This is a genomic window from Candidatus Amarolinea aalborgensis (genome assembly GCF_900491745.1).
GTDB lineage: Bacteria > Chloroflexota > Anaerolineae > SSC4 > Amarolineaceae > Amarolinea > Amarolinea aalborgensis.
In genome coordinates this window covers 1-41,604 of record NZ_UETR01000024.1, presented here as the reverse complement: position 1 = coordinate 41,604, position 41,604 = coordinate 1, and the positions used below count along the sequence as shown (strand labels likewise).

The 41,604-nt window shown below is 61.3% G+C and carries 30 protein-coding genes and 1 tRNA gene; 18 read left to right on the top strand and 13 right to left on the bottom strand.

All coding sequences use genetic code 11. The annotated features are described in order from the left end of the window. Positions 1-438: COX15/CtaA family protein (locus ACPQ6D_RS19095; RefSeq protein WP_423225945.1), on the top strand; the 438-nt coding region annotated here is incomplete at its 5' end. Between the two features lie 82 nt (positions 439-520). On the opposite strand, the gene ACPQ6D_RS19090 is transcribed toward ACPQ6D_RS19095, so the two are convergent. The 9 genes from ACPQ6D_RS19090 to ACPQ6D_RS19050 form a co-directional block, all read right to left on the bottom strand. Continuing rightward, positions 521-1,996 (bottom strand): glycosyltransferase family 39 protein, encoded by a 1,476-nt coding sequence (locus ACPQ6D_RS19090; protein WP_423225944.1) that lies wholly within the window; start codon positions 1,994-1,996, stop codon positions 521-523. Between the two features lie 61 nt (positions 1,997-2,057). Then, positions 2,058-3,080 (bottom strand): dTDP-glucose 4,6-dehydratase, encoded by a 1,023-nt coding sequence (gene rfbB / locus ACPQ6D_RS19085; protein ID WP_423225943.1) that lies wholly within the window; start codon positions 3,078-3,080, stop codon positions 2,058-2,060. Between the two features lie 26 nt (positions 3,081-3,106). Further along, positions 3,107-4,180 (bottom strand): glucose-1-phosphate thymidylyltransferase, encoded by a 1,074-nt coding sequence (locus ACPQ6D_RS19080; RefSeq protein WP_423225942.1) that lies wholly within the window; start codon positions 4,178-4,180, stop codon positions 3,107-3,109. A gap of 50 nt (positions 4,181-4,230) precedes the next feature. After that, positions 4,231-4,893: a CpsD/CapB family tyrosine-protein kinase gene (locus ACPQ6D_RS19075; protein ID WP_423225941.1), complete on the bottom strand. Its 663-nt coding sequence runs from the start codon at positions 4,891-4,893 to the stop codon at positions 4,231-4,233. A 26-nt stretch (positions 4,894-4,919) separates the two neighbouring features. Further along, complete coding sequence (locus tag ACPQ6D_RS19070; RefSeq protein ID WP_423225940.1) at positions 4,920-5,579, bottom strand: YveK family protein; 660 nt, start codon at positions 5,577-5,579, stop codon at positions 4,920-4,922. Positions 5,580-5,683: 104 nt separating this feature from the next. Beyond that, complete coding sequence (locus tag ACPQ6D_RS19065) at positions 5,684-6,388, bottom strand: YveK family protein (RefSeq protein ID WP_423225939.1); 705 nt, start codon at positions 6,386-6,388, stop codon at positions 5,684-5,686. A gap of 13 nt (positions 6,389-6,401) precedes the next feature. Next, a complete protein-coding gene (locus ACPQ6D_RS19060; protein ID WP_423225938.1) occupies positions 6,402-7,568 on the bottom strand; it encodes a glycosyltransferase in 1,167 nt (388 codons plus the stop codon). 28 nt (positions 7,569-7,596) lie between these two features. Beyond that, on the bottom strand, positions 7,597-8,532 hold the full coding sequence (locus ACPQ6D_RS19055) for an anti-sigma factor family protein (protein WP_423225937.1): 936 nt from the start codon (positions 8,530-8,532) through the stop codon (positions 7,597-7,599). Positions 8,533-8,563: 31 nt separating this feature from the next. Next, complete coding sequence (locus ACPQ6D_RS19050; protein ID WP_423225936.1) at positions 8,564-9,166, bottom strand: RNA polymerase sigma factor; 603 nt, start codon at positions 9,164-9,166, stop codon at positions 8,564-8,566. Between the two features lie 138 nt (positions 9,167-9,304). On the opposite strand from ACPQ6D_RS19050, the gene ACPQ6D_RS19045 reads away from it, so the two are divergent. The 4 genes from ACPQ6D_RS19045 to ACPQ6D_RS19030 all read left to right on the top strand — a co-directional run bounded on the left by ACPQ6D_RS19045 (position 9,305) and on the right by ACPQ6D_RS19030 (position 14,955). Beyond that, a tRNA-Leu gene (locus ACPQ6D_RS19045) sits at positions 9,305-9,390 on the top strand. A 166-nt stretch (positions 9,391-9,556) separates the two neighbouring features. After that, positions 9,557-10,525, top strand: a complete 969-nt coding sequence (locus ACPQ6D_RS19040; RefSeq protein WP_423225935.1) for a hypothetical protein — start codon at positions 9,557-9,559, stop codon at positions 10,523-10,525. A gap of 48 nt (positions 10,526-10,573) precedes the next feature. Then, positions 10,574-13,276: a cyclic nucleotide-binding domain-containing protein gene (locus tag ACPQ6D_RS19035; protein ID WP_423225934.1), complete on the top strand. Its 2,703-nt coding sequence runs from the start codon at positions 10,574-10,576 to the stop codon at positions 13,274-13,276. 161 nt (positions 13,277-13,437) lie between these two features. Beyond that, positions 13,438-14,955 carry a phytoene desaturase family protein gene (locus ACPQ6D_RS19030; protein ID WP_423225933.1) on the top strand — a complete coding sequence of 506 codons (1,518 nt, stop codon included), beginning with the start codon at positions 13,438-13,440 and terminating at the stop codon, positions 14,953-14,955. A 77-nt stretch (positions 14,956-15,032) separates the two neighbouring features. On the opposite strand, the gene ACPQ6D_RS19025 is transcribed toward ACPQ6D_RS19030, so the two are convergent. Genes ACPQ6D_RS19025 through gatB form a run of 3 tightly spaced genes read right to left on the bottom strand, consistent with a single transcriptional unit; the run spans position 15,033 to position 17,411 of the window. Further along, on the bottom strand, positions 15,033-15,545 hold the full coding sequence (locus ACPQ6D_RS19025; protein ID WP_423225932.1) for a nitroreductase family deazaflavin-dependent oxidoreductase: 513 nt from the start codon (positions 15,543-15,545) through the stop codon (positions 15,033-15,035). Next, complete coding sequence (locus ACPQ6D_RS19020) at positions 15,542-15,922, bottom strand: RidA family protein (RefSeq protein ID WP_423225931.1); 381 nt, start codon at positions 15,920-15,922, stop codon at positions 15,542-15,544. Before ACPQ6D_RS19020 ends, ACPQ6D_RS19025 begins: the two co-directional genes overlap by 4 nt. A gap of 25 nt (positions 15,923-15,947) precedes the next feature. Continuing rightward, entirely contained in the window at positions 15,948-17,411 is a 1,464-nt protein-coding gene (gene gatB, locus ACPQ6D_RS19015) for an Asp-tRNA(Asn)/Glu-tRNA(Gln) amidotransferase subunit GatB (protein ID WP_423225930.1), read from the bottom strand. 279 nt (positions 17,412-17,690) lie between these two features. Here gatB and ACPQ6D_RS19010 point away from each other — a divergent pair, with 279 nt between their 5' ends. The 13 genes from ACPQ6D_RS19010 to ACPQ6D_RS18950 all read left to right on the top strand — a co-directional run bounded on the left by ACPQ6D_RS19010 (position 17,691) and on the right by ACPQ6D_RS18950 (position 38,086). After that, on the top strand, positions 17,691-18,773 hold the full coding sequence (locus ACPQ6D_RS19010; RefSeq protein WP_423225929.1) for an isocitrate/isopropylmalate family dehydrogenase: 1,083 nt from the start codon (positions 17,691-17,693) through the stop codon (positions 18,771-18,773). Between the two features lie 33 nt (positions 18,774-18,806). Next, complete coding sequence (locus tag ACPQ6D_RS19005; RefSeq protein WP_423225928.1) at positions 18,807-20,177, top strand: AI-2E family transporter; 1,371 nt, start codon at positions 18,807-18,809, stop codon at positions 20,175-20,177. A gap of 28 nt (positions 20,178-20,205) precedes the next feature. Beyond that, the gene (locus ACPQ6D_RS19000) at positions 20,206-20,979 is read left to right on the top strand and encodes a peptidoglycan DD-metalloendopeptidase family protein (RefSeq protein ID WP_423225927.1); all 774 of its coding nucleotides are present in this window, start codon (positions 20,206-20,208) and stop codon (positions 20,977-20,979) included. A gap of 617 nt (positions 20,980-21,596) precedes the next feature. After that, positions 21,597-21,833, top strand: coding sequence for a hypothetical protein (locus ACPQ6D_RS18995; RefSeq protein WP_423225926.1), 237 nt, complete (start codon positions 21,597-21,599; stop codon positions 21,831-21,833). Between the two features lie 266 nt (positions 21,834-22,099). Beyond that, positions 22,100-25,522 carry a helicase-related protein gene (locus ACPQ6D_RS18990; RefSeq protein WP_423225925.1) on the top strand — a complete coding sequence of 1,141 codons (3,423 nt, stop codon included), beginning with the start codon at positions 22,100-22,102 and terminating at the stop codon, positions 25,520-25,522. A 10-nt stretch (positions 25,523-25,532) separates the two neighbouring features. Then, on the top strand, positions 25,533-28,802 hold the full coding sequence (locus ACPQ6D_RS18985) for an Eco57I restriction-modification methylase domain-containing protein (RefSeq protein WP_423225924.1): 3,270 nt from the start codon (positions 25,533-25,535) through the stop codon (positions 28,800-28,802). 86 nt (positions 28,803-28,888) lie between these two features. Further along, positions 28,889-29,662: a TIGR04255 family protein gene (locus ACPQ6D_RS18980; protein WP_423225923.1), complete on the top strand. Its 774-nt coding sequence runs from the start codon at positions 28,889-28,891 to the stop codon at positions 29,660-29,662. Beyond that, a complete protein-coding gene (locus ACPQ6D_RS18975; protein WP_423225922.1) occupies positions 29,659-30,087 on the top strand; it encodes a hypothetical protein in 429 nt (142 codons plus the stop codon). Before ACPQ6D_RS18980 ends, ACPQ6D_RS18975 begins: the two co-directional genes overlap by 4 nt. Next, the gene (locus tag ACPQ6D_RS18970; protein ID WP_423225921.1) at positions 30,084-30,725 is read left to right on the top strand and encodes a hypothetical protein; all 642 of its coding nucleotides are present in this window, start codon (positions 30,084-30,086) and stop codon (positions 30,723-30,725) included. Before ACPQ6D_RS18975 ends, ACPQ6D_RS18970 begins: the two co-directional genes overlap by 4 nt. Before the next feature lie 32 nt (positions 30,726-30,757). Continuing rightward, the gene (locus ACPQ6D_RS18965; protein WP_423225920.1) at positions 30,758-30,982 is read left to right on the top strand and encodes a YgiT-type zinc finger protein; all 225 of its coding nucleotides are present in this window, start codon (positions 30,758-30,760) and stop codon (positions 30,980-30,982) included. A 12-nt stretch (positions 30,983-30,994) separates the two neighbouring features. Further along, entirely contained in the window at positions 30,995-31,618 is a 624-nt protein-coding gene (locus tag ACPQ6D_RS18960; protein WP_423225919.1) for a DNA-processing protein DprA, read from the top strand. Then, complete coding sequence (locus tag ACPQ6D_RS18955; protein WP_423225918.1) at positions 31,615-36,315, top strand: hypothetical protein; 4,701 nt, start codon at positions 31,615-31,617, stop codon at positions 36,313-36,315. Before ACPQ6D_RS18960 ends, ACPQ6D_RS18955 begins: the two co-directional genes overlap by 4 nt. Before the next feature lie 85 nt (positions 36,316-36,400). Beyond that, entirely contained in the window at positions 36,401-38,086 is a 1,686-nt protein-coding gene (locus ACPQ6D_RS18950; RefSeq protein ID WP_423225917.1) for an ATP-binding protein, read from the top strand. Between the two features lie 410 nt (positions 38,087-38,496). Here ACPQ6D_RS18950 and ACPQ6D_RS18945 read toward each other — a convergent pair whose 3' ends face one another. Continuing rightward, positions 38,497-41,457 carry a glycoside hydrolase family 3 N-terminal domain-containing protein gene (locus ACPQ6D_RS18945; RefSeq protein WP_423225916.1) on the bottom strand — a complete coding sequence of 987 codons (2,961 nt, stop codon included), beginning with the start codon at positions 41,455-41,457 and terminating at the stop codon, positions 38,497-38,499. Positions 41,458-41,604: the final 147 nt, after the last annotated feature.

The window sequence follows — 41,604 nt, the reverse complement described above, 5'->3', positions numbered from 1 at the left end:
TTGATGGCTGTCGTGCTCTTGCAGATCTCTTACGGCGGCCTGACGGCCGGGCTTAAAGCCGGCCATGCCTCCAACACCTGGCCGCTGATGGCCGGCTATCTCATCCCACCGGGGCTGCTGGCGATTGTCGAACCGTGGTGGCGCAATCTCCTGGACAGCCCAACCACTGTGCAGTTCATCCATCGCTGGCTGGCCTTTGTGGTGCTGGCGCTGGCCTTCATCGTCTACTGGCGCGCGCGTGCGGACAGCAGTCTGCGCAGCGCCCGCGCCGGCGCGCTGGTGCTGATCGCCATCGTGACGGTGCAGATCGCGCTCGGCGTCAGCGTCGTGCTCTTCAACGTGGCGCTGCCCCTGGCCCTGTTGCACCAAACGACCGCCATCGCCCTGTTCGTGGCGGCCATTTTCACCAACCACCGCCTGGCCCACGTGACCGCGTAGCCGCGCACGCGCCCATGGTCCTGCATCACCAAAAGCCGCACTTTCCGTGCGGCTTTTGCGTTGGAAATCCCTTTCCTCTGCTTCAAGGCGGCCCTGGCTGACGTTCCAAGAGCACGGGCATGACATCCGTAAACGGCATCCATCCCCGCAGGCGATAATAGGGCGTCAACAGACCCAAGCGCCAATCCAAACGAGCCTCGCCGTAGACCGTGGCGATGAGCCATACGCGTGGATAGCGGCGGGCGTAGCGGCGGATCACCGCATCGGGATCGCCTTCGAAGTTGGGAAACGTTTCCTGCGCCCATGTCGTGGGCGCCGCGCGGGCGGCATAGGCGAACGGTTGGCGCGTCGGCCCGTTGTCGAACAGAAGCAGATCGCCAGGCTGGGCATACTGCGCAATCCAGGCCACCACCGCGCGCCACTGTTCTTTATCCGGCTCCACGTAATAGCGCATCAGACCCGGCAGGCTGAGCGTCAGCGCCAGGGCGAACAGCACGCTGCGCACACGCCGCGAACGCACCTGCCGCCAGCCCGCCACCACCAACAACCAGAAAGCGGGCGCGCTGATGATGGCATTGCGGTAGGTGAAGGTGGCCGCCAGGTTAGTGAGCAGCAGAGGCACGAGCACAGGAAAGATCAGCCAAAGCCACAGTAGGCCCGCGTGGGTCAGCGCAGCCGGCGATCGCGGCGGCGCGGCGCGCGGCGCGCGCAGGGAGAAGCCCATCAAGAGGCAGCAGAGGCCGGCCAAGAGAAAGCTGCGGCCGCCAAAGCGATAGAGCAGCTCGCCGATGGTTGTCAGCGAGGACGGCGCCTGGTGCGTGACCATGCGCAGGGTCAACGCCTGCTGCTTCACCACGGCCAGCCAGGGCCAGAAGGCCAACGCCAGGACGCCAAGCAGCAGCACCCACGGCGCAAGCCAGGCCCGTTGGCGCGGTGCACGCCAAACAAGCCACGCCGTTTGCACCACGGGCAGAAAAAGACCGTAATAGTGGGTGTAGATCAGGGCCACCGTCAGCAGAAGCACACCCAGGAGATCCCACGTATTCCAGCGCGCAAGCCAGCGCACAAAGCACAGCATGGAAAGGAGGGCCAACAGCAGAAGCAGACTGAACGAGCGCGTCTCCTGTGCAAAACGGATGGGAAAATAGGCCGTTGCCATTAGAAAGGTCAGCAACAGACTCCACGATCGCTCCAGGCGCAGCGCGCGCCCCAGCGCATAGAGCGCGGGCAGCGTCAGTACGCTCGTGAGCGCAGAGAGCAGGCGCAAAGCATAGGCGCTGTCGCCTAGCCACGCGATCCAACCATGCAGCAAGAGATAGAACAGAGGCGGGTGAACATCCTGTTGGATGGCAGCCAGGGTGGCTGACCAAGGCAAAGACGCGATGTGCAGAGAAAAAGCCTCATCCAGCCAAAGGTCTTGCCAATCGAGGCGCAGAAGCCGTAGGGACGCGCCCAACAAGATGATGGCCGCGAGCAGGGCGTGGGGATGCCGGCGTACAGCCCGCTGTCCCTGGCGATTTAGAGACGCCAGGGACAGCGGGCTGAGCTTAGCGGCCATCGAACGCAAAGATGGGCAAAACCCATGTCATGACCATCATGGTGGATAGGTTGTCCCGGCGCTAGGTTCGTATCTCGCGCCCCGCATAGAGGCGCTGATAGAAGGCGCGGTAGTGTTCGCCGCTCTTGATCTTACGCCACCACCACTCATTGGCCTGATACCAGCGCACCGTTTTGACCACCGCCTCCGCGCACGTGTGACGCGGCTGCCACCCCAACGCCTTGAGTTTGCTCACATCCAGCGAGTAGCGGCGATCATGACCGGGGCGGTCGCTGACCGGCTGGATGAGGCTGTAGGGCTTACCCAGGGTGTCGAGCAGCAAGTGGGTCATGTCAATGTTGCGCAGCTCGCTGCCCGTGCCGATGTTGTAGACTTCACCAATCTGGCCGCGGCGCAAGACAGCGTCAATGCCTTCGCAGTGATCTTCGACATACTGATAATCGCGCATCTGCAAACCATCGCCGTACAAAGGCAGCGCCACATCATCCATCGCGTTGGTGACGAAGAGCGGAATGACCTTCTCTGGATACTGATAAGGGCCAATGTTGTTCGACCCGCGCGAAATCGTGACCGGCAGACCATAGGTGATATGATAGGCATTGACCATCAGGTCGGCGCTGGCCTTGCTGGCCGCGTACGGCGAGCGCGGCTCCAGCGGATCGGTTTCCTTCGACGAGCCAACCGGTACATGACCGTACACCTCATCGGTGGAAATCTGGTGGTAACGCTCCAGGTTGAAACGCCGCGCAGCCTCCAACAAGACGTAGGTGCCGTAGACATCGGTCTTGACAAAGGCGTCAGGGTTCATGATAGAGCGATCAACGTGCGACTCGGCCGCAAAATTGACAATGGTGTCAATCTGATGGTCTCGAATCGCCGCGGCGACGCTGTCGGCATCGGCAATGTCGCCCTGGACAAAGGCGTAGCGCGGGTCATCGCCCACGTCGAGTAGATTGTCCAGGTTTCCCGCATAGGTAAGCTTGTCGTACACCACGACCTTGATATCGGTGTAGTTGCGTAAGAGGTAGTGGGTGAAGTTGGCGCCGATAAAGCCTGCGCCTCCGGTAATTAAGAAGTTACGCACAATCAGCTATTCCTCGCCGCTAACGCTCACAGGATACCGAGGCGGCTGTGATCGCCCAGCGTCAACTTGAGCGCCTTGGGCTTGATGGGAGAGCGCACCACCTCGACATAGCGACCGATGAGACTGTCCTCGATACGGCTTTCGATGCCAATGATGCGGCTGTGTTCCAGGACAATGCTGTGTTCGATTTCGCTGTCCTCGACGACACAATGGTGAAAGACCGAGGTGAACGGCCCAATGTAACTGTTGATGATGCGCGTATGTTCGCCGATGATGGCGGGGCCGCGAATCACGCTGTTGATGATCTCCGCGCCGCGCTCGATTGTTACTTTGCCGCCCACCTGTGAATCGCGGTCCACATAACCAAGCATGACATGCTCAATTTCATCCAGCACGCGGCTGTTGGCTTCCAACATGTCAATGGGCTTGCCGGTGTCAATCCACCAGCCGCGGTGCACGTAGGGATGAACCTGGTGCCCATGATCCACCAACCACTGAATCGCGTCGGTGATCTCCAACTCGCCGCGCCAGGATGGATGAATACTGTTGACCGCTTCGAAGACGTGATGATCGAACATGTAGATGCCAACCAGCGCCAGGTTGGAGCGCGGGTTGCGCGGCTTCTCCACCAGGCGCACAATGTGCTGCGCCTCGTCCAGTTCGGCGACGCCGAAATGCTGCGGCTCAGCCACCGGCGTCAGCACAATCTGGCTGTTCCACGCGCTGGAGGCAAACTCACGAATCAACGGGCTGATGCCTCCTTCGATGACGTTGTCGCCCAGGAACATCACAAAGCGATCCTCGCCCAGGAACTCCTGGCTGATCTTCACCGCGTGAGCCAGGCCGAGCGGAGTCTCCTGGGGAATGAAGGTCGTCTTGACCCCCCAACGGCTGCCATTGCCCACCGCATCGCGCACCTGGCGCGCATTGTCATCAACGCCCACCACGATGCCAATATCGTGAATGCCGGCATCGCGAATGGCCTCGATCACACGAAACAACACCGGTTTATTTGCCACCGGCACGAGCTGCTTGGCGTTCGTATACGTCAGCGGGTAGAGTCGTGACCCTTTACCGCCGCTCAGGATGAGTCCTTTCACAAAACTACCTCTCTGTGACACGGCCATCGGCGCAACGGACGCCGTACGGCCTATTTATAGTACGTTTGCAGGCTGCGATCGGGCGCGGCGTTGTTCAAAACGCTGCCCACCACGCGTGCATTGACTTTGGCCAGCAGTTGGTGTGCGCGCTGCGCATGCTCGCGCCGCGTGCCGTTGGCGTTGACCACCAGCAAAACCCCATCCACCTGGGAGGCGAGAATGGCCGCATCGGTGACCACCACGATGGGCGGCGCATCAAGAAGGACCAGGTTGGCCAGCGCGCACAGCCCGGTCAGGGCGGCAGTCATGCGCTGTGAGGCCAACAGTTCGGCGGGGTTGGGCGGCAGGGGGCCTGTGGTCAACACACGGAGGCCCGGCACGCTCGTCGTCTGCAAAAAGGATGCAGGGTCGCCCTTCTCGTCGGCCAGGAGAGTAGTCAGTCCGGTCGCGTTGCTAAGGCCGAACAACTCATGTTGGCGCGGACGCCGCAAGTCCGCGTCTACCACAATCACCTGCCGGCCGGCTTGCGCCTCAACCACCGCCAGATTGGCCAGGACCGTGGATTTGCCTTCTTCTGGCCCGGCTGAAGTGATCAACATACTGCGCAGGGGGCGGTCCAGGCTGGAAAAAGTCAGATTCGTGCGCAAGCCGCGATAGGCTTCGGCAATGGGAGACCGCGGATTTTGCACCGTGACCAAGACATTCGTCATCATGTGTTCGTTTCCCTCTTGATCCTGCGTCATTCAGCCTGGGCCGGGATGGAACCGAGGACAGGTAGGCCGAGATGCTTTTCAACCGCTTGCGGTGTGCGCAAGACATCCGCCTCCAGCCACTCCAGCCAGAGGACCAAGATCGTGCCCAGAACCAGGCCAAGGACAAAGCCAGCGGCGCCATTCAGGGTGGGATTGGGCCGAAACAGCGGGGCGTCAATCACGTGGTCAATGACTTTGACCTCGATACGATCACGTTTGTCCTGTTGATTGTAATACGCGGTGCGCTCTTCCTCGAAGATGTCCGCCATGGTCAAGGCGATCTCCTTGGCGACCTCTGGGCGTTCATCCTTGGCATCAATCTGGATCGTGAAGTTGGAGGAATCAGAACTGACTTCCGTGCGATCGAGAAGGTCATACGTGGTCATATCGAGCTGTGCGCGGTCAATCACCTTCTGGGCCATATCGTGCGTGTCAATGTTGATGACAAAATTGCGCAGCAGATCTTTGGCCGTGTTGCCCAAGCCCCAATCAGGCGTACCTGGCACGACGCTCACTTTGGCGCTGGCGCGGTAGATCTTTGTCTGTGTCAGGCTGAAGCCAAACGCCGCCGCCGCCGCCAGAATCGCCAGGGCGACAATGATCCACCCGCGCTTGCGCAGAATATTCAGATAATCCTGTAATTCCATCTTTCCTCTTCGATCTCACGTCTCACGCTTCACGTCTCACGCTTCGCCCGCCGTGATTCTACCACACGAACGAAAAAGCCCAAATCCCCCACGGGCGCCTGTTGCTAACGCCGGGGAATCTCGCCGATCACCGTCAGTCCCAGGGCTTCGAGATCTGCGCGGTCGCGCACGCTGGTATCCAGGTAATCGAGGAAAAAGCACAAGGCCAGGCCGGTCAACAACGCCAGGCCCAGGCGCAGCGGCAGATCGAGCTTGTCACGCAGGCTGGGGCCAATCGCGCCGATGTGCGGGCCGTCAACCAGGATGACCGCAATCGGCGCCGCGTCAGTCTCGCGATTGAGCAGTCCGCGGTAGAAAGCAGGCAGGTCGCTCTGCATCGTCTGGCTGATGGCCTGCATGACCTGGGCCAACTCGTCGGCATTGCCGCCGCTGGCGCTGATGGTCAAGATGCGATGCAGCTTCCCGGCCTGCGTGCTGCCCTGGATGGCGCCTGGCGCTAGGGTCAAGCCGCCGGCGGCCAGGCGGCGACTGACAGCGGTTGCAAAAGCGCTGCCTTTGACAATCTCGCTCAGATCGTCAATCAGATACTCGCTCCCCAGCCAGGTATAATAACGATCGTAGGTGTACGTGTTGGCTGGGCGCGGCTCCGGCTGCATACCGACGTTGAAACGCATGGACGCTGTGAACGCAGGCGGGCGCGCGACCCAGGGACGCAGCGTCGCCAGGCTGAACGCGGCGACCAGGCCAACCAAGATGACTGGCAGCCACCAGCGGCGCAGAATGATCTTTCCATAGTGACGTAGTTCCATCGGTATGATTCCCCTAGGATGGGCCCTCGCGTCCGGGCGCTTCGTCCGGCAACGGCCGGGTTGCCTGGCGCAGGGCCGCGCGGTGCGCATCCAGTTTTTGGTTGATGATCGCGTCCAGATCACGGCAAAAGCGGTCACTGCTGAAGCGTTCCGCATGGCGCCGGATTTGGTCGGGATCAAAAGTCATGGTCTCGAAGCGGCGCACAGCCGCTGCCAGGGACTCGACGGTCGGTTCGCTAAAAAGCACCCCGGTTTTGCCATCCACCACCGTGTCCAGCGAGCCGCCGCCGGCGTAGGCGATGACAGGCCGGCCGCTGGCCTGAGCTTCGACCGGCGCAATGCCGAAATCTTCCAGGCCAGGAAAAATGAAAGCGCGACAATCCTGGAAAAGCTGCACCAGGCGCGGCCAGGACACGTGCCCCAGGAAGGTGATGGTCGGCCCGGCCAGGGCGCGCAGACTGTCGAGATCACGGCCTTCACCGTAAACGAGCAGCGGCCGCCCCAGTTGGGTGAAGGCGCGCACGGCCAGATCCACCCGTTTGTAGGGAATCAGGCGGCCGCCGGCCAGATAGTAATCACCTGGCGGCCGGCCCGAGGGGACGAAGCGTTCGGTGTCCACCGGCGGGTAGATGATGACGCTGTCGCGGCCGTAATACTTCTGAATGCGCATTTGCACGGCGCGCGAGATGGCGATGAAGTGATTCACGCGATCGGCCGCCAGGCGATCCCACACGCGCAGGTAGTTGAGCAGCGGGCGCAAAACCAGGCTGGAGAGGCGCGAAAAACCCTCCTCGCGCTGAAGATACGCGTCGAAACTCCAAATGAAGCGCGTGGGAGTCAAGCAGTAGCACAGGTGCAATGTCTCCGGGCCAGTAATGACGCCGTGACAGAAACCGCTCTTGTTGCTTAACACCAGTTCGTAGCGGCTGAGGTCGAACTGCTCGAAGGCCAGTGGATAAAGAGGCAGGTAAGCCTGGTGATGGCGAAAGACGCCGGGCAATCGCTGCATGAAGGACGTGTGAATATCCCAGGCGGCGAAGGCTGGACGCTGGCGGGCCAACGCCGACCAGTACATGCTGGTGTAGATCGGCGGGCGCGCAAATTGTTGAGCCAGCGCCTCCAACACGTTTTCGGCGCCCCCAATCTGGTTCAGCCAGTCATGAACAATGGCAACGGACACGGGAATGTTTCACTGCACTTTCTGCGGGTCAGCGGGTGGGCGACAGAGCGCGTCTCCAGGCCACAAACAAACCGCCGGTCAGCAATGCCAACAGCACCTGGGCGATGCGCAGCCAGTTCGGGCCTGGGGTGGCCGCGTTGGTCTGCGACGCTACATCCTTGGCCGCGCCATCCGTCGGGGCAGAAGCGGGCGCAACCAACTCGAGCGCCGGTGCGGTGACCGCCGGAACCGTGGTCACCAGGGGGCCAGATGCGGCCGCGGGCGGCGCTTCGGGCAGCGGCGGCGTGGCCTCCGCCTCTCCCGATGAGCCGGGCGAGGACAGCACGGCTGACGGCGTTGTCGTTGGCGTTGGCATTGCGGCCGCGGGGGGTATTTCCGACGTTGGCGTTGGCGCTGGCATCGCAGCCTCGCGGGTTTCTCCCGACGTTGGCGCTGGCGCCCCCACCGCCGCCGCGGGGGTTACTTCCCACGTTGGCGTTGGCTGCGGCGCCATGGCTTGAGCCATCACCGCGGGATGTGTGGGCGTGGTATATTCCTCCACGACCACGGTTTCCTTGAACAGCCGTGCGGCCGGCGCAGCCGCCGGAGAAATCAGGCGCGGGGCCAGGTCTCCCACCAAAAGCGCAAGGAATAACACCGCAGTCATCGCTGTGGCATTGCGCAGTAGAATCGGGTCGAACAGGGCGCGCCACCAGGGCGCGAACGCGGGTGCGGCTGCTCGCGGCGGCGCCACATCGGCTTCGCTCAAGGTAAACGAACGCGGCAAACTGACGCGCGGCAGCGCCTTGACCAGGGCCACGGTTTGCTGCAAAGAGGCCAGGCGCCAGGCCGTGTCCGCATCCTGTGCGGCTGCGCGTTCAATCTGCAAGCGCTCCTGCGGCGTCACCTCGCCATCCAGGTAAGCCGATAGCATCTCATCAGAGATAGTTGGTTGGGGTTGGCGGTCAAGATGATTGCTATTCATAGATTATCAGCGTCTGATGGCCCATCGTGAGTCATCGGCTATCAATGTCATTTTCCAGACGGTAGCGCTGGGGCAATAGTTCCGCGCGCTGCATCAGCAGATCACGCAAGCGCAGGCGGGCGCGACTGAGGCGGGATTTGACGGTGCCCAGGGGCACGTTGCAAATATCGGCTACTTCCTGGTAGGGAATGCCCTCGATATCGGCGAGGATCAAGGTGAGGCGTTGATCAGTGGGCAGCGCATTGACGCTGCGCGTAATGAAGTCGCTCAATTCCTCGCGCAGCGCATGCGCCTCCGGGCCTTCGCCGGGATGAACCAGGGCCTCGGCGTAGTCGGGGTCTTCGGCCAGGTCATCGAGCGAGCTGACGCCATGGCGGCCGCGCGCGCGCAGCCAATCATAACAGTTGTTGGTGACGATGCGCAGGAACCAGGCCTTGAACGAACCGCCTCGATACGTCTTCAACCCGCGAAAGGCTTTGATCGCGGCTTCCTGCACGGCATCCGCGGCCGCGTCCGTATCATCCAGCATGCGGTAGGCCACATGGTAAGCCAGCGCCTGGTACTGTTGAATCAGTTGATTGAAAGCACGCAGTTCGCCGCGCGCGGCGGCTGCAATCAAGGCTTGTTCATTCATACATGGTTGATCGGGTCACGACCAGCATCATTTTGACCGCCGGCGCCATCGGGTATTTTTGTCTACTTGACGAAACCCTCATCTTGCACTATACTGCTCAATGTTATGCAGCGTATTCGTAGACCGCTGCCGCAAACAGCCGAAGTGGCGGAATAGGCAGACGCGACGGTCTCAAAAACCGTTGAGGTGCGAGCCTCGTGTGGGTTCGAGTCCCACCTTCGGCATCAGATTATACCAGGTCTTTACGAAAGACGCTAAACCTTTTTGGAGGACTGAAGGGGCTGGCCCGGCTCCGGTGCGGTGTAGTTTCCCACCAGACCAAGCGGCCCTTTATTTTTTATGGACTTTAGACAGCGACATTGGACCCAGTTGATTCCATTGACAATGTCCATGCTCGTAGTCATGACCTTGCTGTTGACCGGATGCGCGCTGCCGCAGATCGCCCCCAATGCCGGCAATCTCAGTCTCGACGACAAAGAGGCGCGTGCGGTGCAGATTGCCCAAGATTTCCTGGCTGATGACAACCTGGGAAAAGCGAAGGCGAGTCTGGCCGAGTTGAATCTCCCCAATAGCGCGCAATGGGTTTCGCTCGTGGCTGAGAAGTACATCAGCGAACAGCGCGATCGGCAGCAGACTCGCGCCCTGGCCTTGTTGGCCGAAGCGCTGGGCAGCAGCAACGCGCGCGTGGCGCTCTTCATTGCCACCCCCACACCGACCAACTCACCGACGCCGCTGCCAACGGCCACGCCAACGCCGCCGCCCACGCCAACCCCCACAGAGACGGCCACGGCGACCCCCTTACCAACCGAAACCCCAACCGCCGCTCCCACCGCCACAAAAGCGCCGCCAAAACCGACGCAGGTCAGAGCGACATCCACGCCGCGGCCACCCACGGCGACGCCGCGGCCAGCCGTGGATTACCGGGTGGTCAAAGCGCGCTTATTGACCAAAGACGAAAATCATGGCTGCGAAGGCAACCATAACTTTTTCTTCCAGGTGCTTGACGCGAATGGGGCGCCCGTCAATGGCGCCGTGGTCCTGCGCGTCTATTCGGGTGAAACCAGCATCTCGGGCAGTAAAGATTCGCCCTGGGCGCTCGGTACGCCGAATCAGGGCTGGGGACAATTCGACATCTACAAGAACGGCGATCAGCTCAGAGTCATCGCCGACCCAAATAAGGGCGATGTCGTCAGTGAAACCACGCGTGCCATGAGTGTACGCGACGAGGACATTCCTATTCCAGAATTGATGGGCGCCGGCTATTGCAGTTCCGATACGGAATGTGCGCAGTTGGTGGCAGAGAACCGCCTGTGCCGCTTCCATTACTCGTATGAAGTGGTTTTTCAACGCACATGGTAATGGGAGACCTGATTCACGACGGGAGGTAGTAATCGCGTGAAACAAGACTTGATACGTAGCGCCCCGCTTTTTGCCGATCTGACGACGGCAGAGCAGGACGCCATTAGCGAACGGTTGACCAGCGCGCAGTTTGGGCGTGGCGCGCCGATTTTCCAACTGGGAGACCCCGCCGAGACGCTGTATATCATCCAGAGCGGATGGGTGCGCCTGTCCGCGCCCGATGTCAGCGTGCTGGCCAATCTCGGGCCTGGCAGCGTCTTTGGTGAGGGCGATTTGTTCCTGGGGCGCGCCCGCAACACCGCGGCGCTGGCCGTGGCCAATGTCGAGGCCTTCGTGCTCAAGGGCAAAGACCTGAACGCCTTGATCGAGCGCAACCCGCCCATGGGTGTGCGCCTCAGCCAGGCGTTCGGCGGCAGCCTGGTGCAGATGGAGAGTTACCTGGCCCGACGCCTGAGCGAGATTCCCGGCTTTGGCGACCTGCGCGCCGAGCAGCTGACCCAGGTGGCGCGTCACCTGCAGCCGCAAAATGTGGCGCAGGGGCGCAGCGTTTTCCGGCGCGGCGAGAAGAGCCAGGGCGTCTATATCGTCGAACAGGGCGCTTTGCAGGTGGGCAACGGCGACCACTTCGTGGAGTTGGCGCCAGGACAGACCGTCGGCGAGATGGCGCTGCTGTCCGATAAGCCGCACATGGAGGATGCCCGCGCCGTCGAAGATACGCTGCTGTGGGTCTTGCCTCGCAACGACTTTGCCGCGCTGACCTCTGTGATGCCTGAACTGCGCACCGTGCTCAGTCGGAATCTGCGCAGCACCCTCTCCACGGCCGACCAATCCAACGCCGTCAATCAACTGCGCACCATGCCCCTGTTCGCCGGCGTCCCAGACGATGTCCTGCGCGCCGTGGCGCGTCGCATGCTGCTTCAGCACGTGCCCGCGCGCGAGATTGTGTTCCGGCAAGGCAGCGTGGGCGAAGCCCTCTACCTGGTGGAAAACGGCGACATTGAACTCAACGCGTCCCTGGACAGCCCAGATGATGTCCTGGCGCGCGTCGGCCCGGGCAGTTTCTTTGGCGAAATGTCGCTGCTCACCGGGCGACCGAGCGCGGTCAATGCCCGCGCGGTGAACGATGTCAACTTGTGGGTTCTCTACCGCAAGGACTTCGAAGAACTCATGGGGCAATACCCGGCCCTGAGCATGGCCATCAGCCGCGCCCTGGCCGCACGCCTGGCGGATGCTGACGAGCGCTTCGTGGACCGCCATCTCAAACGGGTGCCGCTGTTTGCTGGCCTAAGCAGCCAACAGCTCGATGATGTGGCTGGCCGGCTGACGCCGGAACGGTTCCGTCGCGGCGAGGCGATCTTTGTCCAAAACGAATTGGGCAACACGCTGTACTTGATCGAAACCGGGCGCGTGAGCCTGACCACGGTGGACGGCGGCCAAGAGTATGAATTGTCAACGCTGCACAGCGGCGATTTCTTTGGCGAGCGCTCGCTGCTCACCGAGGAGCCCCATACGACCACCGCCGTCGCGCAGACCGATGTGGACCTGTGGGCTTTGGCCCGCGAAGACTTCGAATCCCTGGTGCAGCGTTACCCAAGCCTGGCCCTGAACATCAGCCGCACCTTGTCGCGGCGCCTACATTCATCCGAAAACCGGACGCAGCAGGCGCGCCAGGCGCAGACCACGGTCACTGCGCCCATGCCGGTCGCCGTCCCACGCGCCGCGCCAGCGCCGCGGCCATCTGCGCCCATGCCGGCGGCGCCCAGCCGCCGCCCCGCGCCGGCCATGGCCATGGCCGCGGCGACAACCGCGCCAGCGCCCGGCGGTCTTTTCGGCGCCATCTGGAACTTGGGGCAATCGGCCAATAACCTGTCCATCTGGTTCCAGTCACGCACCCTGGGCACGAAGCTGCGCCTGGTTGCCCTCGTCCTGCTCTTCATCTGGTTGTGCGGCATTGCGGCCCCGCTTAGCCTCTTCAGCGCCATCAGCCAGCGCAGCTCCAGCCTGGAGCCGCGCAACCTGGTTGCCTTGACACAGAAGAGCCTGCGTGGTTCGGTCGGTTCCGCCGTCCCGGGGTTGGCTGCCAAGAGCGGCCAGGCCATCGCCCTGGCGCCGGTGCTCACCGCCATTCCTGCGACGCCCACCTGGACGCCCGCGCCCACCGAGACGCCCATTCCGACGGAAACGCCGCTGCCGACCGCGACGCCCACCGAGACGCCCATTCCAACGGAAACGCCGCTGCCGACCGCCACGCCAACTGATACGCCGCGTCCAACGGCCACCCCGCGTCCTGTGCAAGCCGCGGCGCGTGCAGCCCCGGCCGCCGCGGCCCAGCTCAAGTCGGCTGCGCCAGCCGCGGCGCCCCAATCGGGCAATCAGTACGTCTTGAAGGAAATGCGCCGCCTGACGCCGTGCGAAAATAAGGGAAACCACAACATCTTCGGCCTGGTGATTGATGCAGCCGGCAACCCCATTGACGGCATCACGTTCGTGCAGACGCCGGGCGATAACCCTGGCGAGATTCTGGACAAGAACGTCAGCGGCTCCAAGGGGCCGGGCAAGTTCGAGTTCGTCATGTGGAAGGGCGCGCAGTATGCCGTCTTTGCCACCAACGACGGGCAAAGCCCCAGCGGCAGCGACATCGCTCGCCCGCTGCACTCCAACTTTACCGACGAAGCCGAATGCGCCCCTGGCGAAGGCGGCAACACTCTGTTCCATAACTCCTTCGCGGTCGTGTTTGTGAAGACACGCTAACCGCATCGTCTCGCGGCTCTGATGTACACAAAACGGTCAAGGATGTACTCCTTGACCGTTTTTCTTATGCCATCCTTCCTGTTTGCTTCCTGCGCTGCGTCATACACAACGCGCGGCGCATCAGTCATCATGTGGATTTGTTGGCTCAGGAGGGTTATCAAATGTCCAAATCTATCATCATCATCGGGGCGGGCATTGCCGGACTGGCGGCCGGCTGCTATGGGCAGATGAACGGCTACCGCACACAGATTTTTGAATTGCACGATCTTCCCGGCGGCCTCTGCACGGCTTGGGAGCGCCGGGACTACATCTTCGACGGCTGCATCCACTATCTTTTTGGCACGGCGCCCGGTCAGCCCTTTGCCCGCGTGTGGGAAGAATTGGGCGCACTGCGTGATCGGCCGATCATTCATCACGCCGAGATGATGCGCATCCGGGACAGCCGCGGCAAGACCTTCATTGTCTATGCGGACCCTGACCGCCTGGAAGCGCACATGAAGGATCTGGCGCCGGCCGACGCCGGATTGATCGAAGATTTTGCGCAGGGCGTACGCCAGTTCGCTCATTTTGACATGGCCGCCATGCAAGAAAAGCCGCGTGGGCTGTTGAGCGCACGGGAGTGGGCGCACCTGGGACAGAAGATGCTGCCTTACGCGCTCCCGCTGGCGCGATGGGGCGCGATGTCGGCCAAAGGCTTTGCCGAGCGTTTCAGCGACCCCTTCCTCCGCCGCGCCATTCCGCAGATGTTCGCCTGGGAAGACTGCCCGGTCATGGCCGGACAATCCATGCTGGCCTACATGCACCAGGGCAACGCCGGCTTTCCGGCCGGCGCCTCATTGGCCTTTGCGCGCGCCATCGAGAAGCGCTACCTGGAGTTGGGCGGCGAGATTCACTACAAGGCCCAGGTGGAACGCATCCTGGTGGAGGATGACCGCGCCGTGGGCGTGCGCCTGTACAATGACGAAGAGCATCGCGCCGACTATGTCGTTTCCGCGGCCGATGGCAAGGGCACGGTCGTTGACATGCTGGATAATCGTTTCACCTCGCGCGAGCTGCAGGCGCGTTTCGACGGACGCCTGCCGGTGCACACGCAGCTGCAGGTTTCGCTCGGCGTCCGTCGCGACCTGAGCGCAGAGCCGCATTGGGTGATGTACTTGCTGGACCAGCCCGTCATGATTGCCGGTGAACTGCGCACGGCGATTGGCGTCAAGAACTACTGCTTCGATCCTTCCCTGGCGCCGGCCGGCAAATCGGTCGTGGAGGTGATGCTGGCGAGCGATTACCATTACTGGCAGCGCATCTACGGCCGCAAGCTGTATGACACAGAGCAAATCCAGGTCGCGGACCAGGTCATTGATTTTCTGGAGACGCTCTATCCTGGCATCAAGGCGCAGGTCGAAGTAACCGATGTGGCGACGCCGCTGAGTTATGAGCGCTACACTGGCAATTGGATGGGCGCGACTTGTGGTTGGCTGCTGACCACTGGCACCATGATGTGGATGATTCAGGGCGTGGACAAAACGCTGCCCGGTTTGAAGAATCTCTACCTGGCTGGGCACTGGGTTGAGCCTGGCGGCACGGTGCCGATTGCCGCCATGTCGGGGCGCAACGCAATCCAGCTCATCTGTCACGAGGACAAGCGGACCTTTACGGCAAGCGCCGCCGCGAGCGCGGGGTAATACTGCCGCGGTTATTTACTGAACAAGTTCAGGAGTCCCGAACCCGGTCCGGACTCCCGAACTTGTTCGGGTGTTGATTAATCCGTTGTCGGTGTCAGCACGATCACAGGAATGGGACGGCCGCCGGTGCGCGACTTGTAGGCGTGATAGCCAGGGTAGAGCTTGACCGCGGCGTTCCAGTAGGCCTCACGCTCGTCGTCCTGGGCTTCGCGAGCCACGTAGGATCGTTCCTGTCCGCGCAGCAAGACGCGAACCTGCGGATGGGCGCGCAGATTGAAATACCAGGCCGGATAGTGCGCCTGACCGAAGTTCGAGGCAAAGACCACCAGGCGGTCGCCATCTTCGAGGGCTACGAGCGGCGCCGTGCGCGGCTGACCGCTCTTGGCGCCCGTGGTCGTCAGCGCGATGATGGGCAAACCAGCCAGCAGACTCGTGAAGGACGTGCGTCCCCGCGTCCAGCGCAGGATCGGGCGGTCCAGGCGGTGCATCAGCCGGGCAAACAGCCAGGAACCTGGCCGCGACCAGGCCAGGGGAAAGAACAAGCGCCGCCAGCCGCTGGGCGAGCGCACGTTGGTGGGGCCTGTGGTCATTCTACCAGGGCCACGACTTCAATCTCGACGCGCCCGCCCGCTGGCAGCGCGCCTGCCTGGACGGTTGAGCGCGCGGGCGGGTTGGACGCAAAGAAGCGCGCGTACACGGCGTTGAAAGCCTTGAAGTCATTGATGTCGGCCAGGAAACAGGTGGTTTTGATCACGTTTTCCAGGCGACTGCCGGCAGCCTCCAAGATGGCAGCCAGGTTCTTGAGCGCCTGCTCGGTCTGCGCTTCCAGTCCATCCACCAGCTTACCGGTCGTTGGGTCCAGTCCCAACTGCCCGGCCGTGAAGACCAGGTTTCCCACTTTGATGCCTTGCGAGTAAGGGCCAAGCGCGGCCGGCGCGTGCGGGGTGGCGATGATTTCTTTGGGCATACAAATTCACTCCGTATCGAAAAGTCTAGGCAGACAGGGCTTCTTCCAACAATTGACGCGCCACCGCTTGATTCGCTTTGCCGCGCGTGGCCTTCATCACCTGGCCGATCAAGAAATTGAGCAGGTTGAGATTGCCGGCCTGGTATTTCGCAGCCTCGACCGGATTGGCGGCAATGACTTCACGCACGATCGCGGATAGGGCGTCGGCGTCGCTGACCTGCGCCAGGCCAGCCGCCTCGACAATCGCCGCGGCCGGCCGGCCGGTTTCTACCATCGTCGTCAGCACGCGCTGGCCGGTGTTGCGGTTGATCACGCCGCGGTCAATGAGGGCCAGCAGCGCGGCCAGGTCGCTGGGCGTCACCTTGAGCGCGCCGACATCTTGATTGGCGTTGTACATGGCGCTGAAAAGCGGGCCGGTAATCCAGTTGCAGACCTCGCGGCCAGCGCCGCCATAGGCCGCAGCGGCAGCCTCGAAGTAATCAGCCACGGCCTGATCCGCAACGAGAGTCGCCGCCTCGCTGACGTTGAGTCCATACTGCGTCACGAAGCGCGCCTGCTTCGCGTCGGGCAGTTCGGGCAGGGTCGCGCGCAGTCGCTCCACCAGGGCCTGCGCAATGCGCAGGGGCGGCAGGTCCGGCTCCGGAAAATAGCGATAATCATGGGCCGATTCCTTACTGCGCTGGACAAACGTGCGCCCCTCTGCCTCATTCCACCCCAGCGTCACTTGCTGAATCGTGCCGCCGCGCTCGATGGTCTCGATGTGGCGCTTGACTTCATACTCCACGGCGCCGCGCACCGCGCGGAAGGAGTTCAAGTTCTTGATCTCCACCTTGACGCCGTACTCGCCCTGGGCGGCCTGCTGCCACGTGCGCACCGAAACATTGGCCTCGCAGCGCATGGCGCCCTTCTCCATGTCGCCGCTGCTGGCGCCGATGTAACGCAGAATGGTGCGCAGCTTGGTCAGGTAGTCATAGGCCTCTTGCGCGCTGTTGAGATCCGCCTCGGTCACAATTTCCAGCAGCGGCACGCCCGACCGATTGTAATCGAGCAGGCTATACGCGACGCCATTCTGGCTCATGTGAATGGACTTGCCCGTGTCTTCTTCCAGGTGCGCGCGGCGCAGTCGTATCACCTTGGGCTGCCCATCATCGCCGGTGATCGTGAGCGTGCCCCCGACGCACAGCGGCAGTTCGTACTGGCTGATTTGATAGCCTTTGGGCAAATCTGGATAGTTGTAATTCTTGCGCGCAAAAACGGCCGTCGCGGCAATGTCCGCGTTGAGGGCCAGGCCAGTGCGAATGGTTTGCTCAACCGCGCGCTGGTTGATGACCGGCAGTACGCCAGGCATTCCCAGGCAAACTGGGCAAACGTGTGAATTGGGCGGCGCGCCAAAGATGTTCGCATCACAGCCGCAGAACATCTTGGAGGCCGTCTGCAATTGGGCGTGGACTTCCATGCCGATGACAACTTGATACTGGGTCATGGTCAACTCGTTGCAAAGTATGGCGCCACGAAGACAAGCTCCGGCGCGTACCGTGTTTGGTTGCCCGCATTATACCACTGCGCAAGGCAGAGTGAAAAAGCAGGAATTGGCCGAAGGTTTGATAGCTTGACACCAGGTGCATGTTAGGTTAAAGTTAGCCAGTCTAGACTGAACTCCGGCGTGCGCAGGCATCATAGCCCCCGGCGCACCCGTGAGCGGCCCGTCATAATCGTCCCCGGCGATGGCGTAGGCGCACAACCCAGCGTATAAGAGAGGTCCATACGCATGATTCAGCCGCAAACTATTGTTGTTCTGCAGGGAGACCAGACGGGGCAGGAATTGCTTGACCAAGCGTTGCGTGTGCTTGAACCGACCGTAACTGGCGTGCCCCTGGCATTTCAAACCTTCGATCTCAGCCTGGACCAGCGCCGACGCACGCGCAACCAGGTGGTGCTCGATGCTGCGGCGGCCATGCGCCGCACGGGACTGGCGATCAAAGCCGCGACTATCACGCCGGAAACGCCCGGTGATGTTGGCAGCCCCAACGCCATCCTGCGCCAGCAGATCAACGGCACGGTGATTATTCGCACAGGCCGACGTATTCCCGGCGTCGCCCCGGTCAGCGGGTTGTATGCGCCCATCTCCGTGGTGCGCATGGCCGTGGATGACGCCTACGGCGCCAAAGAATGGCGCGAGGTCAGCGCGGACGGCGATGAGATAGCGTTTCGCACCGAAAAGATCAGCCGCCGGGTCTGCCGGGCTGTGACCGAAATCGCCTTTCAACTGGCGCGCAAGAATCGCGCGACCGTCTTTGGCGGACCGAAATTCACCGTGAGCCCCGTGTATGAAGGCATGTTCAAGGAAGAAATGGACGCCGCCGCGCGCCGTTATGGCGACGTGCGTTACGATCCGCAGCTGATTGATGCCACATATGCCCTGCTGCTGACCACCAGCGGCGATCCGCTGGTCATTCCCACGCTGAATCGCGACGGCGACTGCATGTCTGACCTGGTACTGCAAATGTTCGGCTCCATTGCCGGCTCTGAGTCGCTGCTGTTGGCAGTGGACGCCAACTACGAGCCGCAAGTCGTCATGGCCGAAGCGCCGCATGGCACCGCGCCGTCCCTCTTTGGCAAGAATGTGGCGAATCCGATGGCGATGATCCTGGCGTCCGCCGCCCTCCTGCGCTATGTGCGCAGCGCAGCGGCCACAACTGCTGCGCGGGCGATCAGCGAGGCGACGCTCGAAGCGGTTTACGATGGCGTGCGCACGGCCGATCTACGCGGCACAGCCAGCACGTCTGATTTTACCAACGAAGTCATTCGACGCGTGCAAACCAAGCTGGCTGTTTGGTCAACGCTCGAATAGGCGCGCTGGGGACCACCGGACAGGATGTTATCTATGAATGAGGAAAACCCAAAGCCCGGCGATTTCGCTGAGAATGTCGCAGCGAGCGCTCCGCTCACGCGCTGGGATCGCAGTATGAAGCGCAATGTGGCGATCGGCATGCTCTTGGGCGGCCTGCTTTTACTCTACCTGAGTCGGGCCATTATTCCCACCGTGGTGTTGGCGGCCATCCTGGCCTACCTGATCCAGCCGCTGGTCAACCGATTCACCCGCTTGCGCCTGCCGCGCGGCCTGGTGACCGGCTTGGTCTACCTGTTTGTCATCCTCTTGCTGATTCTCATCCCGATCATCCTCATCCCGGTTCTGATTGACCAGATCGGCAACATCCAGATTCCGTGGGATGAGCTGTACACCCGGTTCCTGACCTGGGTGGCGAGCATCCCGCAGTCATACCCATCGTTGCGCTTGTTTGGCTTTCAGTTGGACTTGACGCCGTGGTACGAGCAGATCAGCAGCGGGGTCGCGCAATTCCAGATTGATCAACTGCTCAGCCCGGCGACGGTGATCAACTATGTCAGCCAGGCTTTACGCTCCGCGTCCACGGTGGTGGGGGTAGCCACAGGCGTGGCCTCCAACGTCGTGATCGGCATCTTCACCTCTCTGTTGGCTTTTCTGCTGACGCTGCTCTATTCGTTCTATATGGTCAAAGACGCGCCGCTGATGCGTGCGTGGGTCGAGGGGCTGTTCCCTACCTCCTATCAACCGGAGATGCAAGAACTGCTGCAGCGCGTGGGGCGCATCTGGGAATCGTTCTTTCGCGGCCAGCTGGTCCTTTGTCTGACCATCGGCGTGGTGACGACCCTGGCCTTGACCATCATCGGTATGCCGGGCGCGGTGCTGCTCGGACTGGTCGCCGGCCTCTTGGAAGTGATCCCGAATCTTGGCCCTATCATTTCCTTGATCCCCGCCCTGCTGGTGGCTCTCTTCCAGGGTTCCACATCGCTGCAGATTTCCAACCTGTCGTTTGGGCTGTTGACGATTGGCGTCTATACCCTGATTCAGCAGCTTGAGAATAACCTGCTGGTGCCTCGCATCATTGGCCAAAGCGTCAACCTGCACCCGTTGGTGATCCTCATCGGCGTCATCGTGGGCGCCAGCCAGGCCGGCGTTATGGGCGCATTCTTGGCGGCGCCGGTGCTCTCGACCCTGCGCGTGGTGGCCGGTTACATGCATGCCAAGCTGCTCGATTTGCCGCCCTTCTCCGCGCAAGAACAAGCGGGGGCGGCGGCGCAGCGATCCTGGCGCGAACGGCTGACGCAAGCCTGGCGTCGGTTTGCATCGCGGCCGACCCCGGCCAAGAAAACCACACCATCCGTCGCCGATGCGGCGACCCCGTCGTCCTCGGACGCGATGGATCAGACCTGAAACAAACGCACGCGCGGCAGGAGACCTCATGCCCATTCGTTTACCCTTCAATGGCACGTTTCCCATGAGCCAGCGGTTTGGCGGCAACCCGGCCTTCTATGGGCAGTTTTCGTACGACGGCGTGCCCTTGAAAGGCCATAACGGCCTCGATTATTCCATGCCCAATGGCACCGAGATTGTAGCAGTGGACGATGGCGATGTCATGGAAATCGGCTTCGAAGCCAATGGTTTTGGCAACTACGTCAAACTGCGGCACCGTTGGGGAGAGAGCCTGTACGCGCACCTGGAGAGCAAGAAGGTCAAAGAGGCGGACACCGTCAAATCAGGTGATGTCATCGGCGCCTCAGACAACACCGGCGCTTCCACGGGTCCGCATCTGCACTTTGGGATCCGCATCAACCCCTACTCGCGCAAGGATGGTTGGGGCGGGTTCAGCGACCCACAGCCGTACCTCACCGGCGCCCTCTCGCTGCCCGGCGAACAATCGGCGCAGGGATGCCTGAGCGTGGTGATGCCTGGCGATGCGCAGCCGCTGGGCTGGTATCGAACGGCCTGGGCCGATGAAAAACAGCAGCGTGAGCAGCTGGCGCGCCGCGCCGCTTCGCTGCAGCAGCAGTTCGATATGGAACGCGCAGACCTGCGCGAGCAGGCTGATCTGTGGCGCACCCAGGTCGCGCTCCTGGTCAAGGAATACACGGGCAGCCAACCCACGACCGATCCCATCATGGCCCTGCGCGAACTGGTCAAGCAGCTCAAAGCCAAAATTGACCCCACCGATCCCGCGAACTGGGACAGGCCATAGCCGCTATGCTTCTGCCTGGCCGCTTGCACAAACTGTGTTGCTGACGCAAAGCGTGTTTGGGATAATCAGCCCATTCTGTGGATAACTCTGGGGAAAACCTGGCGCGACGCCGTGGATTTTGTGGATAAGTAGCTCCTTTTCCCAACCTTATCCCAAACCCAACCACCCCTAGATAGGCGTCACGCGGGTGCGACGAACCACTACATCTAGTGTTTGACGGATTGTACGCTGGTTGCACCACGCGCCAACCGTCGGATTCTTCCCGTCCGTTATCCCGCTTGAATCCACAATCTGTCCAGATCGGCCCCAAGTGCTGAACCACAAGATGTAGTAGAGGCGGATGCAGGCATCCCCAAGCCCTTGTGGTCAAGATGGCGGTGAGGTTGGTTTATCCACAAATCCACAGCCCCTACTACTACAACTAATCTATCATCATCTATGAGACGAATGACGACCTAAGTTCTGCGCACGCATTCGATTGACCAAAACAGAGGCAAGAGGTATACTAACCAATGTACGGAAATGCCCAACCGGAGGAAGTCGAATTATGGACGAGGACCCCAAGCTCCTTGTTAGCATCCGACTCGAACAGGGTTAAGAAAACGGAGGAGTGTCACATGACGGACCAGACTTCGCAACCCGTGATCATCAATTCCCGAGATCTCGCCAGCTTACTCGAACCGCTGATCCGCAGAGTTGTGCGGGAAGAATTGGCGCAGGTGATTTCCCGACGGCCTGGCATCTTCTACCTTGCGCCAGACTCTCCGCTGCACGATGACATGGTTGAAATCCTGAATCGTAAGATACAGGGGGAGATCAGGTTGTATTCACAGACGGAGATTTGGGGTGAGTGACTACGGTGCGGTTTATGAAGAGCAGTTCTCCCGCAACCTGCGCCGATATGCCGCACTGCGAACCCAAGTCAAACGCCGTGTAGATCGAGTAGTAGCCAATAACGCGATTTTGGACGTAGCCTGCCGTCCGCTGCTTGAATCAGGTCAACAGAATTCACGGGGCTATTGACGGTTCTCGCTCACCTCTGGTGCATGGGCCGATTCGCACTTCACAAGACCACTCATGCTTCCGATCTCGCACACTCTCCAGTCACAGGAAGATTCTGATGCCTCGTATCTTCGACAACATCGAGCACCAACTTCTCAGCGCGCTCCAGCAGACGGTCGAGCTGGCCACGCACGCTGATTTCTGCGTCGGCTACTTCAATCTGCGCGGCTGGCGCAAGCTGGCGCCGCTGGTGGAACCGTGGCCGGGCGGCCAGGGTCATGCCTGTCGGTTGTTGGTGGGGATGCAGCGGCTGCCCGAAGACGAACTGCGCAGCACGCTGCGCCTGACCGACGGCGCCGAGGCAATGGACAACCAGACGGCCCTCCGCCTGAAGAAGAAGCTGGCCGAGGAGTTCCGCCGGCAGTTGGTCATCGGCGCGCCGACCAATCAGGATGAGGCCGCGCTGCGCCGGCTGGCAGCCCAAATTCGGGCCAGGAAGCTGACTGTCAAGCTGTTCTTGCGGCATCCCTTGCACGCCAAGCTCTACCTCTTGTATCGTCCCGACCCGATCAACCCAATCATCGGCTACCTGGGCAGCAGCAACCTGACGTTGGCGGGGCTGTCGAAGCAGGGCGAGCTGAACGTGGATGTGCTCGACCCGGATGCTGCTCTGAAGTTGAGTCGCTGGTTCGAGGACCGCTGGACCGACCGCTGGTGCCTGGATATCTCCGACGAACTGGCGGAGATTGTCGAGGAGAGCTGGGCTGCCGAGCGGCTGATCCCGCCGTATCACATCTACGTCAAGATGGCCTACCACCTGGCGCAGGAAGCGCGCGCCGGTCTCTCCGAGTTCCGCATCCCGGCCGACTTCGGCAGCCGCCTGTTCGATTTCCAGACCGCGGCGGTGAAGATCGCAGCGCATCATCTGAACAAGCGCGGGGGTGTGCTGATCGGCGACGTGGTCGGCCTGGGCAAGACGCTGATGGCGACGGCCGTGGCGCGCATTTTCGAGGACGACTACAGCCTGGAGACGCTGATCATCTGTCCGAAGAACCTGGTCAAGATGTGGGAGGGGTACCGCGAGCAGTACCGCCTGCGCGCCAGGGTGCTTTCGATCAGCCGGGTGTTGCAGGAGCTGCCCGATCTGCGCCGCTATCGGCTGGTGGTATTGGACGAGAGCCACAATCTCCGCAATCGCGAGGGCAAGCGCTACCGGGCCATTCAGGAGTACATCCAGAAGAACGAGAGCCGCTGCATCCTGCTGACGGCTACGCCTTACAACAAGACCTACCTGGACCTGGGCAGCCAGCTGCGCCTGTTCGTGCCTGAGGACAAGAACCTGGGCATCCGACCGGAGCGGCTGTTGGGCGAGATCGGCGAGACGGAGTTCATCCGCCGGCACCAGTGTTCGCCCCGCTCGCTGGCCGGCTTCGAGAAGAGCCTCTATCCCGACGATTGGCGTGAGCTGATGCGCCTCTACATGGTGCGGCGCACGCGCGGCTTCATCCAGCAGAACTACGCGCAGACCGACGCGGAGACGGGGCGCAAATACCTGACCTTCGAGGACGGCACGCGCTCCTACTTCCCCGTCCGCCAGCCCAGGACGGTCAGGTTCGCCATTGCGGACGATGATCCGAGCGATCAGTATGCCAGGCTCTACGCGCCCGTGGTGGTGGATACAATCAACAGTCTGCGCTTGCCGCGCTACGGGCTGGGCAACTACGCCGCCAGCCGGCCGAGCCAACCCCCAACGGCCGTCGAGAAGAAGTCGTTGGACGACCTCTCGCGCGCGGGGAAGCGCCTGATGGGATTCTGCCGCACGAACCTCTTCAAACGGCTGGAAAGCAGCGGGCACGTCTTCATCCAGTCGGTCGAGCGCCACATCCTGCGCAACTACATCTTCCTGCACGCCATCGAGCAGGGCCTGCCGCTCCCCATCGGCGCGCAGGACGCCGCGCTGTTGGACAGCCGCGTCCACGACGAAGATGAGGACATCGGCGACGTGATGGATGCCTTCGACTACGAGGGAGAGGCAGAAGGCGCCAGCTCTGACATCGAGACGGCCGAGCTGCGCACCGAGGCGCAGTTTCGCAGCCGCGCAGCCCAGGTCTACGCCGAGTACGCTACGCTCTACAAGCGCCGCTTCAAGTGGCTGCGCCCCGCTCTTTTCAACGCGCACCTGAAGCGTGACCTGGCGGCCGACGCGAGAGCCTTGTTGGATCTGATGCAGCGGTGCGCCGGCGCAGACTGGGCCCCGGCCCGCGACGCCAAGCTGAACGCCTTACACCGGTTGCTCACCGTAGACCATCCACGCGACAAGGTGCTGATCTTCACCCAGTTCGCCGACACGGTGCGCTACCTGGAGGCGCAACTACGCGGTCGCGGCGTGACCGCGCTGGCGGGCGTCACGGGCGACTCGCCGGATCCCACCGGCGCGGCCTGGCGTTTCAGCCCGGAGAGCAACGAGAAACGCCAGCAGGTGCGTCCCGCCGACGAGCTGCGGGTGGTGGTCGCTACGGATGTCTTGAGCGAAGGCCAGAATCTGCAGGACGCCGCCATCGTGGTCAACTACGATCTGCCGTGGGCGATCATCCGACTGATCCAGCGCGCGGGCCGCGTGGATCGTATCGGCCAGCGGGCCGAGGCGATCCGCTGCTACTCGTTCCTGCCGGCGGATGGCGTGGAGCGCATCATCCGGCTGCGCGCGCGTGTGCGGCAGCGCTTGACCGAAAATGCCGAAGTCGTTGGGACGGATGAGGCGTTCTTCGAGGATGACCGCAACGACCAGGCCATCGTAGACCTCTACAGCGAGCGGGCCGGCATCCTGGATGGCGATGACGAGGGGGAGGTGGACCTGGCCTCGTACGCGTACCAGATCTGGAAGAACGCGCTGGCCGCCGATCCCAGCCTGCAGCGGGTGGTCCCCGCGTTGCCGGCGGTGGCCTACTCGGCGAAGGCGGCCCTCACCCCCGGCCCCTCTCCCGTTGCGACGGGCGAGGGGAGTGGCGGGGTGCTGGTCTACATGCGCACAGGCGAGGGGAACGATGCGCTGGTGTGGGTGGATCGGAACGGACAGGGCGTTACGGAGTCGCAGTTCGCCATCTTGCAGGCGGCCGCCTGTGCGCCGGACGCGCCAGCCCTGCCGCGTGATGAAGCCCACCATGACCTGGTGAAACGCGGCGCCGAGCTGGTGCTCACGGAAGAGCGCTCGGTGGGCGGGCAGTTGGGGCGGCCATCCGGCGCGCGGTTTCGCACCTTCACGCGGCTCAAGGGGTATGCAGAGCGAATCAAGGGTACGTTCTTCGACAATCCGGAGCTGCTCAAGGCGGTTGACGACATCTACCGCTACCCGCTGCGCCAGGCGGCCGCGGACACGCTGAACCGCCAACTGCGCGCTGGCGTCAGCGATGAAGACCTGGCCGAGTTGGTTGTGGCGCTGCGTGAAGATGACCGCCTGTGCCTGGTCGAAGATGAACGCCAGGCTCAGGAGCCGCAGATCATCTGCTCGCTGGGGCTGATCGAGAATCAGCGACAAATGTAGGGAAAGCATCATGCCACTTGACACCGCTCGCGCTCGTCGTTACCTTAAGGACTTCGATCTCCGCACCCTCTTCATCGAAGAGCTGGGCTGGGATCAGCACCGGCAGGAATTGGTGATCCCCGCGGACGGCCAGGAATTCCGCTTGCAGGCCGTGGCGCACAAGCGCGGCCTGGCGGCGTTCCGCTGCGCGGCCGCGCCTGACGGCAAGATTCCATCCTACCCGACGCGCCGCAAGATCGAAACCCAGGTCGCAAAGTCGGTCAACCAGCACCTGATCATCTACACCGACGCGGACCAGACGCAGCAGGTGTGGCAGTGGGTGAAGCGCGAGGCGGGCCGGCCGACCGCGGCGCGTGAGCAGACCTTCGACCGCAACCGGACCGGCGAGGCCTTGATCCAGAAGCTGCAGGCGGTCGCCTTTAGCCTGGAGGAAGAGGAGAGCCTGACCCTGGTGGATGTGGCGGGGCGCGTCAAGGCAGGCTTCGACGTCGAGCGAGTCACCAGGCGCTTCTACGAGCGCTTCAAGACCGAGCACGCCGCCTTCCTCAAATTCTTGACCGGCATTCCTGACGAAGGCTTGCAGCGCTGGTACGCCTCGGTGATGATCAACCGCCTGATGTTTATCTACTTCATCCAGAAGAAGGGCTTCCTCGACGGCGATCCCAACTATCTGCGCACGCGGCTGACCGCCAGCCAGGCGACCGCGGCTGACCGCTATTACACGGACTTCCTCTGCCCGCTTTTCTTCGAGGGATTTGCCCGCCGGCCCGCAGAGCGCGCCGCCGCGACGCGGCGCCTGCTCGGTCAGGTCCCCTACCTGAACGGCGGCATCTTCGAGCGCCATCAGATCGAGACAGCTCACGGCCAGACTATTCGCGTGCCCGACGCCGCGTTCGCACGGCTCTTCGACTTCTTCGACGCGTACCAATGGCGTCTGGACGAGCGCCCCCTGGCCGCGGACAACGAGATCAACCCTGACGTGCTGGGCTACATCTTCGAGAAGTACATTAACCAGAAGCAGATGGGCGCCTACTACACCAAGGAGGACATCACCGGCTACATCAGCCAGAACACGATCATCCCCTATCTGCTGGACGCGGCGCAGCGCGAGTGCCGCATCGCCTTCGTAGGAGAGCAGACGGTCTGGCGGCTGCTGGCCGCCGACCCCGACCGCTATATTTACCCTGCCCTGCGCCATGGCGCGGAACTGACGCTGCCGCCAGAGATTGCCGATGGCCTGGACACGACGCGACCCGACCTGTTGGAACGGCGCCAGGGGTGGAACCGCCCCGCGCCAGCCGCGTACGCGCTGCCGACCGAGATCTGGCGCGAAATCGTGGCGCGGCGTCAGCGCTATGCCGAGGTCAGGGCCAGGCTGGCGGGCGGCGAAACCTGCCAGGTCAACGATCTGATCACCCTCAACCTGGACATCCGCCAGTTTGCCCAGGACCTGATCGCCGAGTGCGAAGGGCCGGAGCTGCTGCGCGCGTTCTGGCGCGCCATCGAGTCGGTCACGATCCTCGATCCAACGGTGGGGTCGGGCGCATTTCTGTTCGCCGCGCTCAACGTGCTGGAGCCGCTGTACGAGGGGTGCCTGCAGCGCATGCAGGCGTTCGTGGATGACCTGGATCGTTCCGGTGAGCCGCACCGGCCGGAGAAGTTCAGCGACTTCCGCAAAGTCCTGACCCGCGTCGCGCAGCACCCCAATCGCCGCTACTTCATCCTGAAATCCATCGTCGTCAACAACCTGTACGGCGTGGACATCATGGAAGAGGCGGTGGAGATCTGCAAGCTGCGGCTGTTCCTGAAGCTGGTGGCGCAGGTGGCGGTCGTTGAAGACATCGAGCCGCTGCCCGATATTGACTTCAACGTGCGCGCGGGCAACACCCTCGTGGGGTACGTGAGCCGTGATGACGTGCAGCGCGCCCTGACCTTCGCCGGCCAGCAGGGTCGGCTCCTGTTTGCCGAAGAGGCCGGCATCCTGCAGCGCTTCGAGGCGCGGGCCGCGGACGTGGAGCGGCTGTTCGGTCTGTTCCGCCAGCAGCAGACCGAGCTGGGCGGCCAGGTGACGGCCGCGGATAAGGCGGAGCTGCGTCGCCGGCTAGACGCGCTGGATGATGAGCTGAACCGGGCGCTGGCGCGCGAGTACGGTGTGGATACGGCGAAGGCCAAGGCGTACAAGGATTGGCTGGCCTCTCACCGGCCGCTGCATTGGTTTGTGGAGTTCTACGGCATCATGCGGCGTGGTGGGTTTGATGTGGTGATCGGAAATCCGCCGTACGTAGAGTACAAGGATGTCCGGAGTACATACGAGATTCGCAACTTCGTTACAGACACATGCAGTAACCTCTTCGCATTTGTTACCGAAAGGTGTAGCATCTTAGGCCAGCAAGGAACCAGAGTGGGGATTATCCTGCCATTGAGTGCCTTCAGCACTGACAGAATGATCCCGCTCATCACTCTTCTCAAACGCAACTCAGCACGACTTTTCATTTCCTACTTCGGCTGGAGGCCGGGAAAGCTCTTCGACGGCGTAAACCTTCAGCTGTCTATTCTGCTCCAAGTCATTGGTGGCTCACTCGAAGGCGCTGAAACGACCCGCTACTTGCTCTGGGATTCCAATTCTCGTTCTGAACTCTTCTCTAAGGTTGCGTATGCTCGCGTAGACGACGCCCGACTACCTGGCAGTATTCCAAAATTAGGAATGATGGAGGCCGCGTCGATTCTGAAGAAGCTTCGGCTCTATGGTAAAGAAATGGGTGGTTGCTTTACCCGCAGTTCACAGAACAAGGTATTCTATCGGCGCGGGGGGTTGTATTGGAAGGTCTTTGTTGACTTTGAAACCGGCTCCAGCGAAGAGAAGATAATCCACCTACTACCCGACATTGACAGATATGCAATCATCGCAGCCCTTAGCAGTGGTCTTTGGTGGTGGTACTTCACGATCACTTCCGATTGTCGCCACCTTGGCAACAGAGATATCGAAACATTCCCTTACGATCCTCGCAAGATGAACTATGATCAGTTGAGGTTGCTTTCGCAATTGGGAAGGAGGTACGTAGAGCATTTGCGTCTAAATGCTGAACAGGCTGTTCGGGTTTACAAAGGCACGAAGACCGTGGAATGCATGTCATTCAGGGTCAATCAGGCCAAGCCCATCATTGACGAGATCGACCGAGTCCTCGCCCGCCACTACGGCTTCACCGACGAGGAGTTGGACTTCATCATCAACTACGACATCAAGTACCGGATGGGGGATGAGTTGGAAGGCGATGTATGAGAACGAGTGAATGGGAGCCGACAGATGAACGAATGCTGAAAGTCATGGTACAATTCGGTTGAACGGACGAGAATGGAGGCATTGTTATGCGACCAGAAAAACTCACTCATCCGCCTCTTATCGAGGCGATCCTCGAAGTGCGCTGGCAGCTCCAGCAGCAAGCTCCAGGCGTCGCCGTTGATCCCAAGTACAAGTTGCTGGTCGGCCGCCTTTACGACAGGTTGAGCCGCGATTATCCGTTCTACGAGCCTTTGCCAACTGCATCCATGCCCGACGAAATGCTCGGCTACGTCGTTCAGCATCGCTTTCGCACGGCTGAAGGCGCCTGGCCGCTCGTCCAGGTCGGGCCGGGACTCGTCACGCTGAATGATACGCGAGACTATTCCTGGAAGGCTTTTGAGGCCAAGAGCAGACAATTGGTGGATGCGCTTTACAGCGCCTATCCTGACGCGGACACCACGCTGCAAGTCGGCAGCCTGCAACTTCGCTACATTGACGCAATCCCGTTTGACTTCGCAACGGCGGATGTCTTCCAATTTCTCGCAGAAAACCTGAAAATCACGCTGGCATTCTCGCCAGCCCTATTCACCGATGTTCCTGTAAAGCCGGCGCCCAAAGGTCTCAACGCCATGGTCGAGTTTTCAACTGCCAACCCATCCGGCACGTTGCGCATAAGACTAGCGCGTGGGAAGCATCAAGGCGCGGATGCGTTGATCCTCGAAATGGTCCTGATCTCCGACGACTCCGATGCGCCGGACATGCCCGCAGGCTTCGTGGCCTGGCTGAATGCCGCGCACAACGTCATTCATGATACATTTTTCAAGATGATCGAGGGGCATCTGGAGGAGCAGTTCCTATGAGCCTCGGGTTGTCACGATCCACAACCACTTGGGACGTCGCACCGGTGAGCTTACCACAACCTGTGATACGCGAGACGCCAGCCCGCTACAACGTTCGCAGCAAGACGCCCCTGGATTTCATGCCAGTGCGTGCATGCGACACGGCCTCTACCGATGTGCGTTTTTGGCTAGGTGAAATTGGCGATCCGTTGTGGGACGCAAGAAGCGTACTGAGCGGCTTGTCAGACTACGAGGCGGTCTACCGTCCGCGGCTGATAGATCGTCCACAGACAACCCCAAAGTATGGGTCATTCGGGGGGCGTCTGATCTCATTGGCCGAGGCGTGCAGGTTGGCCGATGAAGCCTTGTTCACAGCCGAAAGGGAGCGACAAGCGGCGCGCGAACGCGATGCGCTCGATTGGAGTGATCTGGAGGATGAAACATGATTTATGATTTCCCAGATTCTCAGGCTTCCATCCGACAGGGTGATATTTTCCGGTGCATCCCACGCATTGATCTCAACCCGTCGGCGTTACCCGTGCTGTCTGATCCTGCGCTACGCCAAGTCGAAGTGCTGGACTGGCTCACAGTCTGCCGCAAAGCCGAGACCATCAGGGCGTTGGCGACAATCCGGCCAGTCTGCGCCATCGTCATCACGCAGGATTGCGATGTCGCGCGGGCGCGAGATATCGCCTTGTGCGAGATTGATCATTTCGAGACCGTCTACCCCAGCGCCAAAGGGGCTGCCCATCCCAAAAAGACAATGTCGCTCATTACCCAACATGCTCGCAATAACCTTAAGTGGTTTTACTTGCCGCCCGAACCGCGTATTGATTTCACAATGCCGATGGCTGCAGACTTCCAGTCGGTACTGCGCGTCCCCAGGGCCTATCTCGAACAGAATATCATTGGCTTGCGGATGGCTCGCCTAAACGACCTTGCGGACGAGCACTTTCGCGAGCGCCTGGCAGAATACTTCCGACGTTACCCTTACGATGAATGGTATCCGTTGGACAAAGCTGAGCTCGAGGAATACCGGCGCAGCAAACCAGAGCCGATCCAGCCGTATCCCTGGCAGGTGTGAGGCGGATAGGATCATAACTCATGCAGGTAAGTATGTTTCGTTGTCAAGTGTGTGGCGCGACCGAGGCTCGTTCCGAAGTGGTGAGCGAAGTCTTTCTGATTGACGGACTGCCGGTGTTGGTCGAGGGCATTCCTGCGCTTGTTTGTGCACGCTGCGGTGATGCCACTTTCAGCCGCGCCACGACCGAGAGGGTTCGGCGCCTGGTTCACGGTGAAACGCCGCCCGTTAGATCGGTGCGCGCCGATGTTTTTGCCTGAGTTACAGCGTCTATGTTGATTCTACAATCTGGCGATTCTTCCTACCCCGTGGCGCTTAAGGCCTTCCTCGGCGCAGATGCCCCTGTTGCCATCTCCACTCTGGGCGACCTGGCCTTGCTCGACCGCCGACCGCTGGCGATCTTCTGCTCAGCGCGCTGCCCCGGCAGCCTCATCGTGCAGGCGTCCGATCTGGCCCACGTGCTGCGTGACCGCGGCGCGGCGGTCAGCGGCGGCTTCCACACGCCGGTGGAGCGGGCGTGCCTGGAAATCCTGCTGGCCGGCGCCGGGCCGCTCATCGTCTGTCCGGCGCGGGGGATGTACAAGACCATTCCCGCTGAGCTCCGCAGGCCATTGGCGGACGGCCGGCTGCTCCTGCTCTCGCCGTTCAAAGAGACCGAGCGACGGGTCACGGCGGAATTGGCGGAGGCTCGGAACCGGTTGGTGGCGGCGCTGGCGGAGCGCGTGCTCTTTGTGCATGCGGCGCGGGGAAGCAGGACAGAGGCGCTGGCGCGCGAAGTGATCGGGTGGGGTAAGCCGGTGTATTCGTTGGCGCATGAGGCCAACGCGAATTTGGTCACCTATGGCGCGATCCCGACGACAGAGGAACAGATGCTTTTCCGCGAGAGATGCTCATGAAATCTGATTTGCACGATGCGTTTCGCACCCTGCCAGCTTCGGGAGACTGGAGCTTCGAGAGACTCATCGCGGACTTGTTGAGCAATCTCACAGGGAGACGGTTCTTCGTCGCCAGGTCTGGCCGGCAAGCTGGACATGATGCGGTTTCGGATGCCACCACAGGAAGCCAGGCGAGCATAGAATGCAAACGATACCTGCAAGACACCAAGTTGGATGAACGGGAACTCCTAGGTGAATTGGTGCAAGCGTGTCAAACTGTCCCTGACCTCGATCTGTGGGTGCTCGTCGCAAGCCGAGACGTCCATGCTCAGTTACTGAACATGCTGATTACTGAGGGGCGCAGCAAGGGGATCGAGATATTGGCAATTTCGGCGGGGGATGGTGTTCCCAGTTCCCTTGAAGTACTCTGTGCCGCGGGGACTGAAATCGTCCTGGACTATCTTGGTGTCAAAGACAACGAAGCCCACCGCACGAATCTGGAGGAACAACTCCAGGCGATCAGCAATGCGTCTGGATTCTCGGAAACCTTGGGTAGACTCCGTTCGGAGTTCTCGCCTGCGCACATCGGCTACGATCACTGGCGCATGGCCCAGAATCAGTCTTTCGGCGACTGCTGCCGTTCAGACGCTGGAAGTCGGGCTGCTTTCGGCCAGACGCTTGATGTTGAAGATGACAAGGTCAGGCTGATCGAAAGAAAGCAGGCCTGGGAGCAACTGGATGCCTGGCTAAAGGACTGGGGACAGACGCGCGACTTCTTCGTACTTACGGGCGAAGAGGGCGACGGCAAGACGTGGGCGGCCGCATCATGGCTGACGAAGAACATCAGAACCTCGGCATCATTCCCTCCTGTGATCTTTGTTTCGTCCAGCAGGGCAGCATCATCTGAGCCATATGAACTTCTGCGAAACGCTATCAAGAACACGACCCCGTTACGAGATGAGGAGTACTGGGGCAAACGCCTCGGGCATTGGATGCAGCGATCACCGGGAGATACGCCGTCCTTGATCCTCGTGTTGGATGGGATCAATGAGCGATACGGCTCTGCTTGGTGGCGCGATCTGTTGCAGCAACTGGCAACAGAGCCGTGGTACAGCCGGGTAGCTTTGTTCATAACCTGCAGGACCATCTACTGGCAACAGTACTTCGCCTCCTTGCCCAGTTTGCCAGTCCGCCGGTATGAGCTGACCCCATATAATGATGAGGAGTTGGCCGAAGCCCTTAAGCAGCACGGTTTGCGCACAACTGACCTTCCATCGGCTGTTCTGCCTCTTGTGCAGAAACCTCGATATCTCGATCTGGTTGTAAAGCATCGTCTACGGATGGCTGACAGTGGCGACATCACCGTTGCGCGCCTCGTTTACGAAGATTGGCGCGATCGTTACGAGCGGAAAAACCAGACTCCACTCAGTGACGCGGATTTCCAGAGTCTTATCCGAGAGATAGCACGCAAGCATCTTGGTGGAACCAGTTCGATGTTGCCGGGTGAGTTGAGCGAGCTGCTCCTTCTCACTGAAGACCGGCAGACTGTTTATCGGGAACTGACGACTGGTGGAGTCCTGCGATTGGAGCAAGGGCGACTAAGGGTTCAAGAACGACTTCTGCATCATGGTCTGGGGCTGCTGTTAGCTGACCAGGTCGAAGCTGCGTGCAAGGCCCAAGAGTCGGAGCCCGCCGAAGCAGTGGCGCGTTGGCTAGAGCCTCATGCTGGTCTCGATATCAAAGCGGCGATCTGTGAGGTTGCGGTACTACATGCGCTTCACATTCCCGATTATCCCGTGGCTGGCCAAGTGGCACTGTTGGGCGCATGGGTCAGCAGTCAAAACCCTACTCCAGATATCGAGCAGGCATTCCCTGCCTATCTGCCCCTGAATCCACAGACCTACATTGAACTGGCTGAATTTGTCTGGAGCGAGGCCACTGAGAATCGTTGGGCTCAAGAGCTTATCATGCACGCGCTTCTTCGGTGGCGGAAATCTCCAAATGTCAGTGCGACATTGGCGCCAGCTTTTGAGCGTTGGCTGGGATTCGTTCATCGGTGCGGTTACCCAGGACAACGCGGCCCAGAAGGCAAAAACACCGATAGGGTACGTGCGGAAATCGTAGATCGGTTGGGTCAGAGCACAATCACTGGAACCGTCAGCCTCGCCAGTCATTCCATGACACTGGTCGAGGATGATGGACTACTGAGTCTGGGACGAGCTGCGCTGGCGGTCATCTCGCACGAGGCACGGGGCCGCTACGTGCATGCCATAGTTGCGGGGTGCCTGGCCGAAGCCATCATGGGGTTTCCTGAGAAGTACGATCTATTCGCCTGGGTCTTACGGACTTCGCCTGAGTCAGTCTGGACTGAGATAGAGCGGGAGGTGAGCAGCCTCATCACACAGGGATCGCTGCCGGCGCTCCAGGCCGCGCGGCGGCTGCTCAGCTATGAGGGAAGCGCCGCAGCCGCGACACTGGCTGCAAGCTTGCCGGAAGACTTGTTTCCTCGATATTCATTGGATGAACTTTACGAACATGATCCGTGTGCTTCGGGGTTCACTTGGCGACGCGAAGACCGCGCCCGATGCGCACAAAGAACCGATCTGGAGCCACAATGGCTTGCCAGACAGCTCAAGCCCTGTTGCATTGACCCAAATCTCGAAGTACCGCCTGATCTGGGGGAGCGGCTTGCACCGTTGGCTGAGGGGATCCCCGTCGAGTCACTGTGGATCAGCTTGGTCATGACCTCCGAACAGCATCTTCTCGAAGAGATTGAACCTGCCCTATCGGCATATGCGCCTGAGGCTATTGCCGGTCTCATTCGGCGTGTGGCACAGCAAATAGGCTCCAGAGAAGGGTTACCGCTGCGTCAGGCAGCGATCAACCTGCGCGACTATGCCCCACTCCTCACGCCGAATGAGGTCGAGGCGTTGTCGGCAACCTGGCAGCAACTGGTTGCGAAAAGCAGTGCCTGGACCGATGATGAGCTTCTTGCCGAATCGTTCCTTTTCACCACTTTGTTGCACCACATGTCGCCCCAAGAGCAGCTCACTCGCTTGTTGGGGCGCCCTCAAAACGCGCATGATCTGCTGCAGTTCGAGTGCATCTTTCGGCCTGTCGCTGACTGGAATGAATTGCTGAGCGCGATTGAGGGCGCCAGTGACGCCACCACCTTGCGGCGTCTGCTCTGGTTTGCGGCGTGCAGCGCCCAACACGCGTCAGGGCATTTTGCTGTGAGCCTGTGCCGGTTCCTGACACATGCAGACAGCTTCATGAGGTCGTTGGTGCTGAGGGTTCTGTATGGGGCTAAGCAAGCCGAAGCTACAACGCAGATCATCAAGAGTCTCTGGGCATGGGATAGTGGTCACCATCCGGAGGAGAACCATTGGGGGAGTTTGATACTGTGCGAACAGGGGCAAGAGTTGTCCTGGGCGGAGCTTCGATGTCGGGTACACCCAAATTGGCTGGGCTATGCTCTTGAGCGTCGCGGAGCCCAACCCGCTGAAATCCGTCAATACGGGAAGGATCTCCATCACGTTTGGGAGAGACTGTGCTCTGATGTTCCTGAGATACCGCCCGATTTTCCCGGTGTGGAGTTGGATAGCAGTGATATTCACGATGCCAGCGAGGTCACACGTTTGTCGTTGAGTCAAAGTCAGTTTACGAGGTCGGTTACCTTCGTGGGTCGAACTGCCTACTGGGGCGGCAGGTTAAACGGAGACTACAGCCAACTGGAGCAGTTCAACAGCCCGGACTACGGAGATCGTCAACGAACACTCATGGTCGCCATGGAGAAGGTCATCGAGGAACAAAGGCAGGCTGGTAACGAGCTTTTCGCGCGATACTTCCGAGCTAATGGCCTTGCTGAGGTCATATCTGATTGCCCTGACGAGATCCACGACATGGTCGCCGCGGCTCTCGCCGAGACGACGCAGGCTGACAAGCTTGTGTGGCGCGCACGCAGCCTCTATGAAGGGTTATGTTCCAGACTGTTGGTCCAACAGCCGGAACTTGGGGTCCAGCTCCACCGGAAGCTGGAAAGCACCGCCAGAGGTATCCGCTATCAGAAGGCTGGTACCAGGATCACGTGGACAGACTATGGGCTATTTGCGGCCACGCCCTCGCCGGCAGTAGAAGAGGAATGGGAGCGGCGCCTAGCAGAATGCACCAGCGACCGCGCGCTTCTGGAGGTGGTGCTGGCTGCACAAGCAGGAACAGCCATAGAGTGGCTCAGACTGCGCATTATGCATGATCTGCAGCCGCAGCCGCAATGGAAGTGCGCACGGGCCTTGATGTTATTGGCGTTTCTTGACGACGCACAAGCCGAGACCCTACTTCGCAACTTTATAGCATCCAATGCCTCGCCGTGGCTTGCAGACATTGCGGACGATTGCCTTCATCTGTGGAAGCGGAACAGTTGGGCAAAACATTGGTTCCGGCTGTTCCTCAAGGAACAGACCGAGACAAAAGCCTGGGCCGTCTTCCGCTTGTTCCTTGAGTGTGTTGACAGCCGTTTCTATCACTGGGTTGATGCAGTCCTCAAAGATACGGCGAATCTTGATGGCGCGCACCCACGCATGTCGTATCTGCGGCAGCAATGGGGTGAGATCGAGAAGAGCTCCGAGAAAAACGAAAAGGAGCTTGTGAAGACCTACCTCACTGAGAAGATTCTTGACAATAGCGCCTGGCCTTGGATGGAGAAGGTAGGGGACCACTGATATCGCGGGATCAAGAAACGCTATAGGCGGGGGTTTGCCTCTGCCAGGGGAGCCCTGAGGGCAAGACAAAGGCGGGAACACGACCATGACCAATGAAGAGCTACTTGAACTGATCGCCACGGTCCAGCGCTTCCAGAGCGAGCTCAACGATGTCGAAGTGAAGTCGGCCCAGCGCGGCACGCCCCAGCGCCTCTACGAGTCGCTTTCGGCCTTCGCCAACCGCACGGGCGGCGGGGTGATCCTGCTCGGGCTGGACGAGAACCGCGCCTTCGAGGTGGCTGGCGTGGGAGACGCGCACCGGATCATGGAAGAAGTCAGCGGCCTGGCGGCCGAGAACATGGAACCAGCCCTGCGCCCCGAATTCACACTGGTCGAGATTCAAGGCAAGTCGGTGCTGGCGATCGAGATCTTCGAGGTGGCTCCGGAGCAAAGGCCGTGCTTCTACAAGACCGCCGGCTTGCAGAGCGGCTCCTACATTCGGGTCGGCAACACCAACCGGCAGATGAGCGGCTACGAGATTTTCAGCTACCTGACTGCCCGCGCTCAGCCGACCTTCGATGAGGAGCCGGTCGCTGAGGCCACGCTTGCTGACCTGGATCGCGAGCGGTTGGAGGAATACGTGCGGCAGTTGCGCCGCGCCCGGCTGGATGCGCCCTACCTCAACCGACCGTTCGAGGATGTGCTCAGGCAGTTGCGCATCGTCCGCGACGTGGATGGCGTCTTGCGTCCCACCCTGGCCGGCCTGCTGATGTTCGGCGCGTATCCCCAAACCTTCGAGCCGCAGTTGGTCATCACCTTCCTGCACTACTACGGCGCCGATGAGGCGGAGAAAACCCCGCGCGGCGAACGGTTCCTGGACAACCGCAAGTTCGAAGGGCCGATCCCCGACATGGTCGAGGCCGCGGTCAACTACGTGATGGCCAGCATCCGCAAGAGCAGCCTGATCGAGGGGCTCCTGCGTCGCGACATCCCTGAATACCCCGAAGAAGCGGTGCGGGAAGCGGTCGTCAACGCGGTCGCGCACCGCGACTACAGCCCCTACGTGCGCGGCAGCTACATCCAACTGCGGCTCTTCGCTGACCGGCTGGAAGTGCAAAGCCCTGGCGGCCTCTATGGCAACGTCACCGAAGAAACCCTGGAAGAGGAGCAGTCGACGCGCAACCGCGTCTTGATGCGCCTGATGGAGGATGCGCACCTGGTCGAGAACCGCGGCAGCGGCATCCGCGCCATGATTGATGCCATGCGCCGGCTCAACCTGGAGCCGCCGCGTTTCCAGGATCGCCGCGCATCGTTCCTGGTAACCTTCCGCAGCCACACGCTCATGGGCCCTGAAGCCATCGCCTGGCTGAACCGTTTCGCCGGCCGGCTACTGGCCGACCGGCAGCGCTTGGCCCTGGTCTACCTGCGCTACAACGAGCAGCTCACCAACAGCGACTACCAGCGGCTCAACCACGTGGACTCGGTCACGGCGAGTCGGGAACTGCGTGGCCTCGTGCAATCAGGCCTGGTCGAGCAGCACAGCACGCGGCGTTGGGCGTATTACACGCTGAGTTCGGCGGCGAAGACGGAGACCGGGCCAATGCCGCTCTCCGACGAGGAACGGATCATCGCTTACTTGAGGGAGCACGGTAGCATCAATAATGCCGAATGTCGCGATCTGCTCGGCGCAGATGCGCGGCGGGTCAACTATGTCCTGCAGAGGATGCTGGCTGAGGGCGTGCTGCAGCGGCAGGGTGAGCGCCGCTGGGCACGGTACACGTCGACATCATAACCCTGCCTGTTCCTATCAACAATATATCAGCAATCGCGTTGATAGATCGTTGATAGACACTCGGCTTGCTGATATGAGCGGGGAGAGGGTGACATGACCGATACTCGCCATCAGGTTGCTGACGTTCTATTCACTACTGCAATTCTGGGCGTTGGGCTGCTCTCCGGCAACCCGATTCTTGCCAGCGTAGTGGCCGGCATCGGCGTCAACCTTGCTTCTGATCTGACGCGCGCGGGATGGGGCTGCGCAACCACGACTTGCGGCAGGCGATGCTGCGCGCCTTTCCCCAAGCGATCATGCACCTTGAGCAAGCCTGGTTGCAGATGCTGCATGGGAGATGACGGTCAACCGCGCCTCTCTTGCCAGATTCCCATTCGACGCCGCGCACGCCGGCGCGGCCTGCATCCAGGCTAATTGTCGGTCTTCTCGATCATGGATTCCTTGCCGCGCACACGGGCATTGGCTTCGTGCCACAGCAACGCGGCCAGCGGCGCCAGGCCGCTGACGAAGGTCACCAGGGGCGCGCCCCAGGGGCGCAGACTGCGCTGCAGCCAGGTGGCCCCGGGCAGCCAGCCCAAACTGTACAGCACATACGCGGCCAGGCCGCACACGGCCGCCCACGCCAGCAGCCGCACGATGTCATCGGGCGTACGGCCATCCTGGTTGCCCTGCGTCAAATAGATCAACCCGCCGGCCGCGACGACGCCCAACAGCCCCAAGAAGAAGCTGAACAGGTCAACCCGGCCGCGTGGCCCCATTCCGTTCGAACCTGGCGTTCTGGTGGGCGCGGGCGTTTCGGTCGGCGTGGGGGCCGGCGTCCACGTGGGCGTGGGCGTCGGCGTATCGGTGGGCGTCGCCGTGGGCGTCGGCACCACGGTGGCGATCAAGGCCGGCGAATCGCCCTGGATCGTGACCAGGAGGGTGGTGGATTCTTTGGCATTGCCCGCACTGACGGTGATGCGCAGCTCGCCTGTCCGTTCCAGTTTCACACTGGCGCGCGCGACGCCGTTGACCGTGGTTACTTCCTGGCGCGGCAGTTCCAGCGCCTCGTTGGCATAGACCAGGCGGAAGGTCGCCGGGGTGCCATCCGGCACGGCGTTGCCATTGCGGTCGCGGATGATGCCGGTTGCCAACTGCAGCGTGTCGCCCACTTTGATCGGGATCGGCTCTGACGCCGGGCTGCCGGCGGCATCGCTGCCGGCCTGCGCAGAGGACTGGGCAATCGGGATGACCTGGCTCGGGTCCGGCTCCAACCGCACCTGCAAATCATAGTTCGTGCCAGGCACGCTGACTGGCGATGCGCCCGGCGGCGTAAACTCCCGGAAGAGCGCGCGCACGGCCGCTTCCAGGAAGGGCTCTGTGCTGGAAAAGACGCCGTAATACGCGGTGAGCTTGCTCGTCTCGGTCGTGTCCAGGTAATAGGGCGCGTTGAGCGCCAGGACGATCATCTTCTTGTCGCGCAGACTATCGGAACGCTGGCGCAGGAAGGCTTTGACCATGTCCGACGCGGGAACTTCGGTAGGCGCCACATCGAGCATGGCAAAAATCAGGTAGGATGCGCTGCGCACCGAACCTTCGATCACGGCCGCGTCGGCCGCGGTCGCCTTGCCGTCGAGCACGGCTTTCAACTTATCGAAACCGAAACTCGTCACATTGGCCGCCTGCACCTGGCCGGTGGCCTGCGGACCGTAAAGGCGCAGGATGATTTTTTGCAGCGCATCTACCGGCACCGGCGCATAGGGCAGGCATTCCGCGCAGTCGCGCACGACACGGCTGTCGGTGAATACAACCAGTTTTTCGTCGGTCAAGGGGGAGGTGGGGACACGGTCGGCCAATTCCTGGGGGCCTGGATAGAGCAGGGTGATCGTCTCCTTGGCGATTTGCGCGACCGTCGCCCGATCGAGACCGACCTGTCCCGCCGCGGCGGCGGCATCTACCAACACATTTTCGGCGGAGAACTGGTGATACAGCTTGAGCTTTGCGCTGATAATGCGACTCACGGCGGCGTCGGCGCGGGCGCGGAAGTCGGTGTCGCTGTCGTATTTCTCACGGAAGAAGAGAATGGTGTCCTTGATGTTGGCCAACTGGTCGCGGTAATCGTTGGACAAGGCAAAATTGGTCAGCGTGAGCAGGTCATTGCCCGCGGTAAACGCGTCGAGCGCAATCTGGCGCTGCGGGAATTTCAGCAGCTGCGCATCGTAGTAGCGACGCACGGCCGGCACACCCAGGCTGTCGCTGACCAGCAGGCCGCCTGCGCTGCGCCAGGGTTTGAACTCTGGCAGGTTCATGATGGTTTGCAGTTGCGGCGCCAGGCTGATGGGCGGCGTCAACTGGCGTGTGTTGTCCTGAAACCCACGGTAGCGGATGTGCGACGACATGAGCGCCTCCGTGGGCGTGATCGTCTGGCGCGCATCCAGCCGCGTGGCGGCGGCAAACGGCGGCAGTTCTACCTGCTGCAGCGCGGCCAGCGGCTTCTGCACGGTCGCCACTTCGTCTTCCGGGCGACGGTCGCTGCTGCCCTGGCCGGGAAAGTGCTTCGCGACGGTGATCACGCGGTAGCGGCTGCCGCGGTGGACGCCCTGGATGTAGGCCTGGCCCATGCGTCCCACCCAATAAGGATCGCCGCCAAACACGCGCACCCCCAGGTCGCCTTCGCGGCCGCTGCGCGGATTGTCCAACACGTCGAGCGACGGCCCAAGCAGGAAATTGACCCCGACGGTCGCCAGTTCGCGCCCAACGATCTGACCAACCGCTTCCGCGTTGGTGGGGCGCCAGGTCGCGCCGATGGCCATGGCATCGGGCAAAGGGGTAAAGCCGCTGCGCAGCCACGTGTAGGGAAAGTCATTGCCTTCATGGGTCACGCCAATGAAAAGGGGAACATGAACCGCGTTGTCGTCCAACTCCGCCGGTTTGGGTGGGCGCACCGTGGCCGTGATCACCGGCGTCGCCGTCGCGTCCGGCGGCGGCAGCGGCTGATTGAAGGCGATCGCCTGCAGCTGGTTAGTCAGATTGACCATGGCCGACGGTGTTGCGCCGGCCTGGCCCAGGTTTTCGGCCGTCAGCAAGACGCCGCCCACGTAGTAGTCTCGAATCAACTCCGCAATCTGCGAATCCCAGCCGCTATCCGCGCCTTGAAAGCTCACCAAGAACAGCTGGCCGACCTTCTGGCCGGCGGTCATGCGTTTGAGCAGCTTCTGCACATCGGTCTCGGCTGGCGCAGGCGCGGACTTCGGCGAGGCTCCGATGATCTCAGCCGAATCGCTCAGTCGAGCCGCCAACGCCAAGCCCGGTCTGAGCAGAGAGGCGAGGATTGTCAATAATAGGAGCAGATGGAAGCCTGTTGGCCGGCGAGCCTGGTTGCGCCGCTGCATAGTCACCTCATGGAGAAGGTACACATCGGCCTTAGTATACCTGTCCTCCCATCAGCCGTCAACCGGCCAGCCGTTCATGTCGTTGTTCCAAATGTGGCTTGGTTTTTGAGTGCAGAGGTAACTATTCAGGCGGTGCGCCGTGGCAAG

What these genes read in the sequence shown, in the direction of transcription:
- ACPQ6D_RS19030 (WP_423225933.1), top strand. Translation starts at nt 13,438, where the DNA reads ATGTCCAAATCTATCATCATCATCGGGGCGGGCATTGCCGGACTGGCG.
- ACPQ6D_RS18950 (WP_423225917.1), top strand. Translation starts at nt 36,401, where the DNA reads ATGACCAATGAAGAGCTACTTGAACTGATCGCCACGGTCCAGCGCTTC.
- ACPQ6D_RS18960 (WP_423225919.1), top strand. Translation starts at nt 30,995, where the DNA reads ATGTTGATTCTACAATCTGGCGATTCTTCCTACCCCGTGGCGCTTAAG.
- ACPQ6D_RS18945 (WP_423225916.1), bottom strand. Translation starts at nt 41,457, where the DNA reads ATGCAGCGGCGCAACCAGGCTCGCCGGCCAACAGGCTTCCATCTGCTC.
- ACPQ6D_RS18965 (WP_423225920.1), top strand. Translation starts at nt 30,758, where the DNA reads ATGTTTCGTTGTCAAGTGTGTGGCGCGACCGAGGCTCGTTCCGAAGTG.
- ACPQ6D_RS18975 (WP_423225922.1), top strand. Translation starts at nt 29,659, where the DNA reads ATGAGCCTCGGGTTGTCACGATCCACAACCACTTGGGACGTCGCACCG.
- ACPQ6D_RS18995 (WP_423225926.1), top strand. Translation starts at nt 21,597, where the DNA reads ATGACGGACCAGACTTCGCAACCCGTGATCATCAATTCCCGAGATCTC.
- ACPQ6D_RS19040 (WP_423225935.1), top strand. Translation starts at nt 9,557, where the DNA reads ATGCTCGTAGTCATGACCTTGCTGTTGACCGGATGCGCGCTGCCGCAG.
- ACPQ6D_RS18985 (WP_423225924.1), top strand. Translation starts at nt 25,533, where the DNA reads ATGCCACTTGACACCGCTCGCGCTCGTCGTTACCTTAAGGACTTCGAT.
- ACPQ6D_RS18990 (WP_423225925.1), top strand. Translation starts at nt 22,100, where the DNA reads ATGCCTCGTATCTTCGACAACATCGAGCACCAACTTCTCAGCGCGCTC.
- ACPQ6D_RS19050 (WP_423225936.1), bottom strand. Translation starts at nt 9,166, where the DNA reads ATGAATGAACAAGCCTTGATTGCAGCCGCCGCGCGCGGCGAACTGCGT.
- ACPQ6D_RS19070 (WP_423225940.1), bottom strand. Translation starts at nt 5,579, where the DNA reads ATGGAATTACAGGATTATCTGAATATTCTGCGCAAGCGCGGGTGGATC.
- ACPQ6D_RS18955 (WP_423225918.1), top strand. Translation starts at nt 31,615, where the DNA reads ATGAAATCTGATTTGCACGATGCGTTTCGCACCCTGCCAGCTTCGGGA.
- ACPQ6D_RS18980 (WP_423225923.1), top strand. Translation starts at nt 28,889, where the DNA reads ATGCGACCAGAAAAACTCACTCATCCGCCTCTTATCGAGGCGATCCTC.
- ACPQ6D_RS18970 (WP_423225921.1), top strand. Translation starts at nt 30,084, where the DNA reads ATGATTTATGATTTCCCAGATTCTCAGGCTTCCATCCGACAGGGTGAT.
- ACPQ6D_RS19055 (WP_423225937.1), bottom strand. Translation starts at nt 8,532, where the DNA reads ATGAATAGCAATCATCTTGACCGCCAACCCCAACCAACTATCTCTGAT.
- ACPQ6D_RS19065 (WP_423225939.1), bottom strand. Translation starts at nt 6,388, where the DNA reads ATGGAACTACGTCACTATGGAAAGATCATTCTGCGCCGCTGGTGGCTG.
- ACPQ6D_RS19005 (WP_423225928.1), top strand. Translation starts at nt 18,807, where the DNA reads ATGAATGAGGAAAACCCAAAGCCCGGCGATTTCGCTGAGAATGTCGCA.
- ACPQ6D_RS19090 (WP_423225944.1), bottom strand. Translation starts at nt 1,996, where the DNA reads ATGGCCGCTAAGCTCAGCCCGCTGTCCCTGGCGTCTCTAAATCGCCAG.
- ACPQ6D_RS19000 (WP_423225927.1), top strand. Translation starts at nt 20,206, where the DNA reads ATGCCCATTCGTTTACCCTTCAATGGCACGTTTCCCATGAGCCAGCGG.
- ACPQ6D_RS19025 (WP_423225932.1), bottom strand. Translation starts at nt 15,545, where the DNA reads ATGACCACAGGCCCCACCAACGTGCGCTCGCCCAGCGGCTGGCGGCGC.
- ACPQ6D_RS19010 (WP_423225929.1), top strand. Translation starts at nt 17,691, where the DNA reads ATGATTCAGCCGCAAACTATTGTTGTTCTGCAGGGAGACCAGACGGGG.
- ACPQ6D_RS19020 (WP_423225931.1), bottom strand. Translation starts at nt 15,922, where the DNA reads ATGCCCAAAGAAATCATCGCCACCCCGCACGCGCCGGCCGCGCTTGGC.
- ACPQ6D_RS19075 (WP_423225941.1), bottom strand. Translation starts at nt 4,893, where the DNA reads ATGATGACGAATGTCTTGGTCACGGTGCAAAATCCGCGGTCTCCCATT.